This is a genomic window from Nostoc sp. CmiVER01 (assembly GCF_034531135.2).
Lineage (GTDB): Bacteria > Cyanobacteriota > Cyanobacteriia > Cyanobacteriales > Nostocaceae > Nostoc.
This window is the reverse complement of record NZ_JAVRBU020000035.1, coordinates 1-57,671: the sequence shown is the minus strand read 5'-3', so window position 1 is coordinate 57,671 and position 57,671 is coordinate 1. Positions and strand designations below refer to the sequence as shown.

The 57,671-nt window shown below is 41.1% G+C and carries 38 protein-coding genes and 2 pseudogenes (1 of these 40 running past the window's edge); 28 read left to right on the top strand and 12 right to left on the bottom strand.

Annotated elements, in window-relative coordinates:
* The 3 genes from dxs to RMZ43_RS34985 all read right to left on the bottom strand — a co-directional run.
* Positions 1-1,358, bottom strand: partial view of a 1-deoxy-D-xylulose-5-phosphate synthase gene (gene dxs / locus RMZ43_RS34995; protein ID WP_322655771.1) — the 5' portion only. It extends 550 nt beyond the left edge of the window; the window shows 1,358 of its 1,908 coding nt (coding positions 1-1,358); its start codon is at positions 1,356-1,358; its stop codon lies beyond the left edge, outside the window.
* Positions 1,359-2,073: 715 nt separating this feature from the next.
* Positions 2,074-2,520 carry a hypothetical protein gene (locus tag RMZ43_RS34990; protein WP_322656022.1) on the bottom strand — a complete coding sequence of 149 codons (447 nt, stop codon included), beginning with the start codon at positions 2,518-2,520 and terminating at the stop codon, positions 2,074-2,076.
* 326 nt (positions 2,521-2,846) lie between these two features.
* Positions 2,847-4,295: an MFS transporter gene (locus RMZ43_RS34985; RefSeq protein ID WP_322656023.1), complete on the bottom strand. Its 1,449-nt coding sequence runs from the start codon at positions 4,293-4,295 to the stop codon at positions 2,847-2,849.
* Between the two features lie 77 nt (positions 4,296-4,372).
* Between RMZ43_RS34985 and RMZ43_RS34980 the strand changes: the two genes are divergently transcribed.
* From RMZ43_RS34980 to RMZ43_RS34930, 11 genes and pseudogenes are all read left to right on the top strand, one after another.
* Positions 4,373-4,891, top strand: coding sequence for a phosphoribosyltransferase (locus tag RMZ43_RS34980; protein WP_322656024.1), 519 nt, complete (start codon positions 4,373-4,375; stop codon positions 4,889-4,891).
* A 716-nt stretch (positions 4,892-5,607) separates the two neighbouring features.
* The gene (locus RMZ43_RS34975) at positions 5,608-5,847 is read left to right on the top strand and encodes a hypothetical protein (RefSeq protein WP_322656025.1); all 240 of its coding nucleotides are present in this window, start codon (positions 5,608-5,610) and stop codon (positions 5,845-5,847) included.
* Between the two features lie 278 nt (positions 5,848-6,125).
* Positions 6,126-6,902: pseudogene (locus RMZ43_RS34970) on the top strand (ATP-binding response regulator); the annotation flags it as partial.
* 33 nt (positions 6,903-6,935) lie between these two features.
* Positions 6,936-9,047, top strand: coding sequence for a sensor histidine kinase (locus RMZ43_RS34965; RefSeq protein WP_322656026.1), 2,112 nt, complete (start codon positions 6,936-6,938; stop codon positions 9,045-9,047).
* Positions 9,019-9,420 (top strand): response regulator, encoded by a 402-nt coding sequence (locus tag RMZ43_RS34960; protein WP_322646956.1) that lies wholly within the window; start codon positions 9,019-9,021, stop codon positions 9,418-9,420. The genes RMZ43_RS34965 and RMZ43_RS34960 overlap by 29 nt, the downstream gene beginning before the upstream one ends.
* A 6-nt stretch (positions 9,421-9,426) precedes the next feature.
* Positions 9,427-9,834, top strand: a complete 408-nt coding sequence (locus tag RMZ43_RS34955) for a response regulator (protein WP_322646955.1) — start codon at positions 9,427-9,429, stop codon at positions 9,832-9,834.
* A 215-nt stretch (positions 9,835-10,049) separates the two neighbouring features.
* A complete protein-coding gene (locus tag RMZ43_RS34950) occupies positions 10,050-10,301 on the top strand; it encodes a type II toxin-antitoxin system Phd/YefM family antitoxin (RefSeq protein WP_322646954.1) in 252 nt (83 codons plus the stop codon).
* The gene (locus RMZ43_RS34945; RefSeq protein WP_322656027.1) at positions 10,294-10,569 is read left to right on the top strand and encodes a type II toxin-antitoxin system RelE family toxin; all 276 of its coding nucleotides are present in this window, start codon (positions 10,294-10,296) and stop codon (positions 10,567-10,569) included. Before RMZ43_RS34950 ends, RMZ43_RS34945 begins: the two co-directional genes overlap by 8 nt.
* A gap of 234 nt (positions 10,570-10,803) precedes the next feature.
* Positions 10,804-10,971: pseudogene (locus RMZ43_RS34940) on the top strand (phosphoribosyltransferase); the annotation flags it as partial.
* Positions 10,972-11,213: 242 nt separating this feature from the next.
* Complete coding sequence (locus RMZ43_RS34935; protein ID WP_322656028.1) at positions 11,214-11,768, top strand: GIY-YIG nuclease family protein; 555 nt, start codon at positions 11,214-11,216, stop codon at positions 11,766-11,768.
* Between the two features lie 2 nt (positions 11,769-11,770).
* The gene (locus RMZ43_RS34930; protein ID WP_322646951.1) at positions 11,771-13,387 is read left to right on the top strand and encodes a DNA sulfur modification protein DndB; all 1,617 of its coding nucleotides are present in this window, start codon (positions 11,771-11,773) and stop codon (positions 13,385-13,387) included.
* A 47-nt stretch (positions 13,388-13,434) separates the two neighbouring features.
* Here the strand turns inward: RMZ43_RS34930 and topA are convergent, their stop codons facing one another.
* Positions 13,435-15,603, bottom strand: coding sequence for a type I DNA topoisomerase (gene topA / locus RMZ43_RS34925; RefSeq protein WP_322656029.1), 2,169 nt, complete (start codon positions 15,601-15,603; stop codon positions 13,435-13,437).
* 155 nt (positions 15,604-15,758) lie between these two features.
* Here topA and RMZ43_RS34920 point away from each other — a divergent pair, with 155 nt between their 5' ends.
* Positions 15,759-15,938: a hypothetical protein gene (locus tag RMZ43_RS34920; protein ID WP_322656030.1), complete on the top strand. Its 180-nt coding sequence runs from the start codon at positions 15,759-15,761 to the stop codon at positions 15,936-15,938.
* Between the two features lie 190 nt (positions 15,939-16,128).
* Positions 16,129-16,611 (top strand): hypothetical protein, encoded by a 483-nt coding sequence (locus tag RMZ43_RS34915; protein WP_322646948.1) that lies wholly within the window; start codon positions 16,129-16,131, stop codon positions 16,609-16,611.
* Positions 16,612-16,775: 164 nt separating this feature from the next.
* Here RMZ43_RS34915 and ftsH read toward each other — a convergent pair whose 3' ends face one another.
* Positions 16,776-18,665, bottom strand: a complete 1,890-nt coding sequence (gene ftsH, locus RMZ43_RS34910) for an ATP-dependent zinc metalloprotease FtsH (RefSeq protein ID WP_322646947.1) — start codon at positions 18,663-18,665, stop codon at positions 16,776-16,778.
* A 331-nt stretch (positions 18,666-18,996) separates the two neighbouring features.
* On the opposite strand from ftsH, the gene RMZ43_RS34905 reads away from it, so the two are divergent.
* On the top strand, positions 18,997-19,542 hold the full coding sequence (locus RMZ43_RS34905; protein WP_322656031.1) for an NADPH-dependent FMN reductase: 546 nt from the start codon (positions 18,997-18,999) through the stop codon (positions 19,540-19,542).
* 102 nt (positions 19,543-19,644) lie between these two features.
* Here RMZ43_RS34905 and RMZ43_RS34900 read toward each other — a convergent pair whose 3' ends face one another.
* The 5 genes from RMZ43_RS34900 to RMZ43_RS34880 all read right to left on the bottom strand — a co-directional run bounded on the left by RMZ43_RS34900 (position 19,645) and on the right by RMZ43_RS34880 (position 32,593).
* Positions 19,645-21,822: a lipoxygenase family protein gene (locus RMZ43_RS34900; protein ID WP_322656032.1), complete on the bottom strand. Its 2,178-nt coding sequence runs from the start codon at positions 21,820-21,822 to the stop codon at positions 19,645-19,647.
* Positions 21,823-22,175: 353 nt separating this feature from the next.
* Positions 22,176-27,134, bottom strand: a complete 4,959-nt coding sequence (locus tag RMZ43_RS34895) for an eIF2A-related protein (protein WP_322656033.1) — start codon at positions 27,132-27,134, stop codon at positions 22,176-22,178.
* A 165-nt stretch (positions 27,135-27,299) separates the two neighbouring features.
* Positions 27,300-28,979, bottom strand: a complete 1,680-nt coding sequence (locus RMZ43_RS34890) for a hypothetical protein (protein WP_322656034.1) — start codon at positions 28,977-28,979, stop codon at positions 27,300-27,302.
* A 199-nt stretch (positions 28,980-29,178) separates the two neighbouring features.
* Complete coding sequence (locus tag RMZ43_RS34885) at positions 29,179-30,579, bottom strand: hypothetical protein (protein ID WP_322656035.1); 1,401 nt, start codon at positions 30,577-30,579, stop codon at positions 29,179-29,181.
* Positions 30,580-31,471: 892 nt separating this feature from the next.
* The gene (locus tag RMZ43_RS34880) at positions 31,472-32,593 is read right to left on the bottom strand and encodes a ferrochelatase (protein ID WP_322656036.1); all 1,122 of its coding nucleotides are present in this window, start codon (positions 32,591-32,593) and stop codon (positions 31,472-31,474) included.
* 589 nt (positions 32,594-33,182) lie between these two features.
* On the opposite strand from RMZ43_RS34880, the gene RMZ43_RS34875 reads away from it, so the two are divergent.
* The 5 genes from RMZ43_RS34875 (at position 33,183) to RMZ43_RS34855 (ending at position 38,016) form a co-directional block, all read left to right on the top strand.
* Positions 33,183-33,776: a hypothetical protein gene (locus RMZ43_RS34875; RefSeq protein WP_322656037.1), complete on the top strand. Its 594-nt coding sequence runs from the start codon at positions 33,183-33,185 to the stop codon at positions 33,774-33,776.
* Between the two features lie 41 nt (positions 33,777-33,817).
* A complete protein-coding gene (locus tag RMZ43_RS34870; protein WP_322646938.1) occupies positions 33,818-33,937 on the top strand; it encodes a histidine kinase in 120 nt (39 codons plus the stop codon).
* Positions 33,938-35,200, top strand: a complete 1,263-nt coding sequence (locus tag RMZ43_RS34865; RefSeq protein ID WP_322656038.1) for an MFS transporter — start codon at positions 33,938-33,940, stop codon at positions 35,198-35,200.
* A gap of 133 nt (positions 35,201-35,333) precedes the next feature.
* The gene (gene ilvB, locus RMZ43_RS34860) at positions 35,334-37,247 is read left to right on the top strand and encodes a biosynthetic-type acetolactate synthase large subunit (protein ID WP_322646936.1); all 1,914 of its coding nucleotides are present in this window, start codon (positions 35,334-35,336) and stop codon (positions 37,245-37,247) included.
* Between the two features lie 292 nt (positions 37,248-37,539).
* The gene (locus RMZ43_RS34855; protein WP_322646935.1) at positions 37,540-38,016 is read left to right on the top strand and encodes a tellurite resistance TerB family protein; all 477 of its coding nucleotides are present in this window, start codon (positions 37,540-37,542) and stop codon (positions 38,014-38,016) included.
* Positions 38,017-38,173: 157 nt separating this feature from the next.
* Here the strand turns inward: RMZ43_RS34855 and RMZ43_RS34850 are convergent, their stop codons facing one another.
* The gene (locus RMZ43_RS34850; protein ID WP_322647133.1) at positions 38,174-38,773 is read right to left on the bottom strand and encodes a hypothetical protein; all 600 of its coding nucleotides are present in this window, start codon (positions 38,771-38,773) and stop codon (positions 38,174-38,176) included.
* 234 nt (positions 38,774-39,007) lie between these two features.
* On the opposite strand from RMZ43_RS34850, the gene dacB reads away from it, so the two are divergent.
* Positions 39,008-40,477 carry a D-alanyl-D-alanine carboxypeptidase/D-alanyl-D-alanine endopeptidase gene (gene dacB, locus RMZ43_RS34845; protein ID WP_428850968.1) on the top strand — a complete coding sequence of 490 codons (1,470 nt, stop codon included), beginning with the start codon at positions 39,008-39,010 and terminating at the stop codon, positions 40,475-40,477.
* Positions 40,478-40,681: 204 nt separating this feature from the next.
* Here the strand turns inward: dacB and RMZ43_RS34840 are convergent, their stop codons facing one another.
* Positions 40,682-41,185: a GNAT family N-acetyltransferase gene (locus RMZ43_RS34840; RefSeq protein ID WP_322646933.1), complete on the bottom strand. Its 504-nt coding sequence runs from the start codon at positions 41,183-41,185 to the stop codon at positions 40,682-40,684.
* 593 nt (positions 41,186-41,778) lie between these two features.
* On the opposite strand from RMZ43_RS34840, the gene RMZ43_RS34835 reads away from it, so the two are divergent.
* From RMZ43_RS34835 to hetR, 8 genes are all read left to right on the top strand, one after another.
* Positions 41,779-45,015 (top strand): efflux RND transporter permease subunit, encoded by a 3,237-nt coding sequence (locus RMZ43_RS34835; protein WP_322656040.1) that lies wholly within the window; start codon positions 41,779-41,781, stop codon positions 45,013-45,015.
* A 7-nt stretch (positions 45,016-45,022) separates the two neighbouring features.
* Positions 45,023-46,540, top strand: a complete 1,518-nt coding sequence (locus RMZ43_RS34830) for an efflux RND transporter periplasmic adaptor subunit (protein ID WP_322646931.1) — start codon at positions 45,023-45,025, stop codon at positions 46,538-46,540.
* Positions 46,541-46,998: 458 nt separating this feature from the next.
* The gene (locus RMZ43_RS34825; protein WP_322646930.1) at positions 46,999-47,460 is read left to right on the top strand and encodes a helix-turn-helix domain-containing protein; all 462 of its coding nucleotides are present in this window, start codon (positions 46,999-47,001) and stop codon (positions 47,458-47,460) included.
* Positions 47,461-47,478: 18 nt separating this feature from the next.
* Complete coding sequence (locus tag RMZ43_RS34820) at positions 47,479-48,309, top strand: PIN domain-containing protein (protein ID WP_322646929.1); 831 nt, start codon at positions 47,479-47,481, stop codon at positions 48,307-48,309.
* 55 nt (positions 48,310-48,364) lie between these two features.
* Positions 48,365-49,411 carry a zinc-dependent dehydrogenase gene (locus tag RMZ43_RS34815; protein WP_322647132.1) on the top strand — a complete coding sequence of 349 codons (1,047 nt, stop codon included), beginning with the start codon at positions 48,365-48,367 and terminating at the stop codon, positions 49,409-49,411.
* Positions 49,412-49,635: 224 nt separating this feature from the next.
* Positions 49,636-50,925 carry an inorganic phosphate transporter gene (locus RMZ43_RS34810; protein ID WP_322646928.1) on the top strand — a complete coding sequence of 430 codons (1,290 nt, stop codon included), beginning with the start codon at positions 49,636-49,638 and terminating at the stop codon, positions 50,923-50,925.
* Positions 50,926-51,728: 803 nt separating this feature from the next.
* Positions 51,729-54,137: an EamA family transporter gene (locus RMZ43_RS34805; RefSeq protein WP_322646927.1), complete on the top strand. Its 2,409-nt coding sequence runs from the start codon at positions 51,729-51,731 to the stop codon at positions 54,135-54,137.
* Positions 54,138-56,245: 2,108 nt separating this feature from the next.
* Positions 56,246-57,145, top strand: coding sequence for a heterocyst differentiation master regulator HetR (hetR, locus tag RMZ43_RS34800; protein ID WP_322656042.1), 900 nt, complete (start codon positions 56,246-56,248; stop codon positions 57,143-57,145).
* Positions 57,146-57,671 lie beyond the last annotated feature (526 nt).

Sequence of the window (57,671 nt, the reverse complement as noted above, 5' to 3'; positions counted from 1 at the left end):
TCCTTGGGTGCCATTATTGCCATATTGGGAATGCAACGCAGATAAGCGATGTCATACATACCCTGGTGGGTGGGCCCATCAGATCCGACAATTCCTGCCCTATCTAAACAGAAGAATACTGGCAGGTTTTGGATGCAGACATCGTGAATTATCTGGTCATAAGCGCGTTGCAGAAAGGTAGAATAAATGGCAGCTACGGGACGCATCCCTTGAGTTGCAAGTCCTGCTGCTAGGGTGATTGCGTGTTGTTCAGCAATGCCGACATCAATATATTGATTGGGCAGTTTGGCTTGAAGTTTATCTAAACCTGTCCCCGTTGCCATCGCCGCAGTAATCCCAACGATTTTCGGGTTTTGTTCGGCAAGTTTCACCAAAGTGTGAGAAAAGACTTTGGCATAAGCCGGGGGTTTGGGTTTGCTAGAAGGAATGGCTTTGCCAGTTGCTACGTTGAAGGGGCTTTGGGCGTGGTAGCCAACTTGATCGAGTTCGGCAATTTCATAACCTTTGCCTTTGACTGTTGCTACATGTACCAAAACTGGGCCTGGTATTTGATGTGCTTGTTGGAAGGTGGCAATCAATTCTTCAAGATTATGCCCATCGACTGGCCCAATGTAGGTAAAACCGAGTTCTTCAAAAACTGCACCTACCTTGGGAACAGCCAAGCGTTTCATGCCTTCTTTGATGCGTCCGAGTTCGGGAGACAAGGATTCACCCACGAAGGGAATTTGCTTGAATTGTTCTTCAAGATTATCTTTAATAAATTGCACCGGCTGGCTAAGGCGCATTTTGTTCAGATAGCGGGGAATCGCGCCGACGTTACGAGATATAGACATGTCGTTGTCGTTGAGAACAACCAACAGGTTAGTTTTTGGCAAGTGTCCGGCATGGTTGATGGCTTCTAAAGCCATACCCCCAGTTAGCGCCCCATCACCAATTACAGCAACGGCTTTAAATTTTTCTCCTTTTAAATCTCTTGCTAAAGCCATGCCTAATGCTGCTGAAATACTTGTAGAAGCATGTCCAGCCCCAAAGTGATCAAACTTGTTTTCGCAGAGTTTGAGATAACCTGCAACTCCGTCTTTTTGTCTGAGGGTGTGGAAGCGATCGTAACGTCCTGTAAGCAGTTTGTGGGGATAAGCCTGGTGTCCTACATCCCAAATCACTTTATCCCGATCTAAGTCCAGTGTCTGGTAAAGTCCTAGTGTTAATTCTACAACACCCAACCCTGGCCCCAAGTGTCCACCATTAACTGCTACGGTTTGGAGATGCTTATCTCGAATCTGACGGGCAATCTGTTGCAGTTGGCGAACAGATAAACCGTGCAACTGATTAGGATGGGTGATTTCGCTCAGATGCATATTATAGGGTTTTCCTCTCTAACTTCAGGTTTTCGGTATTTTGATTTTCCCACGGTGGGGTTGTTCACATAATTCAGACTCTTACATTGTTACTAAGTTGTAGCGGAAAGTATAACTTCGTAATTGATAATGTTGAAAAATTTGTTAGCTATTAACAATTTGTCCAAATAAACTTAAAAAATTTAAAACAAAAGCACATTTGTCAATAAGCAATACTACTTAAAAATGGCTTTTGATTCGTATAAAAACAAGTATTATAGCAGCAGTTTGCGGAAACTCGTTAACTAGATCGCTTGCTTTAGCTAAACTCAGTATTTCTTTAGTAAAATAATCTTTCTCAATTAATAATTATAAAAATTATAAAATTTTGTTTTATTTCTAAGATAACTAGCTAATAACATGCCAATTAGAATCCAATACAGTTCAGTTAAGCATTTCTTTCTTCTCTCTGCGTCCTTGGCGTCCTTGGCGGTAGCCTGCGGCAAGCCGTTCGCGTAGCGTCTCGTAGAGAAGCGTCTACGTTAAAAAAATTGAGTTTGACAAAGAGTTTTAGCCTTAACCCAAGCGTATTGAATTAGAATCACATCACAAATATAAATTAATCTGTGCAATAAATTTAGACTTTCTTAAATTATTTGTAAACAGCAAGATTCCCAACTTTTCTCAGAAGTTGGGAATCTAAGCCTTTCGATTTGAACGAAATTAGATAGGATTACTATTTACCAAAAGCATCCTTGATATTATCAACAGTGCGTTCAACAACATTCTTTGTGTTGTCTACTGCTTCTTTAGTCCGAGCCGCATCTTCGTCTGCTCTTCTTTGAATTGTAGCCGCGTCTCTCTTTGCTTTGCGCTCAACAAAACTACCATTGTCCGTTGCTTGATCAACTTTACTGGCGTTGCTCTTGGCAGCATCTTTAACTTTATTTTTTGTATCTTCGATGAAATTTTTGGCTCGTCCAGCATCTTTACTGGTTTTTTCTTGAACTTTATCGCCTGCGTCTGATGATGCGATCAAGGTTGCGGTAGGAGCAGCCATTGCTGAAGTGTTCGATAAAAATGCACCTTGCCAAACGAAAGCGATCGCTAACATACAAAACAGTGTTGTAGCCATCCAGCGTTTTACGGTAGAAAGCTGTTTTGTAACATAATTCAATTTCATAGAATACAATCTCATGTGACTTAGTATACTATTTCTACTTTATTTAGCTTATTTGCCATATCGTTCCCTAGATATAAATTCTTGCGTCATTAGTAATGAAATGAATTCACTATTTTGATAGATTGAATTTTGAGCATTGCATAATTAAAGTATGTGATCGTGGTGTAGGCAGGGGGGCAGGGGGCAAGGGGAGAAAGAAAAATATGAAATATGATCTGAGTAAATTGGATAATTTATTTTCAGGAAGTCCCTTAAAGCTATGGCTACGCCCGCCGCAGGCATCGCATGATTCATACTTGGATTCAGCAACGTTGAATTTTGAATTGTCAACCCCTCTTCTCTTGCCGCTCTTTGAGTTTTAGCATAATCTCTGCGTGCATCTCGCGGGTAATTGGGTAAAAATACGTTAAAACTAAGCCACAAAGCAAACAAATTGTAGGTATAGGCCCAACAGCAATGCGAATCGCAAACAGTGCAGATTCAGGTTGGATGGGTAGTGGACTTCCGGCTACAGATTCTTTGAAACCGGCTACTTGCAAAGCATTTCCCACCAAAAATAGCCCGAAAGCTAAACCAAATTTTTGTAGCAAAACCATGAAGCCATAAAAAATACCTTCTCTGCGTTGTCCGGTTTGCAGTTCATCTAATTCAATCACATCTGGAATCATCGACCAGGGAATTAAATATGCTGTGGAGACACCAATACCAGCCATAACAGCCATTACATACATCAAAATTATTTGACCGGGTTTTAAAAAAAATAGTCCGGCGGCGGCTATTATCCACAAACTCATTCCCAGAAAATAAACAACTTTTTTCCCAAGTTTTTTACTCAACTCACCCCAGACAAATAGCATCAGCAGAGCAGTTACTTGGACTGCAATCAGCACTGTGGGCACATCTGATTCTTTGAGGCCCATACAATTGACTACAAAATAGGGAATAATGCTGGCTGTAATCTGCACACCTAGCCAAGAAAAAAGATATATACCAATAACAAATAAAAAAGGTCGGTTGCTGAAGACTATTTTTAGCTGTTCGCCGAAGGGGAGAGATGCAGGTTCCTCGACTAAAATGCGTTTAGCCTCAAAAGCCAAGATGCGATCGCGGACTCCAAAAACGCACCAGTATAACCCTAAAATCGAAATTACAGTACAAACTGCTGCTAAAACGAGATATGCTTGTTGGCGATCGCTAATTTTGATAAAAATAATTAGCGCTAAAATCAATGATAGAATGCTGCCACCGATAGAAAATGTAAAGCGATAGCTGTTAAGGCTGGTGCGTTCGTCGTAATCTTGAGTTAGTTCTGGAGTCATCGCCGTATAAGGCAAATTCACAACCGTGTAAAACGCTTGAGATAGAATCCCAATCGCTACGTAATACCAGAAAAGCGGCCAAATATTCTCACTCTGATTTGCACTAAATCGCGGTACAATCCACTGCAAGAAGAATAAAATTCCAAAGGGGATTGCTCCATAAAACATCCAGGGAAGACGACGGCCCCAACGCCGAGATTTCGTTTTATCAGTCAGGAACCCGACAAGCGGATCATTTACCCCATCCCAGATTTTGCCAATCATCAAAATAGTGCCAGCTAAACCCGCAGGGATACCAGCGACATTGGTAAAGAAAATCAGCAGATAAAAGACAGAGATATTTGCAGTAATTGCTGGCCCTAAATCCCCTGCACCGTAAGCCAGCTTGGTTTTAAAATCGAGTTTTTCAGTAAGAGGATTTCGTTGGCTATCACTATCAGCAGTAGAATCATTCATAAAACTTTGCACTCATACTAAAATAAAAAGTCTGCAATCGCCTTCAATACTAGCCATCTACCACTCCCGTTAGACTTATGCCAGACCTTTATGTTTCTTGGTCAGATTATCACCAAAAAATTGAACAACTGGCTATTCAGATTTATGAATCCGGTTGGGAATTTAACCAGATTATCTGTCTTGCCAGAGGAGGACTACGAATCGGGGATATTCTTTCGCGTATATACCAGCAGCCGTTGGCAATTTTAGCAACCTCATCTTACAGTGGCACTGGTAAACAAGAAAGAAATAATTTAATTTTCTCCCGCCACTTAACGATGACTGCCGAAAAGTTAGGTTCCCGCATTCTCTTAGTGGATGATTTGGTAGACTCTGGTATCACACTCCAGCAAACTATACCTTGGCTCAAGCAAAATACTGATTTCCCCATTGAGGAAATTCGCACCGCCGTTCTTTGGTATAAAGCTTGTTCAGTTATAGCACCCAATTATTATGTTGATTATTTGGCTGATAACCCCTGGATTCATCAACCTTTTGAACACTACGAGCAGATGAATATCGCACAACTCGCGGCTAAAGTAAATCAAATGTGTTGATTAATACTAAACAATGTTAATCTCATAGTCAAAAATACTAGTCAATTTTTAGATATTAGCATTAGCGTAGCTCGCCGCAGGCATCGCTTCCCTTAGCACTATCAATTGCAAATTAATTTCAATATAGGAATCGTATTTGATTTTTGAAATTATCTATGTGGGTGGGGAGTAGGAAATAGGGAATTAGCCTTTTCAAACAAAAAACCATTGCTAGTATTAGAAGGAACTTCCAAACTCTTTCCTCAGGAAATCCCAACAGCAAATCATTTTGTCGTAGTCTTTAATTTTTTGCAAATAAAAGGAAGCTAAAAAAGAAAGCAGGGGGTATCTATGCTAAAGAGAACAATTAATAGGGGCTTATAACCACAATTGATAGCGTAGGGTTGCGAGTTTTTAAACGTATTGGAGACCACCATACCTCCGGTATGGTGGCCTGTACCCAATTAGGTCTTGGCAAAAGGCTTTCCCAAAAACTTTTTCTTTCCCCCTCCTTCCTGCCTTGCCGAGAGAGCTTGGCCAAAATCCAGAAGTAAGAATGAAAGAATTTTATACTACCACCTGATTGTAAAATGCCCTTATTATGCGCGTGTATAAAACCCTTTTATTCAGAATGAATTTTGATTTTTTCTTGATAAAAATTGAAAAAATATTACGAAACTTGGGTGAATCTAGACAGGAACTGCTGAGGCAATATTTCTTAGAAGCGGAGTAGTGTAATGACGAATGAGGAAGTGGAGCAAATATGTTTAGACGATATTCTCATCACTCAAGAGTTGTCCCGTAGAATACCCAGAACCACCAACCTCAAGGAAGAAAACGATGCACTTCATACCCTGATAGGGCAACTAGTACCGCAGGGCGGAAGTCAAAAGTCAAAAGTCAAAAGTCAAAATGAATACAGGGTAATAGTTTCGTTGATTTGGAATGGGTGGTTTATTTATGCCGTGCTGTACTAGTTGAGCAGCCTCAAATTCTGCTCCAAAAGCTTGTAAAAATAATTGCTCAACTGTGTCAAGCAGAATCAGCAGGTGTCAGTTTACTTGAAGTGACTCAGAACGGGGAAGATATTTGTCGCTGGTTCGCACTAGCCGGGATGTTAGAAGCCTATGAACAAACTGCCACCCCTTATAGCTTTAGTTGCTGCGGCATCTGCCTAGAACGTCAAGCCCCCCTGTTGTATTCCTATCCAGAACGGTATTTCACCTACTTGCAACAGTTTAAGCCAACTATAGGGAAAGTTTTGGGCGATCCCAGTCGCTTGCAGCAAGTCGTCTGGAATTTGTTATCTAACGCCGTTAAGTTTACAGAGTCCGGGGGTGAGGTGGAAATCCGACTTGAGCGCGTGGGTACACAAGCGCAAATCCAAGTCAGTGACACGGGTAAGGGCATCAATCCAGAATTTCTGCCTCACGTATTTGATTACTTCCGTCAAGCTGACAATACCACAACAAGAAGCTTTGGTGGCTTAGGGCTTGGTTTAGCGATCGCTCGTCAAATCGTTGAACTGCACGGTGGAACAATCCAAGCAAAAAGTGAGGGAGAAGATAAAGGTGCAACCTTTACTGTCTTGTTACCTATCAAGAGCGTCGAGGCTGAAGCCAGTGAAGATAAGGGTTTGGCTGACGGTTCCCCCAATCTTCAGGGGTTAAATGTGCTAGTCGTGGATGATGAAGTTGATACCCGCGAGCTAATAGTTTTCACTCTGCAACAGTATGGTGCTTCTGTGCGTGCCTTCGCCTCAGCATCGCTTGCACTAAAAGCCTTTGCACTTGAGAAACCACATATTATTTTAAGTGATATTGGGATGCCAGAAATGGATGGCTATATGCTGATTCGGGAAATTCGTTCGCTACCGCCTGAACAAGGGGGAGAGATTCGAGCGATCGCACTGACAGCTTATGCTGGAGAGATTAACCAGTCTAAAATTCTCCAAGCAGGATTTCAAAAACATTTGACTAAGCCAATAGAACCAGCAAAATTAGCGATGGTAATTGCTAGCCTGGTTAAATAATAAATAATTATTTTAAGAAGTCGAGAGTAAGAGTTGGCTACAAATTCTGGTTTTAGAAACCTAAAAGATCAGTTCCTTCCTGAACGCAAAGAAGCTCTACTGGCTCGGATGGCGAACCGCATCCGGCAATCGCTGAACCTGCAAGAAATTTTGGATGCAACTGTGGTTGAGTTGCGGGCATTTTTACAAACCGACCGGACTAAGGTCTACCGCTTTGATCGTGACGGGCATGGACACGTCGTTGCTGAAGCTAGCGCCCCCAACCGCCTACCTTCTTTACTGGGATTACACTATCCATCTGATGACATTCCGCCCCAAGCGCGGGCTTTGTTTGTTAAAGCACGTACCCGCTCCATTGTCAATGTCAGCGAACAGCGAATTATCCTCAACTCACTGTCGGCTCCTAAAACAACGGCAACCGGTGACTTGACCGTTGAAGAAGTGCAAGAGCAACCCCTTCAAGATATTTTAAGCCGTCCAGTAGACCCTTGCCATCTGGACTATCTCACCCAGATGGGTGTGCAATCTTCTCTGGTAGTACCAATAATTTATCAACAGGAACTCTGGGGGCTGTTGATCTCTCATCATGCCGAACCCAGAGGAATTTCATCTGAGGATTTGCAGATCGTCCAATTACTCGCTGACCAGGTTTCACTGGCAATCACCCAGGCAAATCTGCTGAGTCAGATGCAGGAAAAACAGCAACGCGAAGCGATCGTCAATCAGATTGCCACTCTGCTGCACGCGCCTCTGACCCCTGAGCAGATTTTGCATAATGTTTTAGAGCAAGCAGTAAAAGCTTCTGGCAGTTCTGGAGGCAGGTTGTACCTCACTTCCCCAGATGAGGCTTTACCAGCCCATCTTTATACTTACGGAAATCAGCCGACCCCATCCCAACTTGAGCAACCAAACTTACTAGAAAATCATCCCCTTTGGCAAGAGGTAGGGGAAACTCCTGCTCCCATCGACGCTGACTTAACCCAAGAAAATAAACCAGCCGTGCGAGTGGTAATTAATCTTCAACAAGAACCGCGTTTGCACCAACTGATTGAATCCTTCCAGACCACACCGATTCGGGGTTTGATTGTTCAACCGTTGTATTATGGTAAGGAATTTTTAGGGTATCTAACCTTCTTTCGCGACCAAATCGGCACACAAGGTCTTTGGCCAGGCTATGAAGAGACTGATGAGCGCCAACAGCGCCCCCGTCAGTCAATGGCACAATGGCAGGCGCTTAAACAAGATAAAGCTCATGCCTGGAGCATCGAAGAGATGGAACTCATCCAATCTTTGAACATTCACCTATCGCTAGCCGTGCTGCAAAACCGCCTCTATCAGCGCGAACGGCAGCAACGTCTGATAGTTGAGATGCACAACGAAGCTCTTTCTCATGCCCGAGCTGCCGCCGAAGAGGTGAGTCGCCTCAAGAGCAACTTCTTGGCTTCTACCAGCCACGAACTGCGAACCCCTCTGGCCTCAACCTTAAACTATTTAAAGTTGCTTAAAGACCGCCTTTATGAAGACGAAGATGAGTTGCGCGAATATATAGACGGCGCTTACCAATCGACGCAAAATCTTGTCACCATCATTAACGATGTGCTTGACATTGCCAAGATTGAAGACGGGCGCATAGCCTTAGATTTAGAGACAGTTTATCTAGAAAAGCTTTTACAAGAGCAATGTTTCCTCTCAGGCGCCGAAAGCCGCTACAAGGCAATTCCTCTGACACTCCACTGTGAAATCGAGACTGTTTTCGCCGACAAGATCAAAGTCCGTCAGGTGATGACAAACCTGTTGGATAACGCCTTCAAATTCACAGATGAGGGTCAAATCGATGTCCGCGCTGTCGTTGATAGTACTGGGACAATGGCTCAAATATCGGTACACGACACAGGTATCGGCATTGACATGGAAGACTCAGAGCAACTGTTTTCTCCATTTGTGCAAGCTGATGGTTTTGCCCAGCGTGCCTACGGGGGCACCGGCTTAGGGCTGACTATTTGCAAGCGATTGGTGGAACTGATGGGTGGTAAGATATGGCTTGAAAGCCCAGGACTAGGGCAAGGAAGCACGGTAAAGTTTACCTTGCCCTTAAACGAACCAAGTCAGATCAGAGGTGACAGTTTTGAATATCCTACTGGTTGAAGATAACGAACTCCTGGCTAAGGGAACCGCCAAACTAATCGAACGTTTAGGGGGTCATCAGGTGTTTATTGCTGTGGAACCAAAAGAGATATTTCACCTATGCGAAGCCGGGGCAGTAGAACTGGTGATTATGGATATCAATTTGCCGGGAGCTAGGTGGGAAGGACAAAAAGTCGATGGCTCCATGCTGTCGCGCCATTTGAAGCAACAGTGGAAACAAATACCAATTATCTTGGTGACGGCTTACACCATGCCGGCCGAGCAACATCTCCTGTTGTCCCAATCTGGGGCTGACAGTTGCTATACCAAACCCATCACTGACTACGATGGCTTTTTGGATATGATTACTCTACTCGGTCAAAAAAGGAATTGAATCTCCATGTACAAGCTAGCGATTTTGGATGATGACGAACACTGGTGTCGGATCGTCCAACGCTTTCTGAAGCAAGAATATGCTGTGGCAACCTATAAGTCCGTGTCTAGTTTCTTATGGGAGTTAGACGAACTAAACCAGTATGATATATTTCTGGTCGATTTCGTGCTGCCTACGGCTCGGCATGAGCTAAGTACAGATGGTATGGAAATTGTTACTGCTCTCAAGCGCCGCTTGCCTCGTTCTCCTCTGGTCATCCTCGTTACGGCTTTTATGAGCAAGAATGAGTTAGAGGTGCATGGCAAACAAATGTGTCCCGAAGCAGATGGATTTTTTGCCAAGGATGCTGGACTAGAATTATTGGCTCACCAAATTAAGCGGCTGCTCACGCCAGGTACAACTGAGGACAGTTAGGGGAAGTACTTAGGATCTTCTGACTTTCGCTTGCTCTAAATTGAGCTAAAGAGGGTTTGAAGCGATCGCATCACAGTGCATAAATCTAAAATCAACTGGAAATTCTTTTATCCATTGTGTAATATTAATACATAATGTAAATTTAGTATATTTTTAGCAATTTGTACAAAAATTACATTTTAGTTAGGATCAATTATTTAATTTTATGAGGCGATATGACTGCCATAAGTGCAACAGAAGCTCGTGCAAACTTCCAAGAGCTTATTAATCGTGCTGAGTATAAAGGTGAGCGGATTATAATTCAGCGTCATGGTAAAGCTGCCGTAGCAATTATCAGTCTTGATGATTTGAAATTGCTTGAAGCTGTTGAAGATGTTATTGATTCAGAAACACTTCGTCGTGCAATTGAGGAAAATGATGGGTTTACTACCTTAGAGGCAATTAGTGCCAAGCGTGGAAATGAGTGAACGCTACAGTTTGAGAATTGCTAAGACTGCGGAAAAGGATTTGTTAGATTTGCAAGCGAAACTTTATAAACAGGTTGTATCTAAAATCCTTTCGCTTCAAGGCAATTTTCGACCTCAAGATTGCAAAGCCTTAAAAGGCTATGAGGGTGGTTATCGTGTCGATCAAGGTGAATATAGAATTCTCTACACAATTGATGAAGAAAGTAAATTGATTGATGTTTTTCGTATTGGTAAGCGAAATGATGGTGAAGTCTACAAAAATTTGTAATCGAACTTTACAAAAATTAGAGCAAAAAACCACCAACAAGAGCATGAAAACCCAAAAAGTTTTCATGCTCTTGTGTCCTTTAGGGATGGGATGAATGCGTAGCCAATAGGGTTCAGTTTTGGAAAAGGTATTGGGTAAAGGTTTTATTCTGTGCTTTAAATCTTAATTGGAGCAAAATTCTGAATTCTTGCTGAGTTATTTTAGTAGCGAGCATAACCGTAAAATTCAATCACTATTGAGGAAATTCGCACTGCCGTACCTTGGTATAAAGCCTCTTCTGTTCTAAAACTCGATTATTATGTCAAGTACTTGACTGATAACCCCTGGATTCATCAACTCTTTGAACACTACGAGCAGATAGACATCGCAGAACTTGCGACTAAAGCAAGGAAACTGTGTTAAAAGATACATAGACTTATATTCACCAGCTTTTAGCTGTTCTTTACTCATGGTAAAGTCCACATTGCAACCTCTAAACAGTCTATATTCTGTTTTAGGAGCATCGTTTGTCTTTGAGATGTACTCTTGTTCTTCAGACGTGAGTAAATGCTGTCTTAAATGTTAGGTGTTGAGGTAAGGCATAAGCTTTCTGCTCATGGGGATAGAACAGAGCTTTTTCATCTAATTTTTTGTAATTTATATCTATGGAAGAAACAGTCCACGACAGCTTTTTCAAGAACTTTACTGTAGTCACAGCAACTATATCTGCGGCAGATTACCTTCCTGAAACATCAGGTATTTATGCCTTGTATCATGCATTTGATTTTTTAGAAAATAAATTATCTGACCATATAGATACTCGTATGAAAAATACGGTATTTAAAACAAAATTTTCTGAGAAAGATAATAGAAGCAAGTTCATTGTCGATACTTGTGGAGAGTCAGTTGGTTTGTCTCCAAGAATGGATAAATTTATCAAAGCTGTTTCTCAGCCTAAAGAGCGAAGAATTTTAAAAAATCTTTTAATTTCATGTAGCATTCTCCAATGTCCAGATTACATTGGCACTGCAAGTAACTTAAGAGATAGATTTATTCAGCATTTAGAGCGAGATGATGGGTTTTTCTCAAAGTATGCAAATATAAGACCCAATGATGAATTCTTATTCGTTTGTTTACCTTGCCCAAAAAACATTTCTAGAGAGTTGGAAAGCCTATTAATTCAACTATGTCAACCTAAATTTAATACACAGAGGAGTTAAAAATGGAATTAGATAATCAGTCTCCAGAGACTATTGAATATAAGGCAATTAGTGGTGAGTTTGGTGAGGTTAGGTACTTCATAACAACTCTTGATCAAAGCGATGCAGTTGAAAACATTAGATTTGCTGATGAAATTCAAGGCAGTTGGAGCTTCTCTGAACGAGTTCAGCGAAAACTAGATGAAAATAGAGCTAATACAGACATATTTTCTTACCTAGCGCAGGGTGGAATTCGCTTTTTTAATTCAATTGTCGTCATACTTTTGCCTAACTCAAATGACCAAAGAGAGTTTTGGGACTTCTCTACAGTTAGTAGTCAGGGAAAAATTGTCGAAAAATGGGTCAATTTAAAGCTATATAAGAATGTAGCTAGAATTGTAATTGATGGTCAACATAGACTTCTTTCATTAAGAAGATATTGGAACGCCCATACTGGAAAAGAGCCTTTAAGTTCTCAACAAATAAATGACAATTTTAGCTGCTTAGAAACCTTTGACATACCAGTTGTTTATTTAGTGTTTGGTAATCTTGGTAGAGTTGGTCATGCAGACCTAAGTGAAACTGTAAGGGATGAGATAATCAAAGCGACTCGCAATATTTTTACAGTTATAAACAAGACAGCAAAATCAATCGATAAACCAACTCAACTGTTGTTGGATGACAGCAAAATATCAGCATTGATTCCTAGAAAGCTTTTAGAGGAAGGAGTGCTTGAAGATAGATTCGTTAAATGGTCTGACACAACAAGAAGCTTGAATCAACAAGACCCTTATCTAACGACTCTAGATTTCTTGAGCCAATGTACTGTTGAACTATTGAAAGATCATCAGAAGCAAGCTTTAAAGAAATCATTCAATTCACCAAATGAACGTAATATGGCTCTGGAGACTTATTATGAGTCTCATCCTAAACTTCATGAAATAGGTACTAAAGGATTGCTGAAGTGGTTTTTTACTGAACTTCAGCCATTCAAGGATTGGGTATCACAGATTGACTACGTAGGTATAAACATTCCTCTTCAACCGGAGCAACCTCGATTAACTACAAGCCAAAAAGCAAGTATAAAACAATTACGGGGTTCCAATATTCTGTATACTCTTATAGGACAAAGAATTCTTTTTTTTGCTGTTTCAAGGTTCTTGCTTAAGATAAGAATAGAGTACCGTATTCCAGAAATTCTTGATGCTATATTGCTTAGTATAACTAAGATGTATGAAGATGGCTTTTTCAATAGAAATAAAGCTCATTGGTCTAATGTTTTAGTACAACCAAATGAAAAACTAGCCATGATCACTAAAAACTCTGGAGTTGAGAAATGCATAGAACTTCTCAAAATGATATTGCTTGATTCCTCTGATGGCGTGAGAGAATTAATAAAACGTACTAAAGAGAATGTCAGTAATGAGGTTAACTGGAATGAAGTTTTAATTTCAAATTGGAGAAGAGAGTTTCATGTGATATTACCTAAAGTTGATTTTATTGATGAGCAGATAAAGGAATCTTCTGAATCAGATGACTCCTTTGCTGAAGTTCGAGATTTGCTTGACTTTTCTGAGGAGGAGGAAGAGGAATCTGAGGAAATTGAAGATGATGACGATATTTTTAAAGAAACTGAGTAAATAAAAGACTAAATGTAGTGACCTGCAACACTAATAGCTAAAATTAGTTAAGTTTTTGATATCTCCCCAAACTTAGGACTCCACCACCCTTTTGACGTCCTGAAATAAGCTACCTCTTTATGTTTGGTATCTTTACGCGATTGTGGGTCAGAACATCGCAACATTGTCTTACTCTGCCCTTCTTTGATGTAACTATACTCCTCTAAAGGCTTCTTACATACTGGGCAAGGATATGCCGTCATCTTGACAGGAGGCTTTTGTTGATTTTCAGTTTGGACTGTTTTAGTTTGTGGTGGCTGCCAAGTTTTATTAAAGTCGCTCCAAAATAGCACGACATTTTCACAGCCTTTTATGCATTTGAGGAAATATTTCTTTTTAACTTTAGTACTCGGAATTTTGGCGAGAAAATTTTTGCATTCAGGGCATCGTGTTTTGGAAGTTTCATATTTGCGCTCAGTTATCACATTAGCTTTACCTGTTAGGGAACTCGCAACTACAGTTTTAGCTTTGGAAAGCGCTGGTACAAAGTAATTCTGATTCCAACTAGTTAAATAATGCTGCCAAGAGTTTTTTCCTTCAGAAATTGCATCAAGGGCATCTTCCATTTTCGCTGTGAATTCCGCCTCTAGTAAATCCGGCAGTGCTTTGAGCAAAAACGCATCAACTTCTAATCCTAACGCTGTCGGTTGCAGATGGTCTTTCTTCAACTCGACATAATTTCGTTTTTTTAAGGTTGCAACAGTAGGAGCATAGGTACTTGGGCGACCAATTCCTTTACGTTCCATCAGTTGCACCAACTTTGGTTCGCTATAACGGGGTGGTGGCTGCGTCTGTTTCTTTTCATGTCCAGCATTCTCCAGTTTTAATGCTTGTCCCTGTTGTAATGAAGGTAAAACACTATCCTTGCTGAGATTATTCCAGTACCGGGCATAACCGTAAAATTCAATCACTTGCCCTCTAGCTGACCACAGTAGAGAACCAGACTGAGTAATCACTAAAGTTTTACGCAATTGAGCAGCACGACACTGAGAAGCAATTGACCGTTTCCAGATCATCACATACAGATTAAACTCATCATCAGGAAGTTCTAAACGCAACTGAGCTGAGGGACGAAATACATCGGTTGGACGAATTGCTTCATGTGCTTCTTGAGCCGATTTGCTACTGCGATGCTTGGCGACTTGCGGCGGTACATTCGGCGGGTCATTTTGCTCTAACCATTTGCGGGCGCTGGCACAAAATTCTGGACTCAGCATCACTGAGTCTGTTCGCATATATGTGATAAGCCCTGCCTCATAGAGCTTTTGAGCCACAATCATGGTTTTATCGGGAGCAAACCTCAGCTTTGAACCGGCTGCTTGCTGAAGGCTAGAAGTTGTAAATGGTGGCGGTGGCTGGCGGTTAACGATTTTTCCTTCAAAATGAATCACCTGATGAGGATGTTGCTGTGCTTCTTCAACTAAACGTGTTGCCTCTGCTTCCGAAAGAACGCGCTTAGACTCCGGTGTTTCTGGACTATTACCCACTTTCGCGTCATCGTGAGTTTCAGTTTCTTGTTCTGCTGCATCTTTTGCAGAATCAACCGTCCCTTTGTAAAAAGCTCGAAATCCTTCAGCATAATCTACCCAGACACTCCAGTAATCTTGGGGGACAAAAGCCAGAATTTCGTTTTCTCGCTGACAAATCAGGTGCAGTGTCGCGCTTTGGACTCTGCCAACACTCTTAGCGCCGTTATTTAATGCCCAAACTAGAGGGCTACCCTTGTAACCCACCAACTTATCTAGGCAATCTCGGCACAGCCCAGCACCGATTAAATTTTGGTCTAGCTTTCTGGGATTAGCGATCGCACTCTGCACCGCCGATGCTGTAATCTCTGTATAAATTACTCGTTTCGGTTCTCTTAAACCTAGCGTTTCTTTGAGGTGCCAAGCGATTGTTTCACCTTCCCGGTCTGGGTCAGTTGCTAATACAACTTCATCAACCTGCCTCACCGCAGACTTGAGCTTCTGAATTGTTTCTTTCGCTCGTTGGTCACGCGGAACGTAATTGCATTTAACATTACTACCATCCATGACGAAGCCTAAGGAATCGTCTCCTTCATTGCTGAGTTCTCGGATGTGACCACAACTGGCTAGAACTTTCCAATCCGAACCCAGAATTTGACTGAGTTTTTTGACTTTTCCGGGAGACTCTACCACAAGCAGGCGTTTGATCATAGCAACTGCGTTCTAGATTTTGAGCAATAAACTGGCAATTGCTTTTGAGCGATGGCTGCACCAACGCCAAGGGCAAACGCCTATTCTCGTGATATGGATTTTCTAGAATACTGTACCAAAAAGCTTGGGAGATTGCTTAACTCAGTTTAGAAAAAATGATGCCTGATTGTGCGATCGCTGTTGTAACTGGCTCAACTATTAACCCAAGTTGCGCGTTATCGGCTGATATGTGCTTGTTACCACTCCATTTATGCGCTCGCCTGCAACAAAGTGGTGTTCGCGCTACACGCCAACGTACCCATGCCCTTGCTGCCAGCATTCAACTACTTAAATGATTTGGCTGTTATATAAATTACTTATTAAATAAAAGCTTGTTGAAGAGTAAAAGAAAAAATGAATGCTTGTAGTTTAAATAAAAATAAGGGGAATGTTGCAAATTCTGAAGTGGGTAGTGGTTTCGATGTAGTTAATTATAAAATTCGTGTAAAAGTTTTGTAGAAAAGGTAGGTTTAATAAAAAATCGCTATGATTACACCTCAAATGATGCTGTTTCAAAGCAAGCCAAAGATAAAGCGATTAACATTATGTGGTTCTTTGTTAGCTATTGTTAGCTCGACAGTTGTTTTCATACCATCAGCAACAGGAATCCCATCATTATATTATGATAAGACAAGCCAAACTATTTCATTGCCTGCTGCTGATGGAGTTCCACTCATATTGCTACGACGGAATGTTCCCCCTGGCAGTTGGATAGTCAATTACTCAGCAACTGTAGTGAATTCCAAAGCCAACGAAGTTACCCGGTGTGGTGTCCGAGTGAACGGTACTTTTGTTTCTGTTCACGCTGCTAATGTTGGAGCAAATGCAGGCGCAACTTTTGCATCCACAATCAGTGGCGTCGGGTATACGAATGCTGGCGGCGCGCGGACGATTGACCTTGCTTGTGTCCACGATGGCTTCGGTGATGTACCTTCCATCGATCCTGGTGCTGAATTATTGATTTACTAACCCAAGTTACTAATTATCAAGGTGTGGGTACTTTGCACTTAAGTAGTCGTGCAATGATTCACGATGAAGTAGCGGTTGCGCGACACGCAACCGCTACTTCAACTAACTCTAAAGCACAAATACTGAATTACATTCACAGTGTACTAGAAAGTATGAACTATTCCCTAATGAGGTACAGCTACTTGTGCATCGGCTACCTGGGTATTGTCAGCAACAATTTTGCGGAATAAATCGCCTTCAATTGTTTCCTGTTCTATTAACAAATCTACTAAACGCTCCAAAACTATGCGATTTTCTTGCAACAGTTCTATTGCTCTAATGTATGATTTGTTAACAATTTCACGCACCTGTGAATCAATTTTGGCGGCAATTTCCTCAGAATATTCTGATTTATTCATCCAGTCACGCCCCAAAAATACCTCTCCACTCTGATTTTCTAGTGACAATGGGCCTAATTCTGACATCCCGAAGCGTGTCACCATCTGCCGTGCCATTCCTGTAACTTGTTGTAGGTCATTACCTGCACCTGTGGTCACTTCTGGCTTACCAAAAACAATTTCCTCGGCGGCGCGACCACCCAAAGTGGCAGTAATCCTGGCTTTAAGTTGGGAACGCGAAATTAATCCCTGTTCTTCGTTGGGAGTAAACCAAGTTAATCCCAGTGCTTGTCCTCGTGGGATGAGTGTAACTTTTTGTACAGGGTCATGCCCTTCGAGGAATGTGCCAACTAAAGCATGTCCAACTTCATGATAGGCAATCAAGCGCTTGCTCTTGCTGTCTACTAAGGCGGTACCTTCCATACCTGCAACGACTCTATCGACAGCAGCATCAATTTCTAAAAGGGTAACAGCTTCTTTGCGCCTCCTAGCAGTGAGAATGGCAGCTTCGTTGAGTAAGTTGGCTAAGTCTGCGCCAGTAAAACCAGGAGTGCGACGAGCGATCGCTTCTAATGATACGCTAGGATCAATTTTCTTATTCCGTGCGTGGACTTTCAAAATTTCCAGTCGCCCTTTGAGATCCGGTGCATCCACCATTACTTGTCTGTCAAAGCGTCCTGGTCTGAGCAGCGCTGCATCTAGAACATCTGGGCGGTTAGTGGCAGCAATAATAATTATTCCTGTGTTACCTTCAAAACCATCCATTTCGGTGAGCAGTTGATTGAGGGTTTGTTCGCGCTCGTCATTACCGCCACCGATACCAGCACCCCGTTGTCTACCTACTGCGTCAATTTCATCGATAAATATTAGGCAAGGGGCATTCTCTTTAGCTTTTTTGAAGAGGTCGCGCACGCGAGATGCACCTACACCAACAAACATTTCTACGAATTCTGAACCAGAAATACTGAAGAATGGTACACCTGCTTCACCTGCGATCGCTTTTGCTAGTAAAGTTTTACCAGTACCCGGAGGCCCAATTAACAACACTCCTTTGGGAATACGTGCGCCTACAGCAGTAAATCTTTCCGGCTGTTTTAGGAAAGTAACAACTTCTTCGAGGTCTTCTTTAGCTTCTTCAACCCCGGCTACATCTTCAAATTTTACTCCAGTTTTTGCTTCCATTTGGAAGCGAGCTTTGGATTTACCGAAATTCATCGCTTGGCTAGAAGCATTCGTAGAGCGACGCAGGAACAATAGCATTAGAGCTACTAGTGGCAAAATCCACATGAGATTGATCAACAGTCCAACAGCAGCTCGACTATTAGCTGAAGAAACTTCACCAAAATCAACATTCTTATCTTTAAGGATGTTAATCAGCTCTGTATTTTGTGCCAGAAGTCTCACCTGTTGCGGTGGTGTATCAGCCTTTTGCCCTTTGAGATAAACCTTTGCTAGCTGTTCTGTTTCGTCAAGCTCTACTTTTTGGATTTCTCCCGCCTTTGCTTTCTTGATCAAGTCACCATAATTTAAAGAGGTGCTTTCTGCCTTTTGTGCCAAGACGGGAGTACTCCCTAAAATTCCTGGTAACATAATCAAACTAGCTGCAATCGCACCAACCCAAGCACCACGCTTTGGCGACTGTCTTTTTATCAATGGTTTTTTTCCCAAATTTGTCATAATAATTACCCTTTGTCTGCTGGCACAAGTTGAGCTATGGTTTTATGCCTATTCTTCTACCAAAAATTGTAATAACTGGAAATTACACTTTTCTTATCTAGTCTAACTTCCAGACTAGGTATTGGGGATTTGGGATTGGGGATTGGGTATTAGGTATTAGGTATTAGACATATAGGATTAAAATAATTCCTTCCTAGTTGCCAGTCCCTAGCCCCCAATAGATATCAATTTGACACATTCCGGCACAAATCGCTAAGATAAACATAGTCATAACGATTCCGCTTTTTAAAAGTCTGGTAATAGTAGCTAGTTAATAGTTTGTGGGTTAATTATGGTGAAAATTATTGGGATTGCTGGTAGTTTAAGACCCAACTCATATACCCAGCTTGCTTTACAAATAGCAGTGCAAAGGGTTGAAGCGGCGGGTGCAGAGGTAGAAATTCTCGATTTACGGCAGTTACAGCTACCGTTTTGCACTGGTGCAAAGGAGTATCCAGATTACCCAGATGTTCTGCGGTTGCAAGATACAGTCAGCCGCGCCGATGGGTTAATTTTAGCGACACCTGAATATCATGGTGGGGTTAGTGGTGTCCTGAAAAATGCTCTAGATTTGATGAGCTTTGAGCAACTGTCTGATAAGGTGACAGGATTAATTAGTGTTTTGGGTGGTCAGTCTAATAGTAATGCTTTAAATGACCTACGGCTAATTGTCCGATGGGTGCATGGTTGGGTGATTCCAGAGCAAATTGCGATCGGACAAGCTTGGGGTGCATTCAGTCCTGAAAGCAAGCTAATAGATGAAAAGCTTTCCCAAAGATTTGATCAATTTGCTCAGAGTTTAGTTGATAACACTCGCAAGCTGCGGGGTGTTGATTAGTTCTAGAGTACGTAAGTTCGTAGTAAGGACTTTAGTCCTTATTTTGATTTTCTAATCACTAAAGTGCTTACTACAAACCCTTAGAACGAGCTTGACATACTACTAGATATTGATACTTTGTGGAATTTGGGAAGGTAACAAGAACTTGTAAGGCATTATCCTTTTACGATTCTTTTGATTAATTTCTTGCTCAATTCCTTTGAGTTCATTTTGGAAAGTAAGCAGAGCCGAACTCAATTGTGGCTTGGATTTAAAGTATGAGTTGGAGTATTGTCCTAACTGGGTATAGTAAACCGAGCCAAGCAAATAAGTTACCTTAAGTTGGGTTTTGGCTTGCTCTATAGGAGGTAGAATACTCATCAAATCGCCTGGTTCATCGGGATTTGTGGGCGCTGGGGAGTAACTAGCTAGAGGAAAAGCAGGCGTATAGGTCATGAGTTCGCCTTGCGGAAAATTAACCGCAGCGTGTTGGGCGCTAGCAGTAAAAATGATCGTGCAAACAGCGTCAATTAGATAATCTAGCGTCTTAATTGTGCCATTCGCATCTTCACCAAAATTCTGGAGGCGACCTCCTTGTTCGGAAATTAATTCCTTTGCCCAATTTTGTAAAGCTTGGTCTGCTAGTAGCTGTGGCTCACTAGTATAGTAACTGCTTAAATAGGCACGCACCCATTTTTGAATAGCATTCCAAATCAGCAGTCCGTCATCTCGATAAGGATATTCAGGTAGTTGAGAAGTATTATCAACACCACGACTTGATAAAATGTTGGGAAACATGGCGTTGTTGAAATGATGCAGATAGTCTTGGGCACCTTCAACAGTTAGCTGGCGATCGCTCTCAATTGTACCAGCTAAAATCGCATCTACTTCACGACCATTGGCAACCAAGATTTTATGAGCGCCGTAATTGATTAATATAGTTCCCTCAAAGTGAGGTTCCAGCAAGATTCTTAAATGGTGGTTTGCTGGTAATCGCCGCTTAGTAGCAATTACAAAAGGTTCGATAAATAAGTGAGTGCGACCAAGATGACTGATTAGTTCATGGTAATTGCTATCTGCCATTTGTACAATGCTTTTAGCGATCGCCCAGTTTTCCTTACCATTTAGAGGGGTGAATACTGGATGTTCCGGCTGACACTGAATAGCCAATGGTACTAAAGACCGAGATGGGCTGCCTGATGGTGGTACTGCAAATAATGCTAAAGGCGAATAGAGATACTTTTGTTGTTTAGGAAAATTCCCATTTTCCATGTTTTTTAACTTAGAATAATCAGCTTTATAAAGCCGACCTTCTCTCTTAGCAGCTTCCAGGGTATCCGATGTACCAACTATTTGTTGATATTGTTCGTCAGTAATTTGTAAAGGATCTTCCTGTTCTGACACCTTTTGAAGCATCAATGGATTTGGCCCAGCAACCTGCATATAAGCAAAAACCAAATCCTCTTGAAACCTAGAGCTAATTTCTGGAAGAGAGATTTTTCTAAATAATTTATTATAATCTTCAAAACTTGGCTTATTTGCAGATGTTCCTATAGAAAACTCTACTTCTATGGACGAGGGTTCAGTGTTTTCTAATTCCAACAATTTTGCATCAGAATTAATAATTTTCTTGAAAGCAGAACTTAACAAGTCTGTGATTGAATCTTCTGCATTAGATGACGCAGAAAAATCTATGTCTCCTAAATTTCCATGAAAATAATGCGATTCAAATTCCTCATCAACAGCCATAATCTGTCTATCAAAATCAGAAATTTCTTCAATTGCGAATGAAACCTCAATAGACGGACTAGCAGCAACAATTTCGTCGGTAATTTCTTGAGTAATTGATGCCAGATCAAATGCAATCTTTTCTAACTCTTGATTACTTTCAGCATCTTGAATTTTTTGCTCGATATCTTCTAAAACTTGGACTTTAGTATTGAGGGACAAGTTATCGCTTTGGTCATCATCATCCAGTCCGAAAGAGACACTGCGATCAAAGAAACTTGAAAAGCTACTGACAGTATCATTTACCAAAATTAGCGTTATTTTTTGAGCTACTGAAAGTACCCATTTTAAATTAGGTAACTCTTGAGCTGGGAGTTCTACTTTAATGACTGGCAATGGCAGAGCGCCTGTCATAGCTAGAGGTGGAATATAATTATAATTATATTCATATTGCATATATTGCAACGATGCTTTACTAAATTTTACTAATTTATACAAAAGCACCAAAAGACTTTGTATATCTGACTTAGTTAGTCCTGATGAAGAAGATATGACATGAGATGTGAGGGACATATTGACTCCTATCTTTTGGTAAATATTTAATTGAAATACCAAGAAAAGCTGTCTGAAAAACAGTTTTACTAGTTAAAAAATAAAGATAAAAAGCACCTTTTTCTTAACTCGCTCAACCATAACATAAGATATTAAAACATGGCAAATTATAAAAAACAAAAAATAATTAAAGCGCAATTTTGTTTTTATTTATCTAGGTTTTTAAAGTAAATGCTATTTAAGCTTTTGTATATGCTTTAAATTAATTATTAAAAAATATTTTTAAAATTTAGATTTGATATCTGTAGAGACTACTTTTAGCAGTTCTATTTGATTTGCTATTCATCGAGAAATTCATTTAGGATTGCTATGGGCTATGGGCTATGTGCTATGCCTACGCACACATCCCGATTACTTTTTGGTATTTCTTGGTTATTGTTGAGATAGTAGCTTGCCCAATCACAGGCATTAACCATGAGCGAATCTAACTGCCAATCCCACAGGATGATGGTATTGTCGTGACCGGCTGCGGCCAGGGCTTTGCCGTCTGGACTAAAGACCAGAGTTTTGCCCAAGGGTTGGTAAGTGTTGCTTTTACCATCACGGTAAAAGACCTCGTTTTCGCCTTCAGGCTTATCATAGAGAGTGTATAATAGTTTGCCCGTTAAGTCCCAGACGTTGACAGCATAGTTATTACTAGCAGAAATCAGGGTTTTGCTATCGGGGCTAAACACTACACTATTGACATCAGCCTGATGGTAAAGGGTTTGGGATTCGTTACTTTTTAAATTCCAGAGTTTGACGATTTTTTCTTCACTAGCAAGAGCCAAGGTTTTACCATCTGGACTAAAAACCACGCTTTTGACCGCAGGCTGGTCTTTGAAGCTACGTAGTTCCTTACCCGTTAAATCCCAGAATTTGACGGTTTTGTCTTCACTAGCAGAAACCAGGGTTTTACCATCTGGACTAAAAACCACGCTTTTAACCGCAGCCTCATGTTTGAAGCTACTTAGTTTCTTACTTGTTAAATCCCAAAATTTGATCCCATCTTGATTAGCACAGACTAGAATTTTGCCGTTAGGGCTAAAGACCACGCTATTGACCTTAGCCTCTTCGTGAATAATTTGGAGTTCTTGGCCTGTTAAATCCCAGAATTTGAGTGTTTTGTCAGTACCAACAGAAGCTAAAATTTTGCTGTCGGGGCTGAAGACTATGCTTTCAACCTCAGCCTGATGGTAAAGGGTTGGTAGTTTTTGACTTTCTAAATTCCAGAGTTTGAGTATTTTGTCAGTACCAATAGAAGCTAAAATTTTGCCATCGGGGCTGAAGACTACGCTTTCAACTTCAGCCTGATGGTGGAGACTTAGTAGTTCCTTACCTTCTAAATTCCAAAGTTTGATGATACCATCTTGAGCAGCAGAAGCCAAAGTTTTGCCGTCGGGGCTGAAGACTACGCTTTCAACTTCAGCCTGATGGTAGAGGGTTGGTAGTTTCTTACCTATTAAATCCCAAAGTTTGACAATACCATTGTCGCTAGCAGAAGCCAGGGTTTTGCCGTCGGGGGTAAAGACTAATTCAGTGACCAAATTCTGGTTGTAGAAAGTGAATAATTCCTGACCTTTTAAATCCCAAAGTTTGATTGTACCGTCACGACTACCAGAGGCTACGGTTTTGCTGTCGGGGCTGAAGATCACACTTTCGACCTGACCTTGATGGCTAAGAGTGGGTGGTTCTTTAGCTTTTAAATCCCAGAGTTTAACCGTACCATGACGATTAGTATAAGCCAGAGTTTTGCTGTCGGGGCTGAAAACTATATTGACAATATCCTTATCCTGATTTTGGAGGGTGAATAGTTGCTTGGTTTTTAAATTCCAGAGTTTGAATGTACTATCACGATCAGCAATGGATGCCAAAGTTTTACCATCAGGGCTAAAGACTAAGCTTTCAATCTTAGATTTATGGTCAAAGGATAATAATGGCTTACCTGTTAGATCCCAAAGTTTGACTTTACCCTCATTACTACCAGAGGCAAAAGTTTTGCCGTCAGGGCTGAACACTATGATATTGATTAACTCACCCTGATCTTCAAGAGAGAGTAATTGCTTACCTGTTAAATTCCAAAGTTTGACCTTACCCTCACTATTAGTAGAAGCTAAGGTTTTGCCGTCAGGGCTAAAGACCAAACTGCCCTGATTTTCTTTAAAAGTGGCTAGTTCTTTGCCTGTTAAATCCCAAAGTTTGACCTTACCCTCACTACTAGTAGAAGCTAAGGTTTTGCCATCAGGACTAAAGACCAGACTATTGACCTCATCATGTTTGAAGGTATGTAGTTTTTTGCCTGTTAAATCCCAGATTTTAATGATACCGTCATAGCTAAAAGAAGCTAAGGTTTTACCATCGGGACTGAAGGAGATGAAGTTATCACCAATATCTAAGCGATTGTACTCTCTGACTCTATAAACTGCTTTTTGTAATGCTCCTAAAACCTGGGTCTGTGTGACTTGATATTCTTTCAGGATTTTTCCTGCTCTCATCCCTTCAAAAAGTGCATCAAAATGTTCATGAGATGCAAATAGCGATAAGGAATATTGTCCTAGCGCCTCAGCTTTAGTTATTTGTGCCTGTCGCTTTTGAGACAAAGCTGTTAATCCTAAACCAGCAGTCACAATTAAGGCTACAACTGCTCCTCCAGCTACTGCCCAAGCTATCCTAATCTCACGACGGCGACGTGCTTCTTTCTCTTGTTGTTGACGTTGGCGTAATTCCACGCAAGCATTAACATAATCAGCCTCTAACTGGTTCAGAAAGCTGGTTTGTTTCGCTAATACCTGAGCATCTTCTAATCTTCCTCCCCGATGCGCCAAATAGTTCTCGTCTTTTTGCTGCTTTTCCCACTCCAAAGCTGCTTGACGAATAGTTTCGCGTAGTTGTAAGTTAATCCGGTTATCATCTAACCACTTAAGCAATCGGGGCCAATAGCGGATTAAGGCTTCATGAGCTACTTCCACCTCTTCCCGATTTGTAGATGCGTCTACACTCGTAACCACTAATCGCGCCCCTTCGCCAGCCAACCGCCGTACTAACTGCTTAGTATTCGCTAAGTCACTACCCGCAGGTACTAGTTCATCTAACCAAACTCGCCGTCTTGTATCCCGGCGTTTCTCTCCCTGGAGGGCGCTTTCATCCAAGCGGGTTAAACGAATGAAAATATTCTTAACTTGGTCTTGTTCTGAGGGTGACAAACTATTGTAAACATCATCGGCAGTTTGAGCGATCGCCATATTCACACCACCGATCGCTTCATACTCCACACAGCGCAACCATCTACCATGTCGCCGCTTCCACATCTCCAACAATGCATGTTGCAACAGTGGCATGGCTCCTGGCTCACCTTGCACATCATCGAGAATCGAGTTGCTTAATCCTGGTTCAAAGCGTAACCCGACTTGGGCAGCTTGCATTTCCATTGCTTTCCGCAATTCTGCCGCATCCATTGGGCCAATTAGTTTTTGTCTAGCTTCCATCAAATCTTTCAGGTTGCGGTAGGTTGCACACTCGCCCCAAAAGTCCGCCCGCATGGTAATCACAACTTTTTGATGGGGAATCAGACTAAGCAATTTTTCGATGAAAGTCACCTTTATAGTTTCATCAGTGCAAAGGGTAAACAGTTCCTCAAATTGGTCGATAACTAATATTGAAGATTGGCCTTGCACCGCAGAGAGAGTAGTTTGTAGTTGTTCAATCGGGTTACTGCTTGGTGTCATGTATGCTGTAACTACACCAGGTTGCAACTGTTCTAGCATCGGGATCAATCCGGCTAAAACTACCGATGACTTACCACTACCAGAAGCGCCTAACACAGCTAAAAAGTTGTGTTCAGTTAGCTTTTGTTGCAGTTGAGTAATCAGTTGTTCTCGCCCAAAGAAAAACTCGCGGTTTTCCACGCGGAAAGGATACAAGCCCCGGAAGGGACAACGAGAATCATAGATGGGTGGTTGCTGACCCAATGCCAAAGCATGAAAGTTGAGGTCAAGTATTTCCTCACAGAAGTTATTAATCTCTTCTAAAGCCTCTTCTCGCTCTTGGAGAGCTGATTTGCTCAAAGCTGTAACATCCGCCCCTAGTGTGTTTCCTAGCTGCTGTGCTAGTTCTGTAAACCTTTTTTCTAGGATAGGCGATCGCTCTGGTAGGAGTTTGGAAAGTTGCTCCAGACCATATTGAATTTCAGCATTGGTTAATTCTCTGTCAAGCTGATCGCTGAATAAGGGTCGTCCCCCTAAACGGCTAAACAGTGCTGGTACAGTAACGTCACCACGTTCTGCAAGAGCTGCCGTAGCTTCATGTAATGCTGAGTCCACCTCCCCCGACTCCCTAAGTTGAGAGTAAAATTTCTCTGCTAATACTTGAGCCGTCTTAATAGTAACCTTCTCAGTCATTGCCACCACCGCAGGCATACCCAAATCCCGCACCAAGCGCTGTCCTAATCCGCCTAATCCGGATTCTGCGTTTGGGCTAGCGCTCTCACAAGTACAGAGAAAAGTAAAATGAGGTAGCCCTCTAGCTCCCCGTAACGGGCGCACTCGTTCCAGTAACCTAGTCGCTGTCACCACCTCGACTGTATTATCAGCTTTTGACCAGTAGAGAAGAGTTTCGCCATCATCAAGCACCCTACCGTGACTGACAAAGTGCAACATTGTATACTGCTTTGTCCGGTCAGTTAGTTGAGTACAAAGTTCGTCTAGGGTAGGTAAACCAATAGCACCATCAACTGTTGCTAGCACATCAGTGGGAATATCTCCCAAGGCTGACCGGACATTTTTCACCGTAGCTTCAATATCAAAAGTGTCTAATTTATACTTTTGAGAATCCGAAGGACTCGCTACTAGTACCAACGCCCGCAAGTCTCGTCGCCCAATGGCGGGAAAGAGTCGGTCAGTAATGGCGGGAATGTAGAAGCAAAAAGGCACTCGTTGGTTGATGGCTAACATCTGCCAATTGCCATCAATAGGAGCGCATAACCTTTCCCAGCGTAAGGTTCTGAGTTCTTTGTCTGGGGCTTCAATAAATAGCAATACCCGCAGTGTTTCTTTATTTTGACTCAGCGCCCTGATAAATCCATCCCGCACTTCGTCTCGTAACAGTGCTTTGCCCAATAATGTCCCGTAATCTTGTACTTGTCCCAGAAGACTGGTTAAATGCTGGAAATCTTCAGCAGTTAGGCAGAGATTACCTTCCGATCGCAACGGTAGGAGAACATCCGGTTGGCTGTGTTCTACTACAATCGGCCAGTTATCTCCTGATTTACGTTGGATGGTAATCTCGAAGGTGTTCATTGGTTTTAATTAGGGAGTGGGGAATGGGGAGCAGGGGGCAGGGAGCAAGGGGGCAGGGGAGAAGAATTTTCCTCTCTGCGCCCTGCACTTTGCCCCTTTGCCTCTTCATTCTCCTCTGCTCCCCGCACCCTGCCCCTCTGCCTCTTTTTAATGCTCAATTCCCAATTATTTCAATTTCTTCAAAGTGTCAACTAGATTCATTACAGCTGAGAGTGCCGCTTGAAGTTTTTCCGTGCGGTCAACTGAAGCTTGCTCAACTGTGTTGACAAACTTTTCTAGGGCTTGGGTTAAGTTTGCCTGGGCTTGCCCAATTGCTGATGTATCAGACGCTTGGGGTGTTGCAGGGGCGACGGGTAAATTTATTGATGAGATAACAGAGCGATCGCTTGTCTGATTGTCACCTACAACTAACTTAACTGCGGGGTCGCCAATAATGGCGTAACTACGAGCATCATTATTTGCCGTCCACATACCAGATATATTCATCGGATCGGCGATCGCACCATATTTAATTTCTTCTAATTCTGTACTCAAATCAGAAGAAAGTTCAGCGTAGCGCTCGTTGAAATACTCAACAGCTGACCCCACAGGATGACCATCTAGCAATCGCTTTAAGGTACTTTGAAAAACTGCCAATTGCTTACCAGTTTTTTCCCATACGAAAGAGCAACCCCAAGCTCGTTCCACATGACCGATGACAGCCAAAGCACCGCCGTTGGGGTGGCTTAAGAGTCTGCGGGGTAAAGGTGCAATGAAGGCATTAGGAGCGATCGCTGGTCTTTCATTAGAACCTTTTCTATGGGCAAACTCATCAAATTTAGGTGTCCCAGCCCCATAACAAGCAAAGTGAAAGGCAATTAGTCCTAGTAACTTAGCATCATCACCAACATCGTCCGCAGAGAAGTAAAATTCTTCGGGAATTGGTTTATTCCACTCTTTGCCGGGCCAGTCCTGACAGAGTAAAGCGCCCTGATGGCGTAGTTGTCGCTCATTCCCATTCGGAAAGCCCATACCATGACTAGCGGTGAACAGCAAAGCGGGTGTTTCTTCACCTCCTAAGAGTTTCCCTAAGCGTGCTTTGGTGGCTTCTTCTGCGAGTAAAGTTTGTACTGTCCAACTATTGTCTTTCTGCTCATCAAGCATCCAATCAGCTAGGGGTCGAATCAAGTTATCAGCACTAAGTTCAGTGGCTGCATCACCCTTGGTACGTACCCCAAAAAAGCTAGCCCGACGAGGCAGTTTTAAATTAGTAGTTTCAGCCTGTACGACACTGCGAGCATATTGAGCATATTCTTGGGGGGTATCAAAGTAAATCCGACCCACCGCATATTGCACATCGAGTTGGTACTGAAAACGATAAGGAATGGTTTCTGGATCGCCAACAATCAACAGATAATAAGGCATTTTATCTGGGTCAGCAGGGCCAGGGCCAACTCCATGACGCGACAAAAATTGATTTTTTGATTCCCCTGGACGATAACCTTTAGGGCCAGTGTATTCCTTATAATAGTTTTCGTGATTTTTCGACGCTTGTTTTTGCCGATGTTCTAACAGTTCCTTCAGCGCTTCTTTGATTGCTGGGTCGGCATTAAAAGCGAAGATAACTCCCCAACCTGTTTGTGCGAGGTCTTTAGGATCTACTCCTTCTATCGGGGCAAAGTCGGGTTCTAAACCTTTAACATGCAGATCCTTTTTCTTGAGTTCGTTGATTTCTGTAGGATCAAATTCTTCGCCCTGAGCAATTTTAGAAAGCTGCTCTGGTGTCAATGGAGGCAATAAATAAGTTCCTGATGCACCGTCAATTCCATTGAAATATAGCTCTTTTGTCAGCTGTTCTATGCTCATTTTACCTAATCCTTGTCTTTGGAATTTACCGAACAAAGCAAAAGTAAAAAGTAAAAGAAATAAATGGTTGCGAACCGCCTAAATTTATTGATGGATAAAAAAGGCGTAGGCGTAGCCTGTCGTAGGCATCACTTAAAATTCCCTAATTTTAATTACGGAAATTCTCTTTTTACTTTTTACCTTTTAAAACACTGTTGCATTAACTAGCAATTGCTGCCGACCATAGAGCATGAGCTACTTCAGCTTTATCAATAGCATTGTGAGCGCCCATGAAAAGGTCTAAGAGGCTAGGAGGAACAACGATATATTTACTACTTTCCAAGTTGTAAATTTTTCCTGGTTCAAAGTTATAAGATTCTTGCAGGGGTAGCATACCTTTTTCATCATTAATAACTTCTAAACCATCACCCTGAATTCCATAACAACCAATGCCACCGACACCGGGATATGTCTTCTCACTATTAACATCAAAGTCTATATCTTGCCCTCCAAATATTCCTAGTGTTCCCGCCATAGGATAAGCATTTTTGACAGCTTTATCATACTGAGATTGAGTAGTAACAATCGGCCCTGTAACTTTGCGATCGCTAATAATGGAGCGGAAGTAACCAGGAATATTTTTTCTATGAGGGACATTTGAGCAGAAAGACCAGAGTGATAAAGCGCCTTGTATTAAGACAAGAGAATTAACTGGACGGGTTAATTTGTTATGTTGTGTACCTGCTACGGTAGCTGAAACAAAAATACATCCAAAACTGTGCCCCATCAAATGAAATCGCACACTCTCATTTGTCACCTGTTGAAGGCTGTTTAACAAATTGAAGCCGCTAGTTTGACCGATTTTTCGAGCGCGGTCTTTCATCTTCCAGAAGGATAACAATCTTGGAATGTTTAAGAATGCATCTCCGGCTGATTTCACGCTATCCCCAATTCCGAAGCTGACATCTTCGTTTTCTTCTGTCAGGGTAGCTTCATATACACTATCAGGATCTAAATTTAATGATTCGTTTTCGCTCCATGTATCTGCATCTTCTGCTTCGCTACTCAAAGATGCTTCTTTAATCAAAACCTCATAAGCTGCACGCACCTCTGATGGTAATGTGTCAGGTGCAACGTTATATTCTCCAGCCGCAGCGAAAATTGTTCTGAGTGCTTCTCTAGTAGTTTCAGTATCAGCTATCCGTTGAGCATACTGTTCAACTAACTCTTCCTGAGAATCATCTGTTGTGTCAAAAGACACAATTGTTTTGTCTGGTGACACTGCACTTAGGTCTTCATCTCCCCAAGGCTTACTAGGCCAATGTAAACCAATCAACAGGGGGTTAAATCCTGGTCGCACCTGTTTCATTTTTTCAATATCAGCCTGGTTTTTAGCCATAGCTGCAATCCATCTATCATACTGGTCTTTTGCCGCCGGAATGTCACCTTGCCATCCGTGACTCATCAAAAAGACATCTGTTATTGGTTTCTCAGACTTGGATAAGATTTCTAATACCTTTTGGCTAATTAGCTCTCCATTGTTTGCGCGTTCTTTACCATTAGCATCAAAAGCGATTAGATAGTACTTCAAAGAAGTTCCGATTTTGTCTTCAATTAGCATCCGTAAATCCTTATGACTCAGGGTTTGATTTCTATATATGGTGCTAAGTTCGGAGAAAAACAGTGTATTGATTCCACAAGAATTCTGGCTGTTCGATAACAGCACGCCAACTTTTTTGCCTAAAAGTACACTTAAGCAAATACTTCACCAATAAATTCTTTTGGATACACTGTGAAGCAGCGAACTTCTGGCGCGTTTCTCACTCTCTTTATTTTTGTGTAGATTTACACCTGTATTTTGAGATTGGCAGATGACTAGTAGTTCATGTCATTGCTTTAAGAGAGTTGGGGGCATCTTTACAGAGAACTGGTGTATGATAATTAACGCCTAAAGCAACTAAAAATTGTTTCTGCTTTAGAGCAGTTAAGAGGTTGAGTTAGTGGATAAGCCTGTCAATTTCTTGCTGGTTCATCATTAAGACCTTGTGGATGCTCATTTAGCTTCCTGGCTTGCGATCGCTTAACACGTAGTTAAGTCGATATCATTAGGTACACGATAACTTTACCAATTCTAAATATCCTGAGTAATAATACTGGCTTTACTCGGAATTTTACTTAAGATTGATTAAAAAAAAATAATTTTATCTGCATACTGAGGCTTACAGTGAAATTTAAGCGTAAGTAAGGATCAAGAAAACTTTTGTTTACTGAAACATACGGAGTATTGCCTGACCACTCGCTTCTGTACGAGACACTGCGTCAAACGGGAAAGTCAAAAGTCAAAAAGAGCGATCGCGTCCTAAAGAGGGTGGACAAAAAATAAAGGATGCGTGTAATAACAAGCACCCCAGTAACGGATTATCTACAAAAAAAATCCCACGCCTTCAAGGGTGGGAGTGTCAACATAATTCGTAGTTGTAATCAGTACTTGCTCTGTCCCTCTTAATTACGAATTAATGATGGTGGTGATGATGGTGATGGTGATCGCCAGCTAGTTGTGGATTAACTGCCAAAGTTTGCTCTGACAACAACTCTGCAATATGAGTATCAGCCCATTGAGCCACCATTGCCAAAAATTCTGGGCGATCGTTAACGCAAGCCATTTGCACGTAGTTCGTACCAGGATGCTGTTTTTCCAAAGCATGGATGATATGGTGTACATCCAATAAAGTTTCGTGGTTTTCTGTGGCGAAGCCAATTGGCATAAAAATTACCACTTTTGCACCCAGTTGAATCAGGTTATTTGCCGCTTGCTCTGCATTTGGCTGTGTCCAATCAATTAAGGGCGTGTCATGGTTGAGCCAACCCACTGAGATTAAAGGATAACGATTAATCAATTTATCTCTAACCAAATCGTACATTGCTTCACTTTCAGCAATCCCAGAAGTAAAGCCTTTAGCTTTGTGAGGACAGCCGTGATTCATTAACACAATACCGATTTGAGAAGGTAGATAAGCTGCGCCTAACTCAGCAATTTTCTCCTCAACCAGATGAGCCATCAAATCGATGTAAGCTGGTTCGTTAAAGAAAGAAGGAATGTAGCGCTGTGCTTTAACCCAGTGTTCTTCACCATCAGCCAACTCAACGAGAGCGTTGTTAACTTGCTCGATCGCAATCCCACTGGTAAAGATAGAATCAACAACTAGCAGTGGGTAAATCAGTAGCTTCTCGAAGCCTTGGTTTTTGATTTCTGCTAAAACTTGATTGGGTAGAAAAGGGGCGCAGAAGTTGAAAGCCTTGAAAACTTGAACCTTATCACCCCATTTTTCTTGTAAATTCTTCTCAATCCCAGCCCGTTGCTGTTCAAAGATGGCATTGTGTGGGGAGATAAAATCGTGGTGTGTGTGTCCCCACTCATGGCGGTCAAATAGTGCCAAAAGCTTTGCCAGAGGAGGATAAATCCAGGTTGGCACTGGTGCGAACTTTGCTGTCAGTAGATTTAAAGCCTGTTCGTTATAGTTGGCGAAATCTTCGTAGCTTTCGACTTCGCCGTAGCCCATAAGCAGTACGGCTACACGGTCTTTACCTGATAGATGCTCGTGGGTGTGTTGTACTTTTTCCGGCGTGGCAACCACAATGAGTTCCTCAATATAACCAAAGTGCAGAGAAATTTGGAGTTAGAGAATAGTTTACACATTTTCCCTACTAGTAACTTATTATCCCATCCAGGGGGATAGGAAAGCTAGGAAAATCACAATAATACATCAAAAGACATACAAAATTTACGTGGGGCATTGGCTATGGAAAATTGAACCAATGTCCTATCTGTTGTGTCGCTAGATACTAAAAGCGATCAGCAAGAGTAAAAGGGGCAGTTCTTGCTGGGAGCAGAGGGGAAAACCAGTACGCAGCTTGGATGCCCTGTAGCTAAATGCGTCTATCCAGATTTAAGTCTTCAACAATTCCCAACATCAAGTTGAGAGTTTCAACTTGTGAATAAAATTAAAAGGGTAATTAGATAGTAAATAACCATTGGATTGGTGAGATTAATTTAATATTATCTATAGTCAAAGTTAATAGTGTTTTAAAATAGTATTATTTCGGAAAAATATATAAAACGGCTATAATTTACTCAGTAAAAACAAGGTAATATATATAAAACATTTGATTTTTGAGAAAGCTCTGTACATCGGAAGAGTCAAAAAATCAAAGTTAGTGTTAAAGATGAATATAATTATTTGCCCTGGAATCCATGAACCAGAGTTAACTGAAAGCTTTAGACTAGTATTGTTAGATGTAGTTCGTGATAGCGCGATCGCACACAATCCCCCAAATATACTGGTTTATCCGGGTAAAGATTTTTTAGTTTTATCAGCCTTGCATATTTTGCAGTTTTTGCACGTTAGCCTAGCTCACCGCAAGTATCCCTTGATCAACTCCTTAAAATCACCAATTATATTTATTAGCTTTAGTGCTGGCGTAGTCGGAGCAATAGGGGCAGCGCATTTGTGGCAACTCTCAGGTGGTCATGTCAAAGCGTTTATTGCTATAGATGGATGGGGAGTACCACTACAAGGTAATTTTCCTATTCATCGGATGAGTCATGATTATTTTACGCATTGGAGTTCTTGTTTGCTAGGTTGTGGGCAAAATAACTTTTATGCAGAGCCAGCAGTCGATCATTTGTGCATCTGGCGATCGCCCCAAATTGTCCAAGGCTGCTGGGTAGATTTATCAATTGAAATTTCTCCACCCAAAGGTCGTCTGACAGCAACTGAATTTTTGCTTATGCTGTTAAAGCGCTATGAAGCAGATTAATCCGGACAATGGAGTAAGTAAACAGGAGTTAGGAGTGAGGAGTGAGGAGTGAGGGAGATGAGGGAGCAAGGGAAGAAGAATTAATAACCAATGCCCAATGCCCCATGCCCAATGCCCCACGTCCAATGCTCAATGCCCATCTACCTAAAGAAAGTATCTAAATGTTTCCAACTGAACCAGCTGCTGTCAATAACGGGTTTAGCGCACTGCTAAAAAATCGTAGTTTTATGCTCCTGTGGATTGGACAACTGATGTCCCAGTTAGCAGATAAGGTCTTCTTCGTTTTGCTGATTGCTCTGCTGGAGAACTACCCTCCGCTTCCTGGGTTGGCACAAAACTCGATGTACTCAACATTGATGCTGTCGTTTACAATACCAGCAATTTTGTTCGGCTCTGCTGGTGGTATCTTTGTTGACCGCTTGCCAAAAAAGCTGATTATGGTTGGCTCAGACATTGTGCGGGGAATATTGACGCTGTGTCTTCCTTTATTGCCACGACATTTCCTGATTTTGTTAATCCTAACTTTTGCCATTTCCACAGTTACGCAGTTTTTTGCACCAGCTGAACAAGCAGCCATTCCCTTATTGGTGAAGCGAGAAAATTTGTTGGCAGCCAATGCCTTGTTTAGCAGCACAATGATGGGAGCTTTAATTGTTGGCTTTGCAATAGGAGAGCCAATTTTGAGTTTGGCGAAAAGCTTGATGGGAGAAGAATATGGTCAAGAGCTTGTAGTTGGTGGATTATACATATTATCAGCTGCGATTATGCAGCCGATTAAGTTTAAAGAACCCAAACTCTCAAAGGAACACCAGGCATCAAATCACCCTTGGACTGAATTCACCGAAAGCCTGCGCTATCTCAAGAAAAACCCTTTGATATTGAATGCCATGCTGCAACTAACAACTTTATATTGTGTGTTTGCAGCCTTAACAGTGCTAACGATTCGATTAGCCGAGGAGTTTGGTTTGAAGGAAAAACAGTTTGGCTTTTTCTTGGCAGCAGCAGGCGTAGGTATGGTATTTGGTGCGGCAATTTTAGGCCACTGGGGTGATAAATTGCATCGTAAACCTCTACCTTTACTTGGATTTTTGATGATGGCACTAGTTTTAGGGGTGTTTACTTTTACACACAATTTATTACTGGCGCTAGGACTCTGTGCATTTTTGGGCATAGGTGCTTCCCTAATTGGCGTACCCATGCAAACTTTAATTCAACAGCAAACACCATGTAACATGCACGGTAAAGTATTTGGTTTTCAAAATCATGCTGTTAACATCGCTCTGGCATTACCCCTGGCGATTACTGGGCCATTAACTGATGCTCTGGGCTTGCGAATTGTACTTATAGCAATGAGTATTGTTGTCGTAATTGTCGGTGTTTGGGCTTGGCAAAATACCCGCAAAGTCTTGCAAAACGTAATTTAATTAATGTAGGCTAATAGTCTAGGTTTATATTTAATATAAAAATTAATAAGATTTTCATTGAAGTTTTCAATTAAAATGAAATCTTAAATACAGAATCCAGTATTAACTTTAGCTTATAGTCTGAGGTTTGACCGTGCGTTCACAAAGTGTCTCAGCAGGAGAATCGCTTTCCCAAATCAGTCTCCCACAAATCGAGAATCACAAACAGTCTCGTGCTTCTAGCCCCCCAGTCGTGCCCAAACGTGCATCTGGCGGTTTTGCTCTACTTGACAGCCTTCATCGCCACGGCGTTGATTTCATCTTTGGTTATCCTGGCGGGGCAATTCTACCAATTTACGACGACCTGTATAAGGTGGAAGCAACTGGTGCTATTAAGCATATTCTCGTGAGACACGAACAAGGCGCAGCCCACGCTGCCGATGGTTACGCTCGTGCAACGGGGAAGGTAGGAGTATGCTTTGGTACTTCTGGCCCAGGAGCAACTAACTTGGTAACAGGCATCGCCACCGCCTACATGGATTCAATCCCGATGATTGTAGTCACGGGACAGGTAGCACGTCCGTCGATTGGTACAGATGCGTTTCAGGAAACCGATATTTACGGAATTACACTACCAATCGTCAAGCACTCCTATGTAGTGCGCGATCCTAAAGATATGGCGCGAATTGTCGCCGAAGCCTTCCACATCGCTAGTAGTGGGCGTCCAGGGCCAGTTTTGATTGATGTCCCCAAAGATGTAGCTTTAGAAGAATTTGACTATGTGCCTGTAAAACCAGGTTCAGTAAAGTTACGCGGTTATCGTCCCACAGTGAAGGGAAATCCCCGGCAAATTAATGCCGCGATCCAGTTGATTACTGAAAGTCGCCGTCCTCTACTGTATGTGGGTGGTGGTGCGATCGCAGCTAGTGCCCATGAAGAAGTCAAACAACTAGCTGAATTATTCAACATCCCTGTCACCACAACCTTAATGGGGATCGGTGCATTTGACGAACATCACCCCCTCGCTTTGGGAATGTTGGGGATGCACGGCACTGCTTACGCTAACTTTGCCGTTAGTGATTGTGACTTGCTGATTTGTGTCGGCGCTAGATTTGACGATCGCGTTACAGGCAAGTTAGACGAATTCGCTTCCCGCGCCAAAGTAATTCACATCGACATCGATCCCGCAGAAGTCGGCAAAAACCGCATTCCTGAAGTGCCCATCGTTGGCGATGTGCGGAACGTGTTAGTAGACTTGTTGCGTCGCTGCAAAGAAACAGGTGTTAAGGCTACCCCTAATCAAAACCAAGAGTGGTTAAATTTAGTTAACCGTTGGCGCGATGAGTATCCTCTAATAGTGCCGCAGCATCCCGACAGCATTTCACCTCAAGAAGTGATTGTAGAAGTCAATAGCCAAGCACCGCAAGCTTACTACACTACAGATGTGGGACAACATCAAATGTGGGCAGCACAATTCTTGAAGAATGGCCCAAGGCGCTGGATTTCTAGTGCTGGTTTGGGAACGATGGGTTTTGGCTTACCTGCGGCAATGGGCGCTAAAGTAGCGTTTCCTGATGAAGAAGTCATTTGTATTAGCGGTGATGCCAGCTTCCAAATGTGTTTGCAGGAACTTGGTACACTTGCACAGTATGGGATAAATGTCAAGACAATAATTATCAATAACGGCTGGCAAGGAATGGTGCGCCAGTGGCAGCAAGCCTTCTATGGTGAGCGTTACTCATGCTCCAACATGGAAGTAGGGATGCCAGACGTAGAGTTATTGGCAAAAGCTTATGGCATTAAAGGTATGGTAATTAGCGATCGCAGTCAATTAAAAGATGCGATCGCCGAAATGCTAGCACACAATGGCCCAGTAATCTTAAATGTCCACGTAACCAGAGACGAAAACTGCTATCCAATGGTAGCCCCTGGCAAGAGCAACGCTCAAATGGTTGGTTTGCAGAAGCAACCGCCTAAAGCAGCAGCAGAGCCAGTGTATTGTAGTCACTGCGATGCCAAAAATGCTCCTACTCACAACTTCTGCGCTGAGTGTGGGACGAAGCTGTAACGCTTTTTGATAATTCAGAGCGGTTTAACTAAATTTTGGGGCTTTAATTCCCCCGTAATTAACAAGCGGTAAGTTGTGTGGCAGAGTCTAAATCCACATTACAAAACTTAATTACGAATTATATTGATCGTTTTTATACGCAGAGAATATATTTCTCTGCGTATTTTTCATGAAAATAAATATTCATCCTAATGTACATTCCCGCATTATTTTGGGAATCCTAAATTTAGGAAGCTAGAGAAACCGCAAAATATGACTTCCTGAAATATCACGTAACTTTTAAAGGATAATTATGTCTAAACGCAAGTTGCCAAATGGCCGTAGTGTTAGTTCAGTTGCTCTAGAACCAGAAGTTGCGATCGCCATTCTTGGACTATTTTCAGCTGCGGCTGACGGTGAAGGTATTTCTTCAACAGAAGAATATGCTTTAAGTGAATTTCTTGGTCGGGTTGGCTTATTTGAAGATTATTCTGAAGAAGACTTTGAAGAATTGACCGAAAAAGTCGTCAGTTTGATTGAAGAAGAAGAACCAGAAGATTTAATCGCCCAGTCCATCGAATCCTTACCCAACAGAAATTATCGCGAAGCAGCATACATCACAGCTATTTTAGTGGTAGGGATTGACGAAGAAGTTCCCGAACACGAACAAGATTATATCTCTGAGCTTCAAGAAGCCTTAAATATTTCAGACGAACGCGCCCAAGAACTTATTGATGGAGTATTCGGAGAGGAAGAATACGAAGACGAAGATGAAGAGGAAGAGGAGTAATCCTTTTTCAATTACAGCCTCAACCATCTAGCATCTTTAATTTGGGGTTGCTAATTTAGAGTAAGAAATAATTTTAATTGAGTTGAGTTATTCAAATTCCTGACTTCATAAAGAAGTTGGGAATTTTGCACGTTATTAAAATTAATTCCATAGACCACTAATTAGAAATTGGTACATTTTTAAATGCGGCTGTATCTGGCACAAAAATGTCCAAATTGTTAACACCATCGGGAACTCTTAGCCAGATATAAGCATCTGCGGACGCTTGTGGACGGACTTGGAACAAAGAAACGCTTCCTGTTGAGCGATTGAGAGCAACTCCTTTGTAGGTTACGCTAGTCTCAGGATTGCGGGCTGTTGTACTAGCAACCGATATAATATCACCACCAACAACTCCGTCTGTGGCAAGGCGACGAATACGCATTTGCAGATTTACCACATCACGGTTTCCAGTTTCTGGATCTTTAATTCGCTTTGCTGAAAGTAACTCAACTTCTGCCTTTTTGCCAAAAGCAGGCTGCGAAAATTGACCAGGGCTAATTGTTGAAGTTGTAGCAGTAGCTGGGGATGATGAGGCCGTTACTTGTGGAGAAGTTGTAGCTGTAGGACTTAGAACTTGAGTAGGAATGGTGTTGCTGACTGTGTTACTAGCATTTATTGTCTGCTGCAACGTGAAAACTTCATAAGCTACATAGCCGCTACATCCCAAAGCCAAAGTAGAGAGTAATACAGCTACACCAGATAAAAATGTACTCACACCATTGCCTCGATTTCGTATTTCTGTATGTGCAGATTGACTTATGTTTCTATTTTGTAGTCCCATAAATTATGTTTGTGCGTAGGCGCAGCCCGTCGTAGACATCGCCCATCTATGAAACATGTGAACATCTTCCTTATACTAGTTAAGTAACTTTACTGAGCCAATCTTCCTCTCTCCGGAAAGAAGTTTTTGGGAAAGTAAAAATATCTCTCTTTAGGATAAGGAAAATTGGTGAAACTTAAGGCTTTCAATCAACCACTGGGTGTTTTGTTAATATTTTTGACTAGCCAGATAGGATTTAGTTTTATTGCGAAAGCACAAACCCAAGTCGCGCCAACAACTACTACAAAATCAATTTGCTCTAGCCAACTGGGAACAGCTATAGATGCTGTAATCAATCGTCCCTTATTTAGTCGGGTGCGCTGGGGAATTTTAGTGCAACCCCTGTCAACGGGGCCAATTCTTTACAGTCGGGATGCTCAAAAATACTTTACTCCCGCGTCTAACCTCAAATTGCTAACAACAGCAGCTGCATTGCAGCAATTGGGTGCTAATTTTCGGATTCGCACCTCTATTTATCAGAATGGCAATGGTGTTTTACGGGTTGTCGGTAGGGGAGATCCCAGTTTAAGTGATACTCAACTGCAAACATTAGCACAGCAGCTAAAACAGAAAGGTATTACTCAAATTCAACAATTGATAGCTGATGATAGTTATATTCAAGGTGATATTGTTAACTCCACCTGGCAATGGGAAGATGTGCAGTCAGACTATGGCGCACCAGTCAGCAGCTTTATTTTAAATCAAAATATTTTTAGCTTAAAACTTGTACCGCAGACTGTAGGTAAATCCTTACAAGTGGTGTGGATTGATCCTGGCGAGGCGAGACAGTGGCGGATAATTAATCAGTCAATAACCGTGGCCCAAAATCAACCAAGCTACGTCAATGTTACCCGTGAATTATCAGGAACAGTATTACGAATTCAAGGACAACTGACAACGAATTCTGAACCGTCTTTGATAGATTTGCCTGTAGTTGACCCTAATTATTACTTCTTACGGCGCTTCCGTACAGCTTTGGCAACAGAAAAAATTCCTTTAGGACAAATATCAGTAGCAAATGGTGGTGTCAATCAAGAGGAAATAGCATTTGTAGAGTCGCCACCTTTATCTGAATTATTAATGGAAACTCTTCAAAATAGTAATAATCTTTATGCTGAAGCACTGTTGAGAGCCTTAGCTGTAGAAAAACCCAAACTGAAAAATCAAACTAGTGCTGATGTCGGTTTGGAAGTTGTCAAAGCGAGTTTAACTAAATTGGGAGTTGATCCAGCAAATTATATTTTAGTGGATGGTTCAGGTTTATCACGGCGTAACTTAGTAACACCAGAAGCTTTTGTACAAACTTTGCGAGGAATCGCAAGAACACCAACAGCATATATATATCGCGCATCTTTACCTGTGGCTGCTAAAAGTGGAACCTTGAAGGGACGCTTTCAAAATACACCTGCTGAGGGGATTGTCCAAGCAAAAACAGGTACGTTAACGGGTGTAGTTTCTCTATCTGGATATATGAATGCCCCTAAATATGAGCCATTGATTTTTAGTATTCTTGTCAATCAATCGGAACAACCTGCAACAGTAGTGCGGCAGGCAATTGATGAAATTGTTGTATTGTTAACGCAGTTGCAGCGTTGTTAAGAAGAATTCAGGAGTCAGAATTCAGAATTTAGAATACCCCATAAATAAATTTAGCAGATTTAAACAAGGATGTTATATTTCTACGCACTACATGTCTGAAAATACATCTTTGAATTTATTTATGAAAATAAATTTAGTTGCTCTATCTCTTTATAGGTTTATATTTTGACTACTAAGTTCTAAGTTCTTTCTTAAGTTATGAAATTAAACAACAGATTTAGTAATTCGGAGTCCCATGATTACTAAATCCCGTTCAACGCTGTCAATTTCGGCAACTTTAGGTAAATGTCCCCAAGGTTGAAAACCAAATGTTTCAAAAAGTTTTAAACTGGGTTGATTGTGGGCAAAAATAAAGCATAGTAGAGTCTTTAAACCCAAACTAGGACTTTCATTAATTGCTTGTGCTAATAGTTGTCGTCCTAAACCACATCGATGGAAGCTAGGGGCTATGTAAATACTAATTTCGGCAGTCTTACTATAGGCAGGCCGCCCATAAAAGGATTGGAAACTCAACCATCCAGCAATTACTCCCTCCACTTCGATTACCCAAAGTGGGCGTTGTGAAGGCGATCGCGCCTTAAACCAAGGAAGGCGACTTTCAACAGATACTGGCTCTAAATCAGCAGTTGCCATGCAACTAGGTATTGCAGCATTATAAATTGCCACAATTGCAGGCAAGTCAGTTTCAGTCGCATGGCGAATAGTCATTGCTACCGTATTGGAAAAAATCTTGAGAAAATATTCAAAAATAATACAGCGTTACGCAAGCCGAAACATACCTTTCTCTCTTAGAAAAAGTGGTATCGTAGCGCTGCGATCGCGATCTTCGTCAAAATCATCCACAAGAGTTAGCTTGCAAAGTTTGTTTTATCTTGATATGGCTCTCATTTTATAATTCACCTCTATAAATCAACTTTGCCGATGTTTCTGTATAAGATACTACGTTTTAGCTTAAATGGAATATAAGAAGGATCTTGCATTTTACACAAGTGTATGCAAAGATAATTTCACATAAAATACTGCAAGTCTATCGGTTTACAGTAGTAAATGACTTTTAATGCTTGCATTTGAGTATAGCTGATTACAAATAAAAGCGTTCAGCAAATATTAATTTGGCAATGAATCAAGGGAATTCCAAAAAATAAATTATCCTGCTTGAATTTGGTGATCATTAACTGTCAACAGTTTGTAACAAGGAATTACAATCGAATATTTTTTATTTGAAAGTCCCTAATAAAAATTAAAACTTTAGTGTAAAGCGTCCTGATTGAAGAAGAAAGAATAATTTAAACTAAAAAACAATGTGGATTGTTAAACTTGCTCTTCGTCGTCCCTACACCTTTGTAATTACTTCTATACTTATTTTTGTCTTAGGAGTAGTTACTATTACGCGCATGGCAACAGACATTTTTCCAGAAATTAATATTCCTGTTGTCAGTGTAATTTGGTCTTATGGTGGCGTATCACCAGAAGAAATGGAACAGCGTATTGTTACGACCAGTGAACGCTCTTTTACAACCACTGTTAATGATATTGAACACATCGAATCACAATCACTCAATGGTGTTAGCGTCATTAAAGTTTTCTTCCAACCAGGAGCAAAAATTGAAGCAGCAGTAGCTCAACTTACCTCTAATACTCAAACAATTCTTCGAGCTTTACCTCCAGGAATTACACCTCCTTTAATTATTCGCTACAATGCTTCAAATGTGCCAATTCTTCAGCTAAGTGTTAGCAGCACATCACTATCAGAGCAAGAACTTTACGATAACGGCAATAATTTTCTACGGACTCAGCTAGCGACTGTTCAAGGCGCGTCTGTACCGTTACCTTATGGAGGTAAACCTCGGCAAATTATGGTAGATATTGACCCACAGGCGCTATTTGCCAAAGGTCTTTCCGCTACAGATGTAACAACCGCAATCAGCGCCCAAAATCTTATCTTACCTGCGGGAAATGCCAAATTAGGCGATCGCGAGTATAGTGTTCGACTCAATAGCAGTCCCCAAGTCTTAGATGCGTTAAATAATTTACCCATTAAACAAATTAACGGCACTGTAATTTATATACGTGATGTTGCTCAAGTCCATGATGGCTTTGCAGTGCAGAATAACATTGTTCGTCGAGATGGACGAAGGTCTAGTTTATTAACTATTCTCAAAAATGGTAGTGCTTCAACTTTAGATGTTGTAGCTAGAGTCAAAGAAAGACTACCAAAAATTCAAGCTACATTACCTAAAGAATTAGATTTAGAAATCTTATTTGACCAATCGATATTTGTTAAAGCTTCCATCCACGGAGTCTTAACCGAAGGATTAATTGCTGCTTGTTTAACTGCCGCGATGATTTTATTATTTTTAGGCAGTTGGCGCAGCACTTTAATTGTGGCAATCTCCATCCCTTTATCAATTCTTTGTTCTATTATTGCTTTGCGATTGATAGGACAAACTCTAAATATTATGACCTTGGGAGGTCTATCTCTAGCAGTTGGGATTTTAGTTGATGATGCCACAGTAGAAATTGAAAATATCCACCGCAATTTGGGGGAAGGAAAACCTCTGCAACAAGCTATTTTAGATGGCGCACAACAAATAGCTGTTCCGGCTTTCGTTTCTACCTTGGCAATCTGTATTGTTTTTATCCCAATTATCTTTTTAACAGGAGTAGCACAATCGCTATTTATGCCTTTAGGAATGGCGGTTGTTTTTGCCATGCTTGCCTCCTATCTACTCTCACGTACAGTAGTACCAATGTTGGCAAAGTTTCTGCTTGGTAAGGAACTACATCTTTATACTGAACATGAAAATTTAGGGAATAATGATAATAGTCATGTAATTCCTAAAAAAGATATTTTCTGGCGGATTCATGAGCGGTTTAACCGCCAATTTGAGAAATTTCGCCAAAACTATCGAAATACTTTAGCCAAAGCTCTAAATCATCGCGGTGTAGTTTTTGCGATGTTTGGTGCTTTTTGGGTAAGTGCCTTAGTTTTACTACCTTTTGTTGGTCAAGATTTTTTTCCGCAAGTAGATGCAGGTCAGTTTCGGTTGCATGTCCGCGCTCCTGCGGGAACACGACTTGAAAAGACAGAACAGATCTTTACTCAAGTTGAAAATGAGATTCGCCAAGTCATTCCTGAGCAAGAATTAGAAATTATTCTTGACAATATTGGTCTACCTGTAGGTGGAGTCAACCTGGCTTTTAGCGACACAGCAACCATCGGTCCCGGTGATGGAGAAATTCTTGTCGGTCTTAAAGAAGGTAAACATCATTCAACCTGGCAATATGTTAGACAACTACGCCAAAAATTAACCGCCCAATTTCCTGAATTAACCTTCTTTTTCCAACCTGCGGATATAGTAACTCAAATTCTCAATTTCGGTTTACCAGCCCCTATTGATATTCAGGTCATAGGCCCAGCTAAAAATCGTCGGGATAACTACAAAATTGCTAAACAAATCAAAAATCAAATAGCTCAAATTCCAGGAGCAGTTGATGTTCATTTACATCAAGTCGTTGATGCCCCAGACCTACGTATTAATGTAGATCGTTCTCAAGCACAACGTAGCGGGTTAACTCAACGAGATGTTGCCAATAACCTACTCACATCATTAAGTTCTAGTGGTCAAACATCACCTAATTTTTGGCTCGATCCTATCAAAGGAGTTAGTTATTTAATAGCAGTACAAGTTCCTCAATACAAACTTAATTCATTAGAAAAAATTCAGAATACTCCTGTAGCTAACGGTTCTAGCTCGTCACAACTTTTAAGCAATCTTGCTGTTGTAAAACGTGGGAAAGCTCCTGCTGTTGTTAATCATTACAACGTACAGCCTGTATTTAATATTTACGCCAATGTTCAAGGTCGTGATTTAGGTGGTGTAGCCAACGATATTTATAAAATAGTTGGACAATTTCAGCAGAAGTTACCACGCGGAAGTTCAATTATCGTAAAAGGTCAAGTAGAAACGATGAATTCATCTTTTCTAGGATTAGAAGTCGGATTGATATTTGCCATTGGATTAGTTTATTGCTTAATAGTAGTTAATTTTCAATCTTGGATTGACCCATTCATTATTATGATGGCACTACCAAATGCTTTAGCAGGAATTGTCTGGATACTATTTGTGACAAATACAACGTTTAGTGTACCTTCTTTAATGGGTGCAATTATGAGTATTGGGGTTGCTACTGCCAATAGTATTTTGCTTGTCACCTTTGCTAATGAGCAACGTTTAATAGGAGAAAAAGCTGTTTCTGCGGCTTTAGCTGCTGGTTATACCCGTTTGCGTCCAGTATTAATGACTGCTGGAGCCATGATTATGGGGATGTTACCAATGTCTCTTGGTTTAGGAGAAGGTGGTGAACAAAATGCTCCTTTAGGACGTGCTGTAATTGGTGGATTATTAGCAGCAACAGTGGCAACTTTAATTTTTGTACCCGTAATTTACAGTATTTTGCGCCGAAAACAACCCCAAAATTTAGAGTTAGAGGAAGAACTATCTTCTACTATCAAATTAACTGTAGCTAATCGCTAAATTATTTATGAATAATCAGAACACCGACTTCTCTAATAAGTCGGTGTTCTTAAAAAATTTCGATAAATCAATAAATCAAATAGAACTCTATAGTATGGATACTCAAGAAAATACCAAAGTTGATCATTCTGAAATCGCATCAATTGCGGCAAATAAAAAAAGTCGCTTCAATTTTATCACCATTATTGCTACGACTACGTTTGTTATCAGTGGGCTTTTAACACTTGGTATTATACCTCGATTACAACAGCAATCAGAATTAAATGCTTTCGCTAAATCTACAACAAAAAAAGCTTTTTCGGTCAATGTAGTTAAACCAAAAATTGCTGCTAATTTCACCGAATTAGTTCTACCTAGCAGTATTCAAGCCAGCCAAGAAACCACAATTTATGCCCGTACCAGTGGCTATTTACAAAAAAAATTAGTGGATATTGGCGAACGTGTAAATAAGGGGCAGCTACTAGCTATAATTGATGCGCCGGAAACTGACCAAGATATACAGCAAGCTCGTGCAGAATTGGCAAAGTCTGAGGCTAATCTCGCTCAAGTTCAGGCAGATTTAGCACAAAAGCAAAGTAATTTTTCTCAGACAAAAGCTAACTTAAAGGCTAGACAGGCAGAATTAGCCGAAGCACGTACTAACCTAGAACTAGCACGTCAAACTTGGCAACGTTGGCAATTACTTCAAAAGCAAGGAGCGGTGACTACACAAGCTGCCGATGAACGTGAAAGTGCTTTTAATGCAAGTCAAGCTAATGTAGATACTTTAATTGCTCGCGTTAATTCAGACCAAGAAAGTGTAAATACTGCTCTTGCAGCTATTAATTCCCAAAAAGCTAACATTAATGCGTTTATCGCAAGTAGGAGTGTTAGTAAATCAGATTTACAACGGATAACTGCTTTACAATCATTCAAACAAATTGTTGCCCCTTTTGCGGGTGTAATTACTGCTCGCAATGTAGATTCAGGAGCTTTAATTTCTGCGGGAAGCAATAATAATAGTGGAAATTCCTGGTTATTTAAGATTGCTCAGACAAATAATTTACGTATCCGAATTAATGTTCCTCAGGCTTTTGTGCAATCAATTCACCCTGGACAAAATGCGCTTGTTCGTGTTCGTGAGCTACCGAAAAAATCTTTTTCTGGTAAAGTTATTCGGACTGCTGATGCCTTGGATGCTACTTCTAATACCCTTTTGACTGAAATTGAAGTACAGAATTCAGACAATATGTTGCGTCCTGGGATGTATGCTGAAGTCACTTTTAAGACTGAACGTGCTAATCCACCTCTATTAGTACCAGCTAATACCTTAGTGATTAATGCAGATGGTGTACAAGTAGCCACTGTGACGAAGGAAAAGAAAGTTAAGTACCAGAAAGTAGAGCTTGGACGAGATTATGGTACTGAAGTTGAAGTTGTTTCTGGTTTAAGCCCTAATGTTAGGTTAATTACTAATCCAACGGATGCTCTCCAAGATGGGAAATCGGTTCAGGTACTTGCATCTAAGCCTAAGACTAAAAATTAATGTCTGATGTAGTCAATACCTTGTCTAGGAGACACTACGCAAATGCCAAATCGAAAAATTCCTTGATTCGTAGGTTGTGGAGCCAGTACGTTGCTCTGGTTCCTAAGTTCCTCCACAGACAACCAACATATCCACAGTATACGCCTGATGAACCATCCTTTAGCCTCACTGGAGTTTCGACATATTTTCTCCAGATAGCTTGGGATCAAACAAGAAATTTTATTTTTCGGATATTTCGTTTACGTACTCCAAATAGCGTCTATAATTGATTCCCCTCGTCCGTCTATTAACTGACCCAACATCAAGGTGATCGATACCTTCTTTTTACAGAGGGTAAATCATAAGGCTCTTTTACCTCTTTCCCAATAATTTATTCATTTTTGTTTCGGATATTGCGTTTATGTAATGTAGAATATATTATTATAGATACATTATCAAGAGAATTGAGGTTCACCACAATGGCTATCATATCTAGGCAAAACCTGCCTACAGAGTCAGTGATTGCTCAAGAAAAAGAAACCCAATCAATCAAGCAAATAGAACGTCTTCTAAAACTTGAAGGCTCCCACCCAAAACTTGTAGGTACAAACGGAGAAGAAATTGTTATACCTGATTCTGTTTATCAGGTGCTGCGTCAAGTTGTCCATGCGATGGCATTAGGTCAGGCTATATCTATAGTTCCTCAAGAGCAGGAATTGACGACACAACAAGCAGCCGAATTTCTCAATGTATCACGTCCCTATCTAATCAAGTTACTAGAGCAGGGTGAAATTCCTTATGCCACCGTGGGAACACATCGACGTGTTCGTTTTAGGGATTTGAGAAAATATAAGGAACAAAGGGATGCGAAACGTCACCAACTTTTACAGGAGCTAGTTGATATGAGTGAAGAAACTGGTCTGTATGAGTATGATGAATAAGTACTCAGAAAAGTTTCTATGCTCAGTGTGATATTAGATGCCTGTGTTCTTTTTCCAATGTACCTTCGAGATACTTTGCTGACCACTGCTGAGTTTGGCTTATATATGCCCTATTGGTCACAGAAAATCTTGAATGAAGCAATGGACAAGCTTGTTCTTAAGGAGATGGTATCAGCCGAACTAGCTAAAAAACTACAGGAGACAATAAAAACAGCTTTTCCTGAAGCAATGGTTGAACAAGTACCTTGGGAAATAGAGGCAGCTATGACTAATCATCCTAAAGATCGTCACGTTCTTGCTGCTGCAATAATAGCTAGGGCTGATATTATTGTGACTAATAATCTCAAGGACTTTAGTGCTAGTGCTTTGGCTCCTTTGAATATAAAAGCACACTCACCTGATAATTTTCTGAGTGATCTATTTGATAAATATCCAGAAGAAATGGTTCAAGTAGTGCAGAGACAGTCATCAAAGTATAAAAGGAAGCCCCAGACTGTTGATGAACTACTTGAATTATTAAGTAAACAGATACCTGGATTTACTGCAAAAATTTTATTGCATGAATACGGCGAGAGTATTTTCAATACTACAAATAAAGCTTTAAATATAGTAGGAAGGCCATCACCAGAAAGTGGCAAATATTTGGAGGGCGAACGATATCGGGTATGGCGGAACAAGGAAATTTTAACAATTACTGCTAAAGATAGTAGAGGGAAGATTCTACAAGTTAAAAATTGTAAAATAGAAGGAAAGCTTTCATCGCCGGATGTCAAAGCATTCCAAATATTTGAACAAAGCTTAGAACAAGAACTAGAACAAGCTAAAATCCAAAAATCTCAAACTTCATAGCCGAACGTTGACTGCTAATGTTACATCTAGTATCGTTGAGCGGGGAAAAACCAACGTGAAAGCACAGATATTTAGAGGCGTTAATCAACTTTCTTACGAAGATATCCCAGTTCCAACCCTAGAACCAGATGAAGTGCTGGTACAGGTGCGGGTTGTGGGATTGTGTCAGTCAGATATTAAGAAAATTCGTTATCCACTGTATGAACCGCCGCGCATTTTTGGACATGAAACTGCCGGCACGATCGCAGCAATAGGCAATAATGTCAAAGGTTGGCAAGTTGGACAACGGGTAGCAGTGATGCACCACATCCCTTGTATGCGTTGTGCCTACTGCCTAAATGATAATTTCTCTATGTGCGATGTTTATAAAAACATCTCCACTACCGCAGGCTTTAACGCTAGTGGTGGCGGTTTTGCCGATTATGTCAAGGTTCCCGGACATATTGTGGAAAATGGCGGGCTGATTCCTATCCCGGATAATATCAGTTTTGAAGAAGCGAGTTTTGTAGAACCGACAAACTGCTGCTTGAAAGCAGTGAGAAAAGCTCAAATTGCTCCAGGACAAACTGTATTAGTTACTGGTGCTGGGCCAATTGGGTTAATGTTCATTATGTTGGTGAAGTATTTTGGAGCAAAAGCGATCGCTACCGATTTACTACCCTCTAGAATTGAAAAAGCCTTGAGTGTCGGTGCAGAAGCGGCTTTTGATGCTCGCGATCCCGATTTAACAGCAAAAATCCATGCCCTAACTGGTGGACTGGGTGTTGATATTACTCTGCTGGCTGTTCCTAGCGAAAAAGCTTTCTTTCAAGCACTTGATAGTACTCGCAAAGGTGGCAAAATATTATTTTTCGCCGAATTCCCTGATGAGGTGGAAATTCCCATTAACCCTAATATCCTCTACCGTCGAGAAATTGACTTGATAGGAAGTTATAGCTCATCTTATCGGCTTCAGAGTTTATCAGCCGATATTGTATTTAATCAGCGAATTGATGTAAAAGCGTTGATTAGCGATCGCTATCCATTAAAAGATTTATCAGCAGCTGTTGAGCAAGCGATCGCACCTACACCCGATACTTATAAAATCTTAATTTATCCGTAAAAAGGAAATGAGGGGAATAAGGAAGCAATTTTTCTCTCTCATTTTCCTCATCTCCCGATACGGTTCGGGTTCGGTTAAGGTAAGAAACGCGATAAATCGCTGTCTCTACAAAGGACTGATTATTGTAAAGACGGCGATTCATTCAGCGCTTCTTTGCGATCTAGAGCTTGTCATCAAAAAACCTTGTCCGAACCGTATTGGCTCATCTCCTTCATCTCCCTAAAATGCTTATTACCCTACTTTTCGTAGCTCTACTAGCTTTCTATGTCGCCTGGAATCTCGGAGCAAATGATGTCGCTAACGCGATGGGAACCTCTGTAGGTTCCAAAGCTGTTACTCTCAAACAAGCACTGATAATTGCTGGGGTTTTAGAGTTTACGGGTGCTGTGTTGTTTGGACATGAGGTAACGGAAACTCTCGCAACGAAAATTGCTAATCCCGCCTTGTTCGCAGCTACACCCCAAATATTCGTAACTGGGATGATAACGGTACTAATATCCTGCGGTGTGTGGTTGCAAATTGCCACATCACGAGGTTTACCAGTCTCATCTTCTCATGCGGTTGTAGGTGCGATCGCTGGATTTAGTTGGGTAGCTTTGGGAGTAGGTGCAATTGATTGGTCATCAATTCGCTTGATTACCATTGGCTGGGTTTTAACGCCATTAATTAGTGGTGCGATCGCTGCTTTATTTTATAGTCAAATCAAGCATTGGATTTTAGATCAACCCAATCAAGTCGTGCAGTTACAAGAATGGATTCCCTGGTTGAGTACTGCGCTGCTAGGTATATTCGGCGTAATTGTATTACCATCGCTAACTCAACCGCTAACCAATTTTGTAATTGAGCTTGGTTTCAACATCCCCCCTTACGACATCCCACTGTTAACTGGTGCAGTGGCAGCAGTTGGACTGACAATCATTAGTTGGCAACAATTGGAAAATTTGGGGAAAACAGAAGAGTCTATCCAATCCCCAGTCTCCAATCCCCAGTCCCCAATCCCTAATCCCGTAGAAAGACTATTCGGAAGATTCCAACTACTAAGTGCTTGCTTTGTCGCCTTTGCTCATGGTTCTAATGATGTGGGAAATGCGATCGCTCCTTTAGCTGCGATCATCTACATTAATCGCACTGGTAGCGTACCTACAAATGGTATCACCATCCCTATTTGGATTTTAATCCTTGGTGGTGCTGGTATTGTTGGTGGTTTAGCTGTCTGGGGTAAAAAAGTCATCGCCACTATTGGCGAAAACATTATTGCCTTACAACCTAGTAGTGGATTTTGTGCCGAACTTGCTACTGCTACCACCATCCTCATCGCCTCCCGGCTAGGTTTACCAGTCTCCACTTCCCACGCTCTCGTCGGCGGTGTAGTCGGTATTGGACTAGTGCAAAATATCAAGTCGATTAAATTTCAAACACTAAAAGGTATTGCCGCCGCATGGCTAATTACAATCCCTGTGAGTGCCGTCCTTAGCGCTGCCATCTTTAGCATCGCCCGGATTTTGTTCTTCTAAGAATTATTAATATTTTCCTAAATTTTTTTCTACTTCATCTACTCAAAGTAGAACCTAGACTGCAACAACGCCAAAAAAGCGGGTTTTTGCAGAACTGCTGCTCATTCATTAGAATGTTGTGCAGGGGATAACGTAACTTTGAATTTCCACAGAAAGATACTTTAATCTCCATTTAGAGATATAAACTGTCACACAAGTTACATTCCACACGAATTTACAGTTAATTTTGCAAGTCAAGAAGAGGAAAAGGGGCAGTTCTTGCTGGGAGCAGGGGGGAAATCCCCATACATAATAAGTAAATTTATTTGCTCTCAAATCCTTGTGGCAGGCGGAAAGATACTAGAATTCCCCTGCTATCCTGCCTCTTGAGTCAGACGATTTTGTGGCAATAATGCACCCATCTGCAAGCCTTTGACAATTACTATTGGTAGCAAAACAATAAATGTTTATTTGGAGTGAGATTTATTTAAAAGTAAAAATCTCATTAGCAAATAGTTGATATAAATTAAACTGACCAAAACAAAACAGGTTGGAGTTGAAGCGACTTACAGCCATACGGGTAATCCAAAGTCCAAAATCGAATGACAAAATACTTGTCAATCCTGAAGAAAACACTGTGTATTAAGTAGTAAGGTAAATTTTATGCTTTGCCAAGTTGTGTTCAGTATGACAGAATTACGTTGAAATGCGGAAGTGCTGTTAAAATTTTTAATTTATCTGACAAAATACATGAAGTTAGTATGAGCGTCAATAAAGTGTACCGGAAGCAGCTTTATCGTCAAGGTGTTAGAGGTTAGAAGCTAATGGGGCGATTCGAGAAGCAACCAGAAAACCCAAGAGTCAGAGGCGAGCTATCCAGAGCAGCAGAAAATGCTCTTTGGGCTGTAGTTGAAGATTTAGAAAATCTTCAGCAAAATGTCCTCAGAGGATTGCAGGAAGACGTAAAGCGACTTCAGTCAGAAAAAAACCGATTATCTGATGAGATTCAAAGCTTAGTAGAGGAAAAAGAGCATTTACAACAAGTGCGCCAAATTACTGAGCAGCAAGTGTTAATTCGGCAACTGGCAGAAGTTCTGGCAAAGCATATATCTTCCCAACTGCAATCCTCTCTGGCAACTTTAGCTAACCAAACCATAGAGGGCAAGTCTTACGATCAAGCTGCGCTTAAGTCGGCTGAAGTAAGCAGCAATGTAGTAGGTGAAATAAATGAAAAAGTCGAACACATGTTTGACAGCTTGGATGACACCGTTACTATTACCTTTAACTCGCTGCAACAGGAGCTGAAGAACTATCAAAGTAATCTTTCCCAACAGTTGTCACGGATGTACAGCCAGCAGCAGCAAGGGGAAACGATTTTGGCGGAGTTTGTTAATCGCCTGCATGGAGAACTAGACAAAACTATTGAAGTCGCTTCACGCAAACCAGCGACAGCAGGTATACCTACTGTTTTGCAGTTTACTGAGCCAGAAAAAAACAGTTCTTTTGAGGCATCCTCGCCACAAGTTAACGAAATAATAAGAAATTCCTCTGAGCCAATTTCTCCGATCGCTAATAAATTTTCACCAAAGGAAACGACATCAGAGCCGACTGTTGTTAGAGAAAACCCCGCGAACCCAATTTCTGCCCCCAGCAAAGACTTATCCCAAAGGGAAACAACATCACAACCGCCAGTTCTTAGAGAAAATGTCGCTAACTTAATTTCTATCACCAGTAAAGATTCGTCCCAAAGGGAAACAACATCAGAGCCAACTGTTGTTAGAGAAAACGCCGCGAACCCAATTTCTGTCCCTAGCCAAGACTTGTCCCAAAGGGAAATAACATCAGAATCGACTGTTGTTAGAGAAAACGCCGCGAACCCAATTTCTGTCCCTAGCCAAGACTTGTCCCAGAGAGAAACTAAATCAGAGTCGAATGCTGTTATAGTTCCGCCACCAAAAGAAAACGCTACTGAACCAATTTCTGTCCTCAGTAAGGACTTATCGGAAAACGAAACGACATCAGAGCCTCCGACTCTATCTGTGCCACAGCCGGAAGCAATACAACCTTCACGAAGGAGAAACGCTGCTGAATCAATTTCTCTCCTCCGCAGGAACGTGTCACCGAGCAAAACTAAATTTCCGCCTTCTACTGCGCTAAAGCCGGAAGCAAAATCCCCACAATCGCGATCGCGCAATTCCTCTGGCTCATCGTCGCTCCAAATCGGTTTATTATTGATTGTCTTATCAGCAGTGCTATCGTCACTTTATAACGTAGCCATCAAGATAATTTTCCACGAAGGTTCCCAAATTTTTGGAGTATTAGATGTAGAGCGCTTGCTGCCGCCGACTTTGGGCAATACTTTCTTAATTTTGACCCTACGGTTTATGGTAGTAGTGCCACTGATGGTATTGTTATCTCCGATACTGCACCCAACCTTATGGCAAGACTTAGAAAACTTGGCCGCTTCAGTCCGAGGAAATCCCACACCTGCTAGTGCAGCTACCAAGCAGATTTTGCTGTTGTCATTTGTGAGTGGCTGTTTTTTGTTTTTGTCTCAGGTTCTCATATACATTGCGATCGCTCAAGTCACAACTGGAATGGCGATCGGACTGTTCTTTATCTATCCGATGGTTAGTGGTTTATTGTCGTGGTTTCTGTTTCGCGATCGCCCTACACTATTTCGCATCAGTGCGATCGCCGCAATTTGCTGCGGTGAATTATTGGTTTTAGGAGGTTCTCCCAACCCAGGTATGGGTAATACTTCAATGGGAAGCAGCGCCGCCATTCTTTCCGGCGTGGCTTTTGCAGCCTACATAATTCTGACGCGGGTTTGTGCTAGCAAACTGCATCCCGTGACTTTTACTTTGATTAACTTCGCCACCATGTTGCTGTTGAGCTTCATCTGTTTGATGCTACCTTTACCGAGCGATTGGAACTTGGTAGTTGATCCCTCTAAGATGCTGGAACTGGTTTTAAGTGCATTTATTTTGGGTGTGTTAACTCTTGCTGGCTATTTGCTGAATAATGTTGGTATTAGTAAACTAGGTGGCTCGCGATCGGCACTTATCGGTGGTACTATCCCAGTTTTAACCGTGATTTTCGCTGGGCTAATCATTCAAGAAAATTTGGATATCGTGCAAATTCTAGGAGTATTGTTAGTAACCTTTGGCGCGGCCGCTTTCAGCTTTGAAACAATGCGAAATCAGGTTAAACCCTCTAATCCCACCAATTAAATGACAAGTTCAATCAGTTTAGGTGTGGTGGGAGGTATGGCTCCCATCACTCTGGGCATAAATCCTGACGCGAATACGCCTAGTTGCAACTTCTCTAAATCATTTGAAAAAACAACATCCCCGGCTTCTGTGAGAAGCCGGGGATCTCAATTTTTACCAATAATTTACGATTTAAGTCGGTGAGAATAATTCAAACTACATTAACTGATGTAATGTGAAAAATATTGAGGCATTGCTGAATTGAAGTATAAATCTGGATGTAGAAACGTAGCACTGCTACCTCTCTACAAGGATTTTGGTATTATGCAAAATCATTTTCATACATGGAATCAGCAACACCAATATTGAAATCAGTTTGTAGTGAGCGGCTGGAGGCGCTCTCCTAGAAACGCTACGCGTAGCTTGCTTCCCCGCTAGGGTACACCGCATTATTTACGCCATCCTACTTATAGGTGGAGACAGCACTTAATAGATGAGTCAACAGTAATTAGAATAACTTGACTTGTAATATATTTTTAGGAATTTAGCCTGATACAGATAGGTAAACACGTATATGTAAGCAGTACGAGTAGTACTGATTCAAGCAATTTAGTACGAGTACTTGCTCACAAAGAAGATAGGCAAGGAGTTAATGCCATTACAGCACGTTTTGGAACTATGAGATGAAGAAGTAGCAGAAGTATTTAGAGTAACCCGGTTTTTAAGCATGGTAGACTCAGTAAATGGGCAAGAATAAAATGAACTATGTTACAGAATGTAAAGCTAATTAAATTGACTTGTAGTAGACCTTCAGACCTTAAAATAGGGTTATAGCCGCTTACTATAAACCTTTAATTATTCATGCCCACTTAACTTATTATGTTTGGTGAAATGGTATCTTTATTTATGTCGGTCTGCACTAGTCAATTTGGTCTGCATAGGCGTAGCCCACCGTAGGTATCGCCCAGATGCCTAGAAAAAGAAGCTTATATCGTAGCTTGCTGCGGATTCTCTTCTTTTTATTTACGCAATTCAACATCCGTAAAATATATAAAACAGCGAGGTAAAAATATACTTAAAAATAGCCAATGAATTAGTTAAATCATGAAAATTTAAAATTCTTTCATGAAAAAAATATCTAAATAATCATAAAATCCACTATGTTTTATTTATTTGGATTTGACTAATAACTAATTATCTAGCTATTGGCATAATCAAAAAACCTTAATAACTATGCAATTAATTCAGAGTCAATTAAGGCTTTCTGTGTAAAATTATCAACACAAAAAGGTAATTGTAAATCGCATTTAATAGGAGAAAATAATGTCATCAAACCTTGATTTAGAAATAATATAAATGTATTTAAATAGAGATTGTTTATCAAGTTTGAAACACATAAATTTGTTATAAACTGAAAAAAGAATGATATGATAAAGAACAAGAATTGAAAAAACAACAGGTATTTTGTAAATTGGAATTAATTGCTCTACTTGATGTCTACTGTCTTCCCTCAAGCCAACGGCTTATACTGGCGAGACATCACTGGAGGTTGTGAACAATGATCATAGTTCGCAACGAGCCGTATGGCTTAACCTCTGAATGTTTCTACACCTGGGAAGCGATTTTTTCTTAGACCAGTCCCAATTATTTCTAGTCATTTGTATGCTAAAAATAATTCGTTAAAGCTGAATAAAAACTATCTTTTTCGAGTAACAGATATTCCAGATGAACCGCGCAAACTAGTTTTTACTCCGAGTCGGCATAGTGCCATAATTAAGGTGTAAATAGCTTGACGTTGTTGCTCTAGAAAGATAAAAAACCTCAGATAACTTAAAAGCTTTATAGATTACTTGCAATACAGTTGACTTTTGGGAGGGAAACGGTCGTCAAGCTGAACTTGGTGATGTCTATAATTTTCTGGTCAAATGCTTCAGACAGTTATAGTAACCACAACTAAATCTGCCTTAATACCAGAAAATATAGAAAATGGTAGTTTGGGCTACCACGGATTTCATAGTTATCGCATACTAATATAGTCTGAAGTGACAACATTGCCTTCAGCCAGGTGTATACTACCTATTTTCAATCCATTAAAAATTCTGTAAACGTGCTATTCAATTGTCTGTAATATGAGTAACGACATAGATCTGATCAAACGTCTTGACCCCAGTGCGATGGATCAGATCATGCTTTATCTGGCTTTTAGTGCCATGCGGACGAGTGGGCACAGGCATGGGGCATTTTTAGACGCAGCCGCAACAGCAGCAAAGTGTGCGATTTACATGACCTATCTAGAGCAGGGGCAAAACCTGCGGATGACAGGGCATTTGCACCACCTAGAGCCGAAACGGGTAAAAATTATTGTCGAAGAAGTCAGACAGGCTCTAACAGAAGGCAAACTATTAAAGATGCTAGGTTCTCAAGAACCACGCTATTTAATTCAATTGCCTTATGTCTGGCTAGAAAAATATCCTTGGCAACCGGGGCGATCGCGCGTTCCTGGTACAAGTCTGACAAGTGAAGAAAAAAGACAAATTGAGCAAAAACTGCCCAGTAACTTACCTGACGCTCAGTTAGTTAGCTCTTTTGAGTTTCTGGATTTGATTGAGTTTTTGCATAAGCGATCGCAAGAAGACTTGCCACCCGAACACCAAATGCCTTTGAGTGAAGCTTTGGGTGAGCATATCAAGCGCCGTCTGCTCTACTCAGGAACGGTAACACGCATTGATTCTCCTTGGGGAATGCCCTTCTATGCTCTTACCCGTCCTTTTTATGCCCCCGCAGACGATCAAGAACGCACTTACATCATGGTAGAAGATACCGCTCGGTATTTTCGCATGATGAAAAATTGGGCAGAACGGCGACGAAATGCCATGCGCTTGCTAGAAGAACTTGATATCCTCCCAGAAAAAATGGAACAGGCTATGGATGAATTAGATGAAATTATCCGTGCCTGGGCAGATAAATATCACCAAGACGGGGGTATTCCAGTAATTTTACAGACAGTTTTTGGCGAAAGAGAAGACTAGCACCGCAGGGCAAAAGTCAATAGTCAATAGCCACCCATGCTTTAATTGTGGGCTTTATAGCTGTAATGACATGGTAATTTATTTCCGCCGGACTGTACTAGTAGAGCTACGTAAAATTAAAAAAGCTTACTTTATAAGCTTTCCACTGATTTTGTCCGTTTCTTAATAGTAGAGAGATGCTTGGTCTATTTAGATTATAACACTGTACTAGCAATAATAGTACAAAAGTCACAAAATCGCTTGTGACTTTTGTATTGTGAGTGTTTAGTTTGCATAATTTGCAAGCAGATGATAATTATGGTTTTTTATAGATATTTTTGCTTTAGTCAGAGTAGTGGTCTGTCGCATTAATTATGCTGGGTTGTAGAGACGCAAAATTTCGCGTCTCTATAGGGTTTTGGTAACAAACTAATAAATCAGAACTTATGAGACAAACCACTAGTGGTCTATCGCATTAATTCTGCTGGGTTGTAGAGACGCAAAATTTCGCGTCTCTATAGGGTTTTGGTAACAAACTAATAAATCA

Excerpts from the sequence above, each read along its gene's own strand:
- RMZ43_RS34990 (WP_322656022.1), bottom strand. The coding sequence starts at position 2,520 with ATGAAATTGAATTATGTTACAAAACAGCTTTCTACCGTAAAACGCTGG.
- RMZ43_RS34985 (WP_322656023.1), bottom strand. The coding sequence starts at position 4,295 with ATGAATGATTCTACTGCTGATAGTGATAGCCAACGAAATCCTCTTACT.
- RMZ43_RS34980 (WP_322656024.1), top strand. The coding sequence starts at position 4,373 with ATGCCAGACCTTTATGTTTCTTGGTCAGATTATCACCAAAAAATTGAA.
- RMZ43_RS34975 (WP_322656025.1), top strand. The coding sequence starts at position 5,608 with ATGACGAATGAGGAAGTGGAGCAAATATGTTTAGACGATATTCTCATC.
- RMZ43_RS34955 (WP_322646955.1), top strand. The coding sequence starts at position 9,427 with ATGTACAAGCTAGCGATTTTGGATGATGACGAACACTGGTGTCGGATC.
- RMZ43_RS34950 (WP_322646954.1), top strand. The coding sequence starts at position 10,050 with ATGACTGCCATAAGTGCAACAGAAGCTCGTGCAAACTTCCAAGAGCTT.
- RMZ43_RS34945 (WP_322656027.1), top strand. The coding sequence starts at position 10,294 with ATGAGTGAACGCTACAGTTTGAGAATTGCTAAGACTGCGGAAAAGGAT.
- RMZ43_RS34935 (WP_322656028.1), top strand. The coding sequence starts at position 11,214 with ATGGAAGAAACAGTCCACGACAGCTTTTTCAAGAACTTTACTGTAGTC.
- RMZ43_RS34930 (WP_322646951.1), top strand. The coding sequence starts at position 11,771 with ATGGAATTAGATAATCAGTCTCCAGAGACTATTGAATATAAGGCAATT.
- topA (WP_322656029.1), bottom strand. The coding sequence starts at position 15,603 with ATGATCAAACGCCTGCTTGTGGTAGAGTCTCCCGGAAAAGTCAAAAAA.
- RMZ43_RS34920 (WP_322656030.1), top strand. The coding sequence starts at position 15,759 with ATGATGCCTGATTGTGCGATCGCTGTTGTAACTGGCTCAACTATTAAC.
- RMZ43_RS34915 (WP_322646948.1), top strand. The coding sequence starts at position 16,129 with ATGATTACACCTCAAATGATGCTGTTTCAAAGCAAGCCAAAGATAAAG.
- ftsH (WP_322646947.1), bottom strand. The coding sequence starts at position 18,665 with ATGACAAATTTGGGAAAAAAACCATTGATAAAAAGACAGTCGCCAAAG.
- RMZ43_RS34905 (WP_322656031.1), top strand. The coding sequence starts at position 18,997 with ATGGTGAAAATTATTGGGATTGCTGGTAGTTTAAGACCCAACTCATAT.
- RMZ43_RS34900 (WP_322656032.1), bottom strand. The coding sequence starts at position 21,822 with ATGTCCCTCACATCTCATGTCATATCTTCTTCATCAGGACTAACTAAG.
- RMZ43_RS34895 (WP_322656033.1), bottom strand. The coding sequence starts at position 27,134 with ATGAACACCTTCGAGATTACCATCCAACGTAAATCAGGAGATAACTGG.
- RMZ43_RS34890 (WP_322656034.1), bottom strand. The coding sequence starts at position 28,979 with ATGAGCATAGAACAGCTGACAAAAGAGCTATATTTCAATGGAATTGAC.
- RMZ43_RS34885 (WP_322656035.1), bottom strand. The coding sequence starts at position 30,579 with ATGCTAATTGAAGACAAAATCGGAACTTCTTTGAAGTACTATCTAATC.
- RMZ43_RS34875 (WP_322656037.1), top strand. The coding sequence starts at position 33,183 with ATGAATATAATTATTTGCCCTGGAATCCATGAACCAGAGTTAACTGAA.
- RMZ43_RS34865 (WP_322656038.1), top strand. The coding sequence starts at position 33,938 with ATGTTTCCAACTGAACCAGCTGCTGTCAATAACGGGTTTAGCGCACTG.
- RMZ43_RS34855 (WP_322646935.1), top strand. The coding sequence starts at position 37,540 with ATGTCTAAACGCAAGTTGCCAAATGGCCGTAGTGTTAGTTCAGTTGCT.
- RMZ43_RS34840 (WP_322646933.1), bottom strand. The coding sequence starts at position 41,185 with ATGACTATTCGCCATGCGACTGAAACTGACTTGCCTGCAATTGTGGCA.
- RMZ43_RS34835 (WP_322656040.1), top strand. The coding sequence starts at position 41,779 with ATGTGGATTGTTAAACTTGCTCTTCGTCGTCCCTACACCTTTGTAATT.
- RMZ43_RS34830 (WP_322646931.1), top strand. The coding sequence starts at position 45,023 with ATGAATAATCAGAACACCGACTTCTCTAATAAGTCGGTGTTCTTAAAA.
- RMZ43_RS34825 (WP_322646930.1), top strand. The coding sequence starts at position 46,999 with ATGGCTATCATATCTAGGCAAAACCTGCCTACAGAGTCAGTGATTGCT.
- RMZ43_RS34820 (WP_322646929.1), top strand. The coding sequence starts at position 47,479 with ATGCTCAGTGTGATATTAGATGCCTGTGTTCTTTTTCCAATGTACCTT.
- RMZ43_RS34810 (WP_322646928.1), top strand. The coding sequence starts at position 49,636 with ATGCTTATTACCCTACTTTTCGTAGCTCTACTAGCTTTCTATGTCGCC.
- RMZ43_RS34805 (WP_322646927.1), top strand. The coding sequence starts at position 51,729 with ATGGGGCGATTCGAGAAGCAACCAGAAAACCCAAGAGTCAGAGGCGAG.
- hetR (WP_322656042.1), top strand. The coding sequence starts at position 56,246 with ATGAGTAACGACATAGATCTGATCAAACGTCTTGACCCCAGTGCGATG.